This is a genomic window from Variovorax sp. efr-133-TYG-130 (assembly GCF_030208835.1).
Classification (GTDB): Bacteria; Pseudomonadota; Gammaproteobacteria; order Burkholderiales; family Burkholderiaceae_C; genus Variovorax.
Map to the genome: position 1 here is coordinate 171,278 of NZ_JARVTD010000037.1, position 56,018 is coordinate 227,295.

At 68.1% G+C, this 56,018-nt stretch carries 53 protein-coding genes and 1 pseudogene (2 of these 54 running past the window's edge); 26 read left to right on the forward strand and 28 right to left on the reverse strand.

Going from position 1 to position 56,018, the window contains the following annotated elements:
* From QRN67_RS29255 to ntrC, 12 genes and pseudogenes are all read left to right on the forward strand, one after another.
* Positions 1-1,511: the 3' portion of a methyltransferase regulatory domain-containing protein gene (locus QRN67_RS29255; protein WP_503010953.1), read on the forward strand. It extends 91 nt beyond the left edge of the window; the window shows 1,511 of its 1,602 coding nt (coding positions 92-1,602); its start codon lies off the left edge, out of view; it ends in the stop codon at positions 1,509-1,511.
* Between the two features lie 55 nt (positions 1,512-1,566).
* Positions 1,567-3,303 (forward strand): gamma-glutamyltransferase, encoded by a 1,737-nt coding sequence (gene ggt, locus QRN67_RS29260; RefSeq protein WP_285414697.1) that lies wholly within the window; start codon positions 1,567-1,569, stop codon positions 3,301-3,303.
* Positions 3,304-3,364: 61 nt separating this feature from the next.
* Positions 3,365-4,132, forward strand: a complete 768-nt coding sequence (locus QRN67_RS29265) for a pseudouridine synthase (protein WP_285414698.1) — start codon at positions 3,365-3,367, stop codon at positions 4,130-4,132.
* A gap of 93 nt (positions 4,133-4,225) precedes the next feature.
* Positions 4,226-5,233 carry a YncE family protein gene (locus QRN67_RS29270; RefSeq protein WP_081271307.1) on the forward strand — a complete coding sequence of 336 codons (1,008 nt, stop codon included), beginning with the start codon at positions 4,226-4,228 and terminating at the stop codon, positions 5,231-5,233.
* Positions 5,217-6,032: a polysaccharide deacetylase family protein gene (locus QRN67_RS29275; RefSeq protein ID WP_106937244.1), complete on the forward strand. Its 816-nt coding sequence runs from the start codon at positions 5,217-5,219 to the stop codon at positions 6,030-6,032. The genes QRN67_RS29270 and QRN67_RS29275 overlap by 17 nt, the downstream gene beginning before the upstream one ends.
* A 9-nt stretch (positions 6,033-6,041) precedes the next feature.
* On the forward strand, positions 6,042-7,016 hold the full coding sequence (locus tag QRN67_RS29280) for a sterol desaturase family protein (protein ID WP_081271309.1): 975 nt from the start codon (positions 6,042-6,044) through the stop codon (positions 7,014-7,016).
* A gap of 50 nt (positions 7,017-7,066) precedes the next feature.
* Positions 7,067-7,956, forward strand: a pseudogene (locus tag QRN67_RS29285) (EI24 domain-containing protein).
* Positions 7,953-8,753, forward strand: a complete 801-nt coding sequence (locus tag QRN67_RS29290) for a competence/damage-inducible protein A (RefSeq protein ID WP_205367334.1) — start codon at positions 7,953-7,955, stop codon at positions 8,751-8,753. Before QRN67_RS29285 ends, QRN67_RS29290 begins: the two are co-directional and overlap by 4 nt.
* 147 nt (positions 8,754-8,900) lie before the next feature.
* Positions 8,901-10,316, forward strand: coding sequence for a type I glutamate--ammonia ligase (gene glnA / locus QRN67_RS29295; protein ID WP_081271312.1), 1,416 nt, complete (start codon positions 8,901-8,903; stop codon positions 10,314-10,316).
* A 140-nt stretch (positions 10,317-10,456) separates the two neighbouring features.
* Positions 10,457-10,972 (forward strand): hypothetical protein, encoded by a 516-nt coding sequence (locus QRN67_RS29300; RefSeq protein ID WP_081271313.1) that lies wholly within the window; start codon positions 10,457-10,459, stop codon positions 10,970-10,972.
* 29 nt (positions 10,973-11,001) lie between these two features.
* Positions 11,002-12,081 carry a nitrogen regulation protein NR(II) gene (glnL, locus tag QRN67_RS29305; protein WP_081271314.1) on the forward strand — a complete coding sequence of 360 codons (1,080 nt, stop codon included), beginning with the start codon at positions 11,002-11,004 and terminating at the stop codon, positions 12,079-12,081.
* Positions 12,082-12,108: 27 nt separating this feature from the next.
* Positions 12,109-13,644 (forward strand): nitrogen regulation protein NR(I), encoded by a 1,536-nt coding sequence (ntrC, locus tag QRN67_RS29310; protein WP_285414699.1) that lies wholly within the window; start codon positions 12,109-12,111, stop codon positions 13,642-13,644.
* Between the two features lie 46 nt (positions 13,645-13,690).
* Here the strand turns inward: ntrC and QRN67_RS29315 are convergent, their stop codons facing one another.
* From QRN67_RS29315 to QRN67_RS29340, 6 genes are all read right to left on the reverse strand, one after another.
* Positions 13,691-14,245, reverse strand: a complete 555-nt coding sequence (locus tag QRN67_RS29315) for a hypothetical protein (protein WP_285414700.1) — start codon at positions 14,243-14,245, stop codon at positions 13,691-13,693.
* Between the two features lie 4 nt (positions 14,246-14,249).
* Positions 14,250-15,035 carry an exodeoxyribonuclease III gene (gene xth / locus QRN67_RS29320; RefSeq protein WP_106937250.1) on the reverse strand — a complete coding sequence of 262 codons (786 nt, stop codon included), beginning with the start codon at positions 15,033-15,035 and terminating at the stop codon, positions 14,250-14,252.
* A gap of 100 nt (positions 15,036-15,135) precedes the next feature.
* On the reverse strand, positions 15,136-16,302 hold the full coding sequence (locus tag QRN67_RS29325) for a mandelate racemase/muconate lactonizing enzyme family protein (RefSeq protein WP_205367326.1): 1,167 nt from the start codon (positions 16,300-16,302) through the stop codon (positions 15,136-15,138).
* 34 nt (positions 16,303-16,336) lie between these two features.
* On the reverse strand, positions 16,337-17,044 hold the full coding sequence (locus QRN67_RS29330; protein WP_285414701.1) for an SDR family NAD(P)-dependent oxidoreductase: 708 nt from the start codon (positions 17,042-17,044) through the stop codon (positions 16,337-16,339).
* Positions 17,034-18,005 carry a Bug family tripartite tricarboxylate transporter substrate binding protein gene (locus tag QRN67_RS29335; RefSeq protein WP_285414702.1) on the reverse strand — a complete coding sequence of 324 codons (972 nt, stop codon included), beginning with the start codon at positions 18,003-18,005 and terminating at the stop codon, positions 17,034-17,036. The genes QRN67_RS29330 and QRN67_RS29335 overlap by 11 nt, the downstream gene beginning before the upstream one ends.
* Positions 18,006-18,064: 59 nt before the next feature.
* The gene (locus tag QRN67_RS29340) at positions 18,065-19,003 is read right to left on the reverse strand and encodes a dihydrodipicolinate synthase family protein (protein ID WP_285414703.1); all 939 of its coding nucleotides are present in this window, start codon (positions 19,001-19,003) and stop codon (positions 18,065-18,067) included.
* Positions 19,004-19,112: 109 nt separating this feature from the next.
* On the opposite strand from QRN67_RS29340, the gene QRN67_RS29345 reads away from it, so the two are divergent.
* Complete coding sequence (locus QRN67_RS29345; protein ID WP_285414704.1) at positions 19,113-20,048, forward strand: LysR family transcriptional regulator; 936 nt, start codon at positions 19,113-19,115, stop codon at positions 20,046-20,048.
* Between the two features lie 5 nt (positions 20,049-20,053).
* Here QRN67_RS29345 and QRN67_RS29350 read toward each other — a convergent pair whose 3' ends face one another.
* Complete coding sequence (locus tag QRN67_RS29350; RefSeq protein WP_106937314.1) at positions 20,054-20,725, reverse strand: RraA family protein; 672 nt, start codon at positions 20,723-20,725, stop codon at positions 20,054-20,056.
* 30 nt (positions 20,726-20,755) lie between these two features.
* Positions 20,756-21,970, reverse strand: a complete 1,215-nt coding sequence (locus QRN67_RS29355; protein WP_285414705.1) for an aspartate transaminase — start codon at positions 21,968-21,970, stop codon at positions 20,756-20,758.
* 143 nt (positions 21,971-22,113) lie between these two features.
* Between QRN67_RS29355 and nac the strand changes: the two genes are divergently transcribed.
* From nac to QRN67_RS29415, 12 genes are all read left to right on the forward strand, one after another.
* Positions 22,114-23,052 (forward strand): nitrogen assimilation transcriptional regulator NAC, encoded by a 939-nt coding sequence (gene nac / locus QRN67_RS29360; RefSeq protein ID WP_234382427.1) that lies wholly within the window; start codon positions 22,114-22,116, stop codon positions 23,050-23,052.
* 128 nt (positions 23,053-23,180) lie between these two features.
* Positions 23,181-23,624 (forward strand): acetyl-CoA carboxylase biotin carboxyl carrier protein, encoded by a 444-nt coding sequence (locus tag QRN67_RS29365; RefSeq protein WP_285414706.1) that lies wholly within the window; start codon positions 23,181-23,183, stop codon positions 23,622-23,624.
* Between the two features lie 13 nt (positions 23,625-23,637).
* Positions 23,638-24,990 (forward strand): acetyl-CoA carboxylase biotin carboxylase subunit, encoded by a 1,353-nt coding sequence (gene accC, locus QRN67_RS29370; protein ID WP_285414707.1) that lies wholly within the window; start codon positions 23,638-23,640, stop codon positions 24,988-24,990.
* Positions 24,987-25,658: a 5-oxoprolinase subunit PxpB gene (pxpB, locus tag QRN67_RS29375; protein WP_285414708.1), complete on the forward strand. Its 672-nt coding sequence runs from the start codon at positions 24,987-24,989 to the stop codon at positions 25,656-25,658. Before accC ends, pxpB begins: the two co-directional genes overlap by 4 nt.
* Positions 25,655-26,638 carry a 5-oxoprolinase subunit C family protein gene (locus tag QRN67_RS29380; RefSeq protein WP_285414709.1) on the forward strand — a complete coding sequence of 328 codons (984 nt, stop codon included), beginning with the start codon at positions 25,655-25,657 and terminating at the stop codon, positions 26,636-26,638. Before pxpB ends, QRN67_RS29380 begins: the two co-directional genes overlap by 4 nt.
* Before the next feature lie 295 nt (positions 26,639-26,933).
* A complete protein-coding gene (locus QRN67_RS29385; protein ID WP_285414710.1) occupies positions 26,934-27,329 on the forward strand; it encodes an acetyl-CoA carboxylase biotin carboxyl carrier protein in 396 nt (131 codons plus the stop codon).
* Positions 27,330-27,350: 21 nt separating this feature from the next.
* Positions 27,351-28,115 carry a LamB/YcsF family protein gene (locus tag QRN67_RS29390; protein WP_285414711.1) on the forward strand — a complete coding sequence of 255 codons (765 nt, stop codon included), beginning with the start codon at positions 27,351-27,353 and terminating at the stop codon, positions 28,113-28,115.
* 166 nt (positions 28,116-28,281) lie between these two features.
* Positions 28,282-29,034: an SDR family oxidoreductase gene (locus QRN67_RS29395; RefSeq protein ID WP_106937321.1), complete on the forward strand. Its 753-nt coding sequence runs from the start codon at positions 28,282-28,284 to the stop codon at positions 29,032-29,034.
* A 40-nt stretch (positions 29,035-29,074) separates the two neighbouring features.
* On the forward strand, positions 29,075-29,776 hold the full coding sequence (locus tag QRN67_RS29400; RefSeq protein ID WP_285414712.1) for an amino acid ABC transporter permease: 702 nt from the start codon (positions 29,075-29,077) through the stop codon (positions 29,774-29,776).
* A gap of 12 nt (positions 29,777-29,788) precedes the next feature.
* Positions 29,789-30,547, forward strand: coding sequence for an amino acid ABC transporter permease (locus tag QRN67_RS29405; protein WP_081271332.1), 759 nt, complete (start codon positions 29,789-29,791; stop codon positions 30,545-30,547).
* 56 nt (positions 30,548-30,603) lie between these two features.
* Positions 30,604-31,338: an amino acid ABC transporter ATP-binding protein gene (locus QRN67_RS29410; protein WP_081271344.1), complete on the forward strand. Its 735-nt coding sequence runs from the start codon at positions 30,604-30,606 to the stop codon at positions 31,336-31,338.
* Positions 31,339-31,385: 47 nt separating this feature from the next.
* On the forward strand, positions 31,386-32,228 hold the full coding sequence (locus QRN67_RS29415; RefSeq protein ID WP_285414713.1) for an ABC transporter substrate-binding protein: 843 nt from the start codon (positions 31,386-31,388) through the stop codon (positions 32,226-32,228).
* A gap of 873 nt (positions 32,229-33,101) precedes the next feature.
* Here QRN67_RS29415 and QRN67_RS29420 read toward each other — a convergent pair.
* Genes QRN67_RS29420 through QRN67_RS29430 form a run of 3 tightly spaced genes read right to left on the reverse strand, consistent with a single transcriptional unit; the run spans position 33,102 to position 36,993 of the window.
* Positions 33,102-35,495 (reverse strand): LPS-assembly protein LptD, encoded by a 2,394-nt coding sequence (locus QRN67_RS29420; protein ID WP_285414714.1) that lies wholly within the window; start codon positions 35,493-35,495, stop codon positions 33,102-33,104.
* Between the two features lie 33 nt (positions 35,496-35,528).
* A complete protein-coding gene (locus tag QRN67_RS29425) occupies positions 35,529-36,218 on the reverse strand; it encodes a response regulator transcription factor (protein ID WP_081271335.1) in 690 nt (229 codons plus the stop codon).
* Between the two features lie 4 nt (positions 36,219-36,222).
* Positions 36,223-36,993 (reverse strand): nuclease-related domain-containing protein, encoded by a 771-nt coding sequence (locus QRN67_RS29430; protein ID WP_285414715.1) that lies wholly within the window; start codon positions 36,991-36,993, stop codon positions 36,223-36,225.
* A 265-nt stretch (positions 36,994-37,258) separates the two neighbouring features.
* On the opposite strand from QRN67_RS29430, the gene QRN67_RS29435 reads away from it, so the two are divergent.
* The gene (locus tag QRN67_RS29435) at positions 37,259-38,419 is read left to right on the forward strand and encodes a porin (protein ID WP_285414716.1); all 1,161 of its coding nucleotides are present in this window, start codon (positions 37,259-37,261) and stop codon (positions 38,417-38,419) included.
* 131 nt (positions 38,420-38,550) lie between these two features.
* On the opposite strand, the gene QRN67_RS29440 is transcribed toward QRN67_RS29435, so the two are convergent.
* From QRN67_RS29440 to QRN67_RS29520, 17 genes are all read right to left on the reverse strand, one after another.
* Complete coding sequence (locus tag QRN67_RS29440) at positions 38,551-38,853, reverse strand: hypothetical protein (protein WP_285414717.1); 303 nt, start codon at positions 38,851-38,853, stop codon at positions 38,551-38,553.
* 171 nt (positions 38,854-39,024) lie between these two features.
* Complete coding sequence (locus QRN67_RS29445; protein WP_285414718.1) at positions 39,025-39,438, reverse strand: hypothetical protein; 414 nt, start codon at positions 39,436-39,438, stop codon at positions 39,025-39,027.
* Between the two features lie 104 nt (positions 39,439-39,542).
* Positions 39,543-39,815 carry a hypothetical protein gene (locus QRN67_RS29450; protein WP_081271728.1) on the reverse strand — a complete coding sequence of 91 codons (273 nt, stop codon included), beginning with the start codon at positions 39,813-39,815 and terminating at the stop codon, positions 39,543-39,545.
* A 133-nt stretch (positions 39,816-39,948) separates the two neighbouring features.
* Positions 39,949-41,430: a hypothetical protein gene (locus QRN67_RS29455; RefSeq protein WP_285414719.1), complete on the reverse strand. Its 1,482-nt coding sequence runs from the start codon at positions 41,428-41,430 to the stop codon at positions 39,949-39,951.
* 14 nt (positions 41,431-41,444) lie between these two features.
* Entirely contained in the window at positions 41,445-42,662 is a 1,218-nt protein-coding gene (gene tssA / locus QRN67_RS29460; protein ID WP_285414720.1) for a type VI secretion system protein TssA, read from the reverse strand.
* Positions 42,662-46,747, reverse strand: a complete 4,086-nt coding sequence (locus QRN67_RS29465; protein WP_285414721.1) for a type VI secretion system protein — start codon at positions 46,745-46,747, stop codon at positions 42,662-42,664. Before QRN67_RS29465 ends, tssA begins: the two co-directional genes overlap by 1 nt.
* Before the next feature lie 40 nt (positions 46,748-46,787).
* Entirely contained in the window at positions 46,788-47,549 is a 762-nt protein-coding gene (locus QRN67_RS29470; protein WP_081271732.1) for a DotU family type IV/VI secretion system protein, read from the reverse strand.
* A gap of 5 nt (positions 47,550-47,554) precedes the next feature.
* Positions 47,555-48,883: a type VI secretion system baseplate subunit TssK gene (tssK, locus tag QRN67_RS29475; RefSeq protein WP_285414722.1), complete on the reverse strand. Its 1,329-nt coding sequence runs from the start codon at positions 48,881-48,883 to the stop codon at positions 47,555-47,557.
* Positions 48,884-48,903: 20 nt separating this feature from the next.
* The gene (locus QRN67_RS29480; RefSeq protein ID WP_081271733.1) at positions 48,904-49,377 is read right to left on the reverse strand and encodes a hypothetical protein; all 474 of its coding nucleotides are present in this window, start codon (positions 49,375-49,377) and stop codon (positions 48,904-48,906) included.
* The gene (locus QRN67_RS29485) at positions 49,374-50,858 is read right to left on the reverse strand and encodes a dicarboxylate/amino acid:cation symporter (protein WP_285414723.1); all 1,485 of its coding nucleotides are present in this window, start codon (positions 50,856-50,858) and stop codon (positions 49,374-49,376) included. The genes QRN67_RS29480 and QRN67_RS29485 overlap by 4 nt, the downstream gene beginning before the upstream one ends.
* A complete protein-coding gene (gene cuyB, locus QRN67_RS29490) occupies positions 50,831-51,565 on the reverse strand; it encodes a cysteate racemase (RefSeq protein ID WP_285414724.1) in 735 nt (244 codons plus the stop codon). Before cuyB ends, QRN67_RS29485 begins: the two co-directional genes overlap by 28 nt.
* 13 nt (positions 51,566-51,578) lie before the next feature.
* Complete coding sequence (locus QRN67_RS29495) at positions 51,579-52,853, reverse strand: dicarboxylate/amino acid:cation symporter (RefSeq protein ID WP_081271735.1); 1,275 nt, start codon at positions 52,851-52,853, stop codon at positions 51,579-51,581.
* A gap of 26 nt (positions 52,854-52,879) precedes the next feature.
* Entirely contained in the window at positions 52,880-53,878 is a 999-nt protein-coding gene (locus QRN67_RS29500; protein WP_106937734.1) for an ABC transporter substrate-binding protein, read from the reverse strand.
* Between the two features lie 17 nt (positions 53,879-53,895).
* Complete coding sequence (locus tag QRN67_RS29505; protein ID WP_285414725.1) at positions 53,896-54,096, reverse strand: hypothetical protein; 201 nt, start codon at positions 54,094-54,096, stop codon at positions 53,896-53,898.
* A 50-nt stretch (positions 54,097-54,146) separates the two neighbouring features.
* Positions 54,147-54,536: a DUF4280 domain-containing protein gene (locus QRN67_RS29510; protein ID WP_106937336.1), complete on the reverse strand. Its 390-nt coding sequence runs from the start codon at positions 54,534-54,536 to the stop codon at positions 54,147-54,149.
* Positions 54,537-54,539: 3 nt separating this feature from the next.
* On the reverse strand, positions 54,540-55,259 hold the full coding sequence (locus QRN67_RS29515) for a toxin-antitoxin system YwqK family antitoxin (protein WP_285414726.1): 720 nt from the start codon (positions 55,257-55,259) through the stop codon (positions 54,540-54,542).
* Between the two features lie 5 nt (positions 55,260-55,264).
* Positions 55,265-56,018, reverse strand: the 3' portion of a protein-coding gene (locus QRN67_RS29520) for a type VI secretion system Vgr family protein (RefSeq protein ID WP_350226965.1). It continues 1,193 nt past the right edge of the window; 754 of the gene's 1,947 nt are visible here — the last part of the coding sequence; its start codon lies off the right edge, out of view — the gene reads right to left on this strand; its stop codon occupies positions 55,265-55,267.

Sequence of the window (56,018 nt, forward strand, 5' to 3'; positions counted from 1 at the left end):
AGCATCTGGAAGCGCTGGCGTTCCTGTTCGGACTCGACACCCCGCCGCCCGCCGAAGCCCGCGTGCTGGAGCTCGGCTGCGCTGCCGGCGGCAACCTGATTCCCTTCGCTGCGCGCCATCCGGGTGCTCGCGCGGTCGGCGTGGACCTGTCCACCGTGCAGGTGGCGCAGGGCGCGGCGGCCGTCGCCCGGGCGGGACTGTCGAACATCGAACTCAAGGCTTTCGACATCTCGGAGATCGACGCTTCGTTCGGCCAGTTCGACTACATCGTCTGCCACGGCGTGTACAGCTGGGTGCCAGCCCCGGTGCAGGACGCGATCCTGCGCATCTGCGCCGAGAACCTCGCGCCCAAGGGCGTGGCCTACGTCAGCTACAACGTGTACCCCGGCTGGAAGGCCCGCGAGATCGTGCGCGACGCGATGATCCTGCGCGGCGGCCCGCGCGACACGCCGGACGAAAAGCTCGCCTATGCGCGCGGCATGCTCGAGTTCCTCGAAGAGTCGGCCCGTGCCGACAGCGTGCTCAAGAAGACGCTCGAAGAGACGATGCCCATCGTGCGCAGCGCCAACAGCTCTTATCTGCTGCACGAGTTCCTGGAGCCCTGCAACGCGCCGTGCTACTTCAAGGAATTCGTGGCGCGCGCCGAGGCGCGCGGGCTGGCCTACCTGTGCGATGCCGAGCCCTCGACCATGTTCGTGCAGAACTACGGCGACAAGGTGCGCGACCCGTTGCTGCGCGAATGCGGCGGCAGCCAGGTGTTGATGGAGCAGTACCTCGATTTCCTGGTCAACCGCACCTTCAGGCAGACCCTGCTGATGCGGCAGGCGCGCGCCGGAGACATCCGCTACCGGCTGGACCCCGCGCGCATCCGCGCCCTCGAAGTCGCCGGCCTGTTCGCCGCAGAAGGCGGCGCGGAGCTGGCGCTCGATGCCAGCGAACAGCCCTGCGACGCGATCCGTGGGCTGAAGGTCACGCTGCGGCTGCCCATTCACAAGGCCGTCGCGCGCCTGCTCGAGGCGGCGTACCCGGCTTCGATGCCCGTGGAGACGCTGATCGCCGACGCAGCCCGGCTCGTCGGGCAGCCCGCCGCAGCGGTCGACCAGGCGGCCATGTCGATGCTCGAGGAACTGCTGATCCTCGGCGCGCTGCGCTTTCGCCGCACGCCAGTGCCCGCCGCGGCCTCGGTGCCGGGCCTGCCGCGGGCGTTGGCCGCCGTGCGCAGCGCGCCTGGCCTGGCTCCGGCGGCCGGCGCGAACGCCAATGCCTGCAACCAGTGGCATGAGCCCGTGGCACTCACGCTGCTCGAACGCAGCCTGCTGCCGCTGCTCGACGGTACGAACTCGCACGACGCGCTGGCCGAGCATCTCGAAGCCGAAGTGCGCGGCGACCGCCTTCGCTTCGTCAAGGACGACAAGCCGTTGACCGACCCGCAGGCAGTCAAGGCGTTCGCGCGCCAGCAGGTCGAGCTGGCGCTCGATGCCTTGCGGCGCAAGGCTCTGCTTGTGGACTGACCGGAGCGTTACCGTTTTCTTTCTTCAACACAGGACCTACAGAGGAGACTCCTACATGCAAAAAATCCACTGGACCCCGAAGCTGCGCGCCGCCGTCACGGCGGTGCTCGCGCTGGCGGCGGCCGGCGTCTCGAATGCGGCATCGGTGGCGCCCGTCGCGGCCGAGAACGGCATGGTCGTGAGTGCGCAGCACCTGGCGAGCAAGGTCGGCGTCGACGTGCTCAAGCGCGGCGGCAATGCCGTCGACGCGGCGGTGGCCGTGGGCTATGCGCTGGCCGTGGTGTACCCGGCAGCGGGCAACCTCGGCGGCGGCGGCTTCATGACCATTCAGCTGGCCGACGGCCGCAAGACCTTCCTCGACTTCCGCGAGAAAGCGCCGCTGGCCGCCACGGCCAACATGTACCTCGACAAGGACGGCAACGTCATCAAGGGCCTGAGCACCAAGGGCCACCTTGCCGTGGGCGTGCCGGGCAGCGTGTCGGGCATGGAGTACGCGCGCGAGAAGTACGGCACCATGAAGCGCGGCGAGCTGCTCGCCCCGTCGATCCAGCTGGCCGACAAGGGCTTCGCGCTGGAGCAGGGCGACATCGACCTGCTCGGCACCGCCACGGCCGACTTCAAGGAAGACCCGGCCTCGGCCGCCATCTTCTTGAACAAGGGCGAGCCCTACAAGGTGGGCGACAAGCTGGTGCAGAAGGACCTGGCCAAGACGCTGCGCGAAATCAGCGCCAAGGGCACCGACGGCTTCTACAAGGGCTGGGTCGGCAATGCCATCGTGGCGTCCAGCCAGGGCGGCAAGGGCCTGATCACGCAGGCCGACCTCGACCAGTACAAGACGCGCGAACTCGCGCCGGTGGAGTGCGACTACCGCGGCTACCGCGTCGTGTCGGCACCCCCGCCCAGTTCCGGCGGCGTGATCATCTGCGAAATGCTCAACATCCTCGAGGGCTATCCGCTCAAGGACCTGGGCTACCACTCGGCGCAGGCCGTGCACTACCAGATCGAAGCCATGCGCCACGCCTACGTGGACCGCAACAGCTACCTGGGCGACCCCGACTTCGTGAAGAACCCGCTCGACCGCCTGCTCGACAAGGGCTACGCCGAGAAGATCCGCGCCGTCATCGATCCGAAGAAGGCAGGCGTCTCCAAGGACATCAAGCCCGGCGTCGCGCCGCATGAAGGCAGCAATACCACCCATTACTCGATCGCCGACAAATGGGGCAACGCGGTTTCTGTGACCTACACGCTGAACGACTGGTTCGGCGCCAAGATCACCGCCGCCAAGACCGGCGTGCTGCTGAACGACGAGATGGATGACTTCACCTCGAAGGTGGGCGTGCCCAACCTGTACGGGCTGGTGCAGGGCGAGGCCAACAAGATCGAGCCGGGCAAGCGCCCGCTGAGCTCGATGAGCCCGACCATCGTGTCCAAGGACGGCAAGCCCGTCATGGTGGTCGGCACGCCGGGCGGCAGCCGCATCATCACGGCGGTGATGCTGACCATGATCAACGCCATCGACTACGGCATGAACGTGCAGGAAGCAGTGGATGCCCCGCGCTTCCACCAGCAGTGGCTGCCCGACGTCACCAACGTCGAAGCCTATGCGCTGAGCCCCGACACCCGCAAGATCCTGACCGACATGGGCCACAACCTGGGCGTGCCGCAGCCGGCCAACCACCTCGCGGCCATCATCGTCGGCGCGCCGTCGCTGGGCGGCAAGCCGGTCGGCAACAACCGCTTCTACGGCGCCAACGACCCACGCCGCAACACCGGCCTGGCAGCGGGCTACTGAACCTGCGGCACACTCGAAGGCGGTCGTGCCCTTGACGGCGCGGCCGCTTTTTTCATTTTTCATGCACCTGCAAGACATCCTCTACACCCAGGGCTTCGGCACGCGCCGCGTGTGCGCGGGGCTGGTCCAGCAAGGCCACGTGACCATCGGCGGCCAGGCGGTGACCGATCCGTTCGCCGATCTCGATCCCGAGGGGCTTCTCTACACGGTCCAGGGCACGGCCTGGGCCTATCACGAGAAGGCCTACCTGATGCTGCACAAGCCGGCCGGCACCGAGTGCTCGCAGAAGCCCTCGACCTACCCGAGCATCTACACGCTGCTGCCTTCGCCGCTGCGCCTGCGCCCCAACAAGGGAGCGGTACAGGGCGTGCAGGCCATCGGCCGGCTCGACCAGGACACCACCGGCCTGCTGCTTTTGACCGACGACGGCCAGTTCATCCACAAGATGGGATCGCCCAAGCACCACGTGCCCAAGGTCTACGAGGTGACGGCCAAGCATCCGGTGGACGAGGCGCAGATCGCGAAGCTGCTGGCCGGCGTGGTGCTCGACGACGACCCGAAGCCCGTGCGAGCCGCCGCCTGCGAGTCCTACAGCCCGCTGCACCTGCGGCTCACCCTCACCGAGGGCAAGTACCACCAGGTCAAGCGCATGCTGGCCGCGGTCGGCAACCGGGTCGAGGGGCTGCACCGCTCGCGCATCGGCGACCTCGCGCTGCCGGAAGACCTGGCCCCGGGGCAGTGGCGCTGGCTCACCGCCGAGCAGGTCGCCGCGCTGCGCGCACCGGCCAAGTCCGCCAAAGCCGCCAAAGCCGCCAAGCTTTCGGAGTAACAGGCGCTGACAGGGGGAGAAAGACGGGTTTCCAGGTCAGCCAGTCTTAATGCTCGACCGTTAAGATCGCCAGCTCTCTCTCGGAACCTTCCCTTGCGACTTCCAGCCCGCCCGAACGGCCGCATCGCGGCCTTCCTGTTTTCCTGCATGACGGCCCTGGCGGCACACACCGCCGCCGCCGCGCCGGCAGAGCCTCCCCCGATCTTCGTGCTCAACTCGCTGGATGCCAGCGTGAGCGTGATCAACCCGGTCGACTGGAGCGAAAAACAACGCATCACCACCGGCAAGGAGCCGCACCACATCTACATGACGCCCGACGAGAAGTCGGTCATCGTGGCCAATTCGGCGGGCGACTCGCTGACCTTCCTCAACCCCCGCACGGCCGAGGTGCAGCGGGTGGTGTACGGCATCATCGACCCCTACCAGCTGCAGTTCTCGCGCGACATGAAGTGGTTCGTCACGGCGGGCAACCGCCTGAACCACGTCGACGTGTACCGCTGGGACGGCAAAGACCTCAAGCTGGCCAAGCGCATCGCCACCGGCAAGACGCCCAGCCACATCTGGATCGACAACACCAGCACCATCGCGTACGTGACGATGCAGGACAGCGACGAAATGATCGCGGTCGACCTGCCTTCTCAGACCGTCAAGTGGCGCACCGCCACCGGCCCGATGCCGGCGGACATCTTCGGCACCCACAACGACAAGACGCTGCTCGTGGGCCTGACCGGCGGCGACGGCGTGCAGGTGTTCGACGTGGAGGGCGCGCAGCCCAAGCTGGTCGGCAAGATCCCCACCGGCAAGGGCGCCCACGCGTTCCGCTCGGCCGGCGACGGCAAGACCGTGTTCGTGAGCAACCGCGTGGCCAACACCATCAGCCGCATCGACCTGGCGACGCTCAAGGTCGTCGCCACCTATGCGGTGCCGGGCGGTCCCGACTGCATGGACGTGTCGGCCGACGGCAAGACGCTGTACGTGACCTCGCGCTGGGCCAAGAAGCTCACCGTGGTCGATCTCGTCGGCCAGAAGGTGGTGCGGCAGGTCAACGTGGGACGCTCGCCGCACGGCGTCTGGACGCTGGACCATGGCAAGCGCACGTAGGCGCGCCGGCGCGGCCGTGCTGCTGGCGCTGGCCTGCGGCACGGTGGTGCCGGGCGCCTGGGCGCAGCAGCAGGCCGCCACCTGCGAAAAGCCCGTCTACCTGACCTTCGACACCGGCCACATGGGCATCGCCCCGCTGGTGGCCGACGTGCTCAAGCGGCAAAACGTGCGCGTCACCTTCTTCGCCGCCGCCGAGCGCACCCAGACCGACGGCGACAGCCTCGACGACCACTGGGCGCCCTGGTGGAAGGCGAGGGCGGCCGAAGGCAACGAGTTCGGCTCCCACACCTACGACCACGCCTACTGGCGCGCCGACGTCAAGGGCACGCCGCCGAGCTTCCGCATCAAGCCTTCGGCCGGCCCGCAGAACGGCAAGGAATCGACCTGGAGCGCGGCCGAGTACTGCGCCAACATCCGCAAGTCGTCCGACCGGCTGGCCGCCATCACCGGCAAGAAGCCGCTGCCGCTGTACCGCGCGCCGGGCGGCAAGACCTCGCCCGCGCTGCTGGCGGCAGCCGAGGGCTGCGGCTACAAGTACGTCGGCTGGGCGCCCGCCGGCTTCCTCGGCGACGAACTGCCGAGCGAGAAGTTCAGCAACGCGAAGCTGCTCACGCAGGCGCTCGACACCATCCGCCCCGGCGACATCCTGCTCGCGCACCTGGGCATCTGGTCGCGCAAGGATCCGTGGGCGCCGGCCAACCTCGAGCCGCTGATCGTCGGCCTCAAGGCCAAGGGCTTCTGTTTCCAGACGCTGCGCCAGCACCCGGATTACCGCGCCTGGATCGCATCCCACTCCTGAGTTCGCGCCATGATCGATTGGCTGACTGACGCTTTTTCTGCCCTCCAGGGCTGGTTCTTCGAGGCTGTCGTGCAGCCGCTGGTGTTTGCCGTGGGCCTCGGCGGCTGGACCGAAGATGCATTCGACGCCACCGGCTGGCTGCTGGTCGGGGTCATCCAGATCCTGGTGCTGATCGCCATCATCGGGCCGCTGCAGCGCTGGCGCTCGGTGGAGCCCGTGGTCGACCGCCATGCCATCCGCATCGACGTGCTGTACACGCTGATCCACCGGCTCGGGCTGTTCCGGCTGGCCATCTTCTTCACGCTGCAGCCTTTCTTCGACGACGCCATGGGCGCGCTGCGCACGGCGGGGTGGGGCACCTTCCACCTCGACGAGGTCTGGCCCGGCGTGACCGACGTGCCGGTGATCGCCTTCGCGATCTATCTCGTGGTGCTCGACTTCGTGGGCTACTGGATCCACCGCGGCCAGCACCAGTTCAACTGGTGGTGGGGCCTGCACTCGCTGCACCATTCGCAGCGCCAGATGACGATGTGGAGCGACGACCGCAACCACCTGCTCGACGACATCGTCCACGACACGCTCATCGTCATCGTGGCGCAGCTCATCGGCGTGGCGCCGGGGCAGTTCATCGCGTTCGTGGCCTTCACCCAGCTCAGCGAGAGCCTGCAGCATGCCAACCTGCGGCTGAGCTTCGGCGCCATCGGCGAGCGGCTGTGGATCAGCCCGCGCTTTCACCGGTTGCACCACAGCATCGGGCTGGGCCATGAATCGAACGGCAGGAGCACGCTCGGCGGCCACAACTTCGGCGTGCTGCTGCCCTGGTGGGACATGATGTTCGGCACCGCCAACTTCGAGAACCGCTACGACCCCACCGGCATCCGCGACCAGGTGGAGCCCGGCACCGACGGGCGCGTGCGCGAGTACGGCCGGGGGTTCTGGGCCCAGCAGTGGCTCGGCCTGAAGCGAATGGTCGGACGCGCTTGAGGGTCACCGGCCCCTGACGGCGCCGCTCCAGGCGTTATCCTCGCTGCCTCATGCGCCTGCTCCTCGACTCCTTCTGGCGCGCGGTCGCCTATTGCATGCTGCCGCGCGTGATCGTGCTGTCGCTGCTGCCCCTGGGGTTGATGGTGGTGCTCGCCGCGGGCCTCGGCTATTTCTACTGGGAAGCCGCCGTGGCCTGGACGCGCGGCGCGCTCGATGCTTGGCCTTTGCTGGCCAGCTTCTGGGCCTGGATCGGCCGGCTTTTCTCGAGCGACGTGACGGCCATGCTGGCGCCGCTGGTGGTGGTGTTTGCCGCCACGCCGCTGATCGTGGTGGTTTCGCTGCTCGTCGTGGCCGGCTTCATGGCTCCCGCGCTCACCCGGCTGGTGGGCGAACGCCGCTTTCCCTCGCTGGAGCAGAAGAAGGGCGCCTCCTTCTTCGGCAGCGTGGCCCGCTCGTCGCCGTCACCATCCTGGCGCTGGTCGCCCTCGTGGTGTCGATGCCGCTGTGGCTCATTCCGCCGCTCGTGCTCATCCTGCCGCCGCTCATCTGGGGCTGGCTCACCTACCGCGTGATGAGCTTCGACGCACTGGCCGAGCACGCCAGCCCCGAGGAGCGTGCCACCCTGCTGCGCACGCACCGGCTGCCGCTGCTGTGCGTGGGCGTGCTGTGCGGCTACCTGGGCGCGGCGCCGAGCATCGTCTGGGCCTCGGGCCTGCTGTTCGCCGCCGCTTTCTTCGTGCTGGTGCCGATCGCCATCTGGATCTACACACTGGTCTTCGCCTTTTCGGCGCTCTGGTTCGCGCACTACTGCCTCGACGCGCTCGCGCAACTGCGTGCCCAGCGCGCGGTGGCCGCGGCGGCGCCGGGTGCCGAAGGCGCCCCGGCCCTCGCGGCCGCGGAAGCCAACAGGGCCGCTCTTTCTCAATGGGGTTCACCATGACACGCGCATTCGGTCTCATCGTCGTCGGCGACGAGATCCTCTCCGGCAAGCGGGCCGACAAGCACATGGCCAAGGTCATCGAGCTGCTCGCCGCACGCGGCCTGCAGCTCAGCTGGACCGAGTACGTGGGCGACGAGCCCGCGCGCATCACCGCCGCGCTGGAGCGGGCCTTTGCCTCCGGCGACATCGTCTTCTCGACCGGCGGCATCGGCGCCACGCCCGACGACCACACCCGCCAGTGCGCCGCCAAGGCCCTGGGCGTGCCGCTCGCGCTGCACCCCGAGGCCGAACTGCTGATTCGCGAGCGCATGCAGGACACCGCGCGCGAGCAGGGCGTGCCCTACGAGCCCGACCGCGCCGACAACGTGCACCGGCTCAACATGGGCGTGTTCCCGCAGGGCGCCACGCTCATCCTCAATCCGTACAACAAGATCCCCGGCTTCAGCGTCGGCGACGTGCATTTCGTGCCGGGCTTCCCGGTCATGGCCTGGCCGATGATCGAGTCCGTGCTCGACGCCCGCTACGCCGAGCTGTTCACCCGCAACGCGGTCGCCGAGAAGTCGGTGATCGTTTTCGGTGCCATGGAAGCCACCCTGACACCGCTGATGCAGGCCATCGAAGACACGCACGCCGGCGTCAAGGTGTTCAGCCTGCCCAGCGTCGACCACCCCCAGTACGGGCGGCACATCGAGCTGGGCGTCAAGGGCGACCCTGCCCGGCTCGATGCCGCCTATGCCCAGCTGATCGAAGGCCTGCACACCTTTGATGCCAAGCTGGGCCCTGAATTGGTGCGTTAATTCTTATTGCACCAATGTGGTGATATTTCTTGGTCATTTGTGGTTCGCTTTGGTGAACAAGGCCTCATCCAGAGAGGTGACAATGGCACAGAAACTGCATCCCTCGTCCCTGTATTCCTAACCACCATCCAACTCCAGGAGAAACTGATGGCAAAGACCGTCGCCGATGTACTCAAGCTCGTCAAGGAAAACGAGGTCAAGTTCGTCGACTTCCGCTTCACCGACACCCGCGGCAAAGAGCAGCACGTGACCGTGCCGGTCTCGGCTTTCGATGAAGACAAATTCACCTCGGGCCACGCATTCGACGGCTCGTCCATCGCCGGCTGGAAGGGTATCGAAGCCTCGGACATGCAGCTCATGCCCGACCCCAACACCGCCAACATCGACCCCTTCTTCGAAGAAACGACGCTGATCCTGACCTGCGACGTGATCGACCCCGCCGACGGCAAGGCCTACGAGCGCGATCCGCGTTCGCTCGCCAAGCGCGCAGAGGCGTACATGAAGGCCTCGGGCCTGGGCGACACCGCCTTCTTCGGTCCGGAACCCGAATTCTTCGTGTTCGACGGCGTCCGCTGGAAGAACGACATGTCGGGCTGCTTCGTGAAGATCGAATCCGAAGAAGCCTCGTGGAACACCGACAAGGAATACGAGCACGGCAACACCGGCCACCGTCCCGCGGTCAAGGGCGGCTACTTCCCGGTTCCCCCGGTCGACAGCTTCCAGGACATGCGCTCGGAAATGTGCCTGGTACTCGAATCGCTCGGCATCCCGGTCGAAGTGCATCACCATGAAGTGGCCAACGCCGGCCAGATGGAACTCGGCACCAAGTTCAGCACGCTCGTGCAGCGCGCCGACTGGGTCCAGCTGCAGAAGTACGTGATCCACAACGTGGCCCACGCCTACGGCAAGACCGCCACCTTCATGCCCAAGCCCATCGTCGGCGACAACGGCTCCGGCATGCACGTGCACCAGTCGGTCTGGAAGGACGGCAAGAACCTGTTCGCAGGCGACGGCTACGCAGGCCTGTCGGACTTCGCGCTGCACTACATCGGCGGCATCATCAAGCACGCCCGTGCCCTGAACGCCATCACGAACCCCGGCACCAACAGCTACAAGCGCCTGGTGCCCGGCTTCGAAGCCCCGGTGAAGCTGGCCTACTCGGCCAAGAACCGCTCGGCCTCGATCCGCATCCCGTTCGTGGCCAACCCGAAGGGCCGCCGCGTCGAAGCGCGCTTCCCCGATCCGCTGATGAACCCGTACCTGGGCTTCGCCGCGCTGCTGATGGCCGGCCTGGACGGCGTGGAAAACAAGATCCACCCGGGCGAAGCCGCCAGCAAGGACCTGTACCACCTGCCGCCGGAAGAAGACGCGCTGATCCCGACCGTCTGCCACAGCCTCGACCAGGCCCTGGAATACCTGGACAAGGACCGTGCGTTCCTGACCAAGGGCGGCGTGTTCACCGACGCGTACATCGACGCGTACATCGAACTGAAGATGCAGGAAGTCACGCGCTTCCGCATGGCGACGCACCCCGTCGAGTTCGACATGTACTACTCGCTCTGATCGACGAGCAAACAGCCTTCACAGGCATGTAAGTCAAAAGGACGGCCTCGGCCGTCCTTTTTCCTTGGGGCGGAACATCGGGGCTCCGGGTGCGTCGAATTGCATGAAAATGCGCCTTTGTCGCGCCTCCATCGATACACATGAAGACAGCTTCTCTCTTTTTCCTGGCCGGTTCACTCCTGATCGCGTTGCCGGCGGTTGCGCAGGAACGCGTCTGGCGCTGCGGCAACGAATACACGAACAACGCGACCGTGGCCCAGCAAAAGGGCTGCAAGGTCCTCGAAGGCGGCAACGTCACGGTGGTGCAGGGGACCCGGGCTTCGGGTGGCGGATCGGCATCGTCGTCCTCGGGTACTGCTTCCACGGCGGCGCGCGCGCCGGCCGGCAGCCCGCGCGTCGAAGGCGTCGACCAGCGCGCCCGCGATGGCGAGGCCCGCTCCGTGCTCGAGTCCGAGCTCAAGAAGGCCGAGGCCCGCCAGGCCGAGCTGCTGAAGGACTACAACAACGGCGAGCCCGAGAAGCAGGGCAGCGAAGGCCGCAACTACCAGAAGTACCTCGACCGCGTGGCCGAAATGAAGGCCGAGATCGCGCGCAACGAGAGCGACATCGCCGGCATCCGCCGCGAAATCAACCGGCTGCCGCCCCGGCAGCAGTAACCAACAGCAAGCGCAAGCAAGAAACCTCTATGGCATTCGGGAAGAAGGCGACCGGCGCCAATCCGCGCTTCCAGTCCTTCGACCTGCTGTCCACCCTGATCGCGGTGGTCAACAGCAACGGCTCCGTGCTGTTTGCCAACGCAGGCCTCGAAGACGCACTAGGCACCTCGCGCCGCACGCTGGAAGGCTCGCAGTTCGGCGCGTGCTTCCATGAGCCGCAGGTGCTGCGCACCGCCATCGACGGCGCGAGCAGCAACGACTTTGCGACGCTGCGCTACGAGGCCTTCCTGCGCCGCGTCAACCACGAGCTCATGCCCGTGCAGGTCACGCTCGCGCAGGGCGAGAAGAAGGGCGAGCTCATCATCGAGATGTCGCCGCTCGAGCAGCAGGTGCGGCAGGACCGCGAAGAGCGGCTCATCGACCAGGCGCAAGCCAACAAGGAACTCATCCGCAACCTGGCGCACGAGATCAAGAATCCGCTGGGCGGCATCCGCGGCGCGGCGCAGCTGCTGCAGATGGAGGTCGAGTCGCGCGACCTCATCGAATACACGCAGGTCATCATCCACGAGGCCGACCGGCTGCAGACGCTGGTCGACCGCCTGCTGGCGCCGCACCGCCGTCCGCATGTGGTGGGCGACGTCAACATCCATGAAGTGTGCGAGCGCGTGCGCTCCGTGATCCTCGCGGAGTTCCCGCGCGACCTGCACATCGAGCGCGACTTCGACGTCTCCATTCCCGAGTTCCGCGGCGACCGCGAGCAGCTCATCCAGGCCACGCTCAACATCGTCCACAACGCCGCACAGGCGCTGGCCGAGCGCCGCGCGGCGGGCGATGCGCAGATCACTTTCAAGACCCGCGTGGCGCGTCAGGTGATTTTCAACAAGCAGTGGTATCGATTGGCACTGGAATTGCATGTAATCGACAATGGACCGGGTGTGCCGGACACGATCAAGGACCGCATCTTCTATCCGCTCGTATCGGGCAGGGAAGGCGGGACCGGGCTGGGATTGACGCTCGCACAAACTTTTGTGCAACAGCATCACGGCGTGATCGAGTGCGACAGCGTCCCGGGCCGAACCGATTTCAAGATATTGATACCGCTGCCCTAGCGCAGCCACCGGCAACAGAGGAGATGCATGAAGCCGATCTGGATAGTTGATGACGACCAATCGATTCGCTTCGTGCTCGAGAAGGCTCTGCTGCGCGAAGACCTGCCCACGCGCAGTTTCACCAACACGCGCGAGGTGCTCGCCGCACTCGAGCAGGCCGCCGACGACGAACAGCAGGGCCCCCAGGTACTGGTGAGCGACATCCGCATGCCCGGCGGCTCCGGGCTCGACCTGCTCGACAAGATCAAGGCCAAGCACCCGGGCCTGCCCGTCATCATCATGACGGCGTTTTCCGACCTCGACAGCGCCGTCTCGGCGTTCCAGGGCGGCGCATTCGAATACCTGCCCAAGCCCTTCGACCTGCCGCGCGCGGTCGAACTCATCCGCCGTGCCGTCGACGAAAGCCAGCGCGAGGAAGTGGCCGAGGAGCGCATGGTCGCCGCGCCCGAAATGCTCGGCCAGGCCCCTGCGATGCAGGACGTGTTCCGCGCCATCGGACGGCTCTCCCAGAGCAACGTCACGGTGCTCATCACCGGCGAATCGGGCTCGGGCAAGGAACTGGTGGCGCGCGCGCTGCACAAGCACTCGCCGCGCGCCAACGGCCCCTTCGTGGCCATCAACACCGCAGCCATTCCCAAGGACCTGCTCGAGAGCGAACTGTTCGGCCATGAGCGCGGCGCCTTCACCGGCGCGCAGACCATGCGCCGCGGCCGCTTCGAGCAGGCCGAGGGCGGCACGCTCTTCCTCGACGAAATCGGCGACATGCCCTTCGACCTGCAGACGCGCCTGCTGCGCGTGCTGAGCGATGGCCATTTCTACCGCGTGGGCGGCCACAACTCGGTGAAGGCCAACGTGCGCGTCATCGCGGCCACCCACCAGGACCTGGAGCAGCGCGTCAAGCTCGGCGGCTTCCGCGAAGACTTGTTCCACCGCCTCAACGTGATCCGCCTGCGCCTGCCGGCGCTGCGCGAACGCGGCGAAGACGTGCCCGCGCTCACGCGCCACTTCCTGCAGGTGAGCGCGCGCCAGCTCGGCGTGGAGCCCAAGCGCATTTCCGATGCCGCGCTGACCAAGCTCGCGGCGTTCAGCTTCCCGGGCAACGTGCGCCAGCTCGAGAACATCTGCCACTGGCTGACGGTGATGGCGCCGGCCCAGTTGATCGAGGCCAAGGACCTGCCGCCCGAAGTGATGGCGGTGGGCACCGCGGCCAGCGAGGCGCATGCTGCGCCGGAAGCTGCCCCGCAGGCCCCGGCCATCGCGAGCCCGCTGGTTGCGCCCCCGGCGGCCTTCGGCGACGCGCCCGCCGTCGCGCATGTTCACGCCGAGGCCGCCGAAAGCCCCGCGCTGGTGAGCAGCTGGGAGAGCGGCCTCGAGGTCGAGGCCCAGGCCCTGCTGGCCGCCGGCCGTACCGACGTGTGGGACGTGCTCTCGCGCCGCTTCGAGTCCAGGCTCATCCTCACCGCGCTGGCCAACACGCGCGGGCGGCGCATCGAGGCCGCGCAGAAGCTGGGCATCGGGCGCAACACCATCACCCGGAAAATCCAGGAACTCGGCATCGAATGAAAAAGGCCCCTCAGGGCCTTTTTCTTTGCCTCTGCCCGGTTGCCTGTTACCTGCTGCGCTGTCCCAGCGTCAGCGAGTCGATCTGGAACTTGCCGCTCTTGTCCCAGAGCCAGGTGTCGACATAGGTGTGGCCGCCGAGCTTGCCCGGGCTCGGCAGCGGCGACGTCGCCTTGATGAGCTCCGCGATCATCGGCGCCACTTCCGGCGCATGGCTCGGTGTGCGGCTGAAGGTCACGTTGACCACCTTGCCGCTCGCGTCGATGTCGGTCTCGACCACCACCACGGCATACACCAGCGGCGGGATCTTGCCCTTGTAGATGCGGTTGGCGTAGGCCTTGTAGATGTGCTGCGCGCCGATCTTGCGGTAGGCCCGCACGGCGGGCGTCTGCGCGGTGATGAGCCGTACCGTGGGTACGTCGCGCCCGCTGGGCGCGGCCTCGTCGGTGGGCGCCGTCGCGGTGCTGCCCTTGCCGCCTTCGTCGGCCTTGTCGGCCGGCTTGAACAGCGAGCACGACGCCAGCGCGAAGGCTGCCGCGGCGATGACCAGAAAGCGGCAGGACCGGCCCGCCGCGCCTGCTTCGATTCCCGCGCCTGTTTTCATCGGATCAGGCACCCTGGTCGAGGTCCAGCACCACGGGCGCGTGGTCGCTCGGCTTTTCCCATTTGCGCGGCACGCGGTCGACCACGCAGCCCTTCACGCGCGGCACCAGCGGCTCGCTCACCAGGATGTGGTCGATGCGCAGGCCGCGGTTCTTCTGGTAGCCCAGCATGCGGTAGTCCCACCACGAGAAGCTCTTCTCGGGCTGCTCGAACATGCGGAAGCTGTCGGTCAGGCCCAGGTCGAGCAGCGCCTTGAAGTGCTTGCGCTCCTCGGTCGTGTGGTGGATGGTTTCCTTCAGGCCCACCGGGTCGAAGCTGTCGCGGTCTTCCGGCGTGATGTTGAAGTCGCCCAGCAGCACGAGGTTCGGGTTGGCCACCATCTCCTGGCGCAGCCAGTCGCGCAGCGCGTCGAGCCACTTCATCTTGTACTCGAACTTGTCGCTGCCCGGCGCCTGGCCGTTCACGAAGTAGCCGTTGACCACGCGCAGCGGACCCGAGGGCGTTTCAACCGTGGCCGCGATCACGCGCGACTGGTCGTCGGTGAACCCGCCGATGTTCTTCACCACGTCGCGCACTGGCGCGAGGCTCAGGATGGCGACGCCGTTGTAGGTTTTCTGGCCGAACACCGCCGCTTCATAGCCGGCCGACTTGAGCACCTCGAGCGGGAACTTGTCGTCGGTCATCTTCAGTTCCTGCAGGCACAGCACATCGACCGGGTTGGCGATGAGCCAGTCGAGCACGTGCTGCAGGCGCGCGGTGAGGGAGTTGACGTTCCAGGTGGCTATCTTCATGGGGCTTGCAACTTGTTGCTTTCGAAACAAGTCCTTGGGTTTTTGCGGTGCATCCCTCACAGCATATCGCGCAAACCCGGCGCCCTCGCGCCCGCGGGGCCTATGCGGCCAGTGCCCGCATTTCCGCGATCAGGTCGGCCTTGCCCTCGAAGCCGATGCCCGGCAGCGGCGGCAGCGTGACGTAGCCGTTGTCGACCTTCACGCCATCGGGGAAGCCGCCGTAGGGCTGGAACAGGTCGGGGTAGCTCTCGTTGCCGCCCAGGCCCAGGCCCGCCGCGATGGCCAGCGACATCTGGTGGCCGCCGTGCGGAATGCAGCGCGATGCCGACCAGCCGTTCTCCTTCAGCATGTCGAGCGTGCGCAGGTACTCCACCAGGCCGTAGCTGAGCGCGCAGTCGAATTGCAGCCAGTCGCGGTCGGGCCGCATGCCGCCGTGGCGGATCAGGTTGCGCGCGTCCTGCATCGAGAACAGGTTCTCGCCCGTGGCCATCGGGCCGGCATACACCTCGCCGAGCTTGGCCTGCAGTTCGTAGTCGAGCGGGTCGCCGGCTTCCTCGTACCAGAACAGCGGGTACTGCGACAGCGCGCGGCCGTAGTCGATGGCGGTCTGCAGGTCGAAGCGGCCGTTGGCGTCCACCGCGAGTTGCTGGCCGGGGCCGAGGATCTTCAGCACCGACTCGATGCGCTCGCAGTCTTCGGCCAGCGTGGCGCCGCCGATCTTCATCTTCACCACCGAGTAGCCGCGCTCCAGGTAGCTGGTCATCTCGCGCTGCAGGCCTTCCACGCCCTTGCCGGGGTAGTAGTAGCCGCCCGCCGCGTAGACGAACACGCGCGGGTCCGGCTTGCCGGTGCCGTAGCGCTCGGCCAGCAGCTGGTAGAGCGGCTTGCCCGCGATCTTGGCGGTGGCGTCCCACACGGCCATGTCGATGGTGCCCACCGCCACAGAGCGCTCGCCGTGGCCGCCGGGCTTCTCGTTGATCATCATGCGGGCCCAGATCTTGTGCGGATCGAGGTTCTCGCCGGTCTCGTCGAGCAGCGACGCGGGCTCGGCCTCGAGCAGGCGCGGCAGGAAGCGCTCGCGGATCAGCCCGCCCTGGCCGTAGCGTCCGTTCGAATTGAAGCCGTAGCCGATGACCGGCTTGCCGTCGCGGATCACGTCGGTGACCACGGCCACCAGGCTCAGGGTCATCTTCGAGAAGTCGATGTAGGCGTTGCGGATGTCCGACTTGATGGGACGCGTGGACTCGAGGATGTTGACGATTTTCATGATCGGTCTGGGTGGATGGAAAAGGAAAGGAGATTCAGCGGTGCAGAGACGAACCGCCGCAGATGGCGACGTCCTGCCCCGTGATGGCCGCCGCCGGCGGCGAAAGAAGAAAGCCCACCAGGGCCGCGATTTCTTCCGGCTGGATCAGCCGGCCGATGGGCGGCATGCGCGGCGCGCTGCCGGCGCGTGCCGGGTCCTGCAGCATCGAGGTCTGCGTCGCGCCGGGCGACACCACGTTGACGGTCACGCCCTGCGCCGCGACCTCCGCCGCCCAACTGCGCGCCAGCGCGATCAACGCGGCCTTGGTCGCGGCGTACTGGCCGCGGCCGGGCAGGCCCTGCGCGACGCGGCTGCCGACGAACACGACGCGGCCCTTGCCGCGCGCTGCCATCGCGGGCACGAGCGCATCGGCCAGCCGCGTGGCCGCATCCACGTGCAGCCGCCACATCAGCTCGCCGCCCGCGTGGTCGAGCGCGCCCAGCTCTCCGACACGCAGCACGCCGGCCGCATGCACCAGCGCATCGGCGTCCTGGAGCGCAGCTGCCGCGCGCGCGATGGCGTCGGCATCGCACAGGTCGACGGCTACATGCATGAAGCCCGCGTGAGACAGCGTCGGCTCGGCGAGGTCGAGCCCGCTCACGCGCCAGCCCGCCTCCAGCAGATGCGACGCGATGGCCCGGCCGATGCCGCCGCTGCTGCCCGTCACCACCGCATGCGGCGCTGTCGCGGCTTCATTCGACATGGATGTTGCCCTCCACGATGATCTTCTTCGAGCGCGCCATGTCCTCGGCCTGGAACTTCGCGAAGTCCTCGACGCTGCCCGGCGTCAGCAGCAGGCCCTGCGCACCCAGCGTCTCGCGCATGTCGGTGCCCAGTGCCTTGTTGACCTCGGCGTTCAGCCGCTGCGTGATGGCCGCGGGCAGCTTGGCCGGCCCCCACAGGCCGTACCAGCTGTAGAACTCGTAGCCCGGAATGCTCTCGCCCACCGTGGGCACGTTCGGCAGGCTGGAGGCGCGCGTGGCAGAGGTCACGGCAATCACCTTCACCATGCCGCTCTTGTGGTACTGCAGCGAGCCGAGGATGGGGTCGATGAAACCGTCGATCTGCCCGCCGATCAGGTCCTGGAAGGCAGGCGCCGTTCCCTTGTACGGCACGATCAGGTAGTCGAGCCCGCCGCCCGCGCGCTTGAGCAGCTCGGTCGACAGGTGGCCCGCCGATCCGATGGAGCCCACCGCGAAGGTCATCTTGCCGGGGTGCGCCTTGGCGTACGCGATGAGCGACTTCACGTCAGTCACCGGCAGGTTCTTGTTGACCGCCACCGACAGCGGCGCCTTGGCCACCAGCGCCACCGGCGTGAAGTCGCGCGTCACCTCGTAGGGCACGGCCTTCATCGTCATCGGCGCGGTGGTGAAGGTCGATGCGTTGAACAGCAGCGTGTAGCCGTCGGCCGGAGCCTTCGACACCACGTCGGCGCCGATGATGCCGTTGCCGCCGGCGCGGTTCTCCACGATGAAGGTCTGGCCCGTCTGCTCCCCGAGCTTCTGCGCCAGCAGGCGGCCGATGGTGTCCAGCGTGCCGCCCGGCGGAAACGGAATCACCATGCGCACGGGGCGGCTCGGCCAGGTCTGGGCGAGGCCGGCGGTGGACGCCGCGGCCAGCGCGAGGGCGGCCAGCGTGGCCCGCAGGAAATGGTTGCGTTGCATGTCTCTTGTCTCCTTGTGGTTCTTCGTCGGGGCATCGCGGGTGCCGCGGCCCCGTGGGCTCAGCGCTTCGACAGCCCGGCCTGCTCGACGGCCGCGCGCAGCGCGTCCATCTCGCGCGCGTTCGGCGCTTCGGTCGGCGGGCGCACGGTGGCGTTGTCGAGCACGCCCGCCAGGAACATGCCGCCCTTCATGCGCGCATGCGCCTCGCCGGTCGGCTCGCCGCCGCCGTACACCGCGTCTTTCAGCGGCGTGATGAGTGCCTGCACCGCCATCGCCTTCTTCAGGTCGCCGGCCTTCACCGCGTTCCACAGGTCGATGATCAATTGCGGAATGAAGGTCGCGAAGCCGACCAGCGCGCCGTCCACGCCCTGCACCATCGATGCGAGCAGGTATTCGTCGTGGCAGGTCAGGATGGCCTTCGACGCATCGGCTTCGCGGATCGCCTGGATGTCGCGGGCGTACTTGTTCATGTCGCGCTGGCCCACCTTGAAGGCCTGCAGGTAGGGCAGGCGGGCCAGTTCGGCCAGCAGCTGCGACGAGTAAGAGGCGCGCGTCCATGCCGGGTACACGTGGCAGACCAGGTCCAGCTCCGGCGCGGCGCGGTGGATGGCCTCGAAGTACTGCAGCGCATGCCCGGGCGTGAAGCCGAAGCGCAGCCAGTGGTGCGGCGGCATCACGTCCAGCGCCACCGCGCCGGCGGCTTGCGCGGCGCGGGCGTGCTCGGCGGCCTCGGCCAGGCCCTCGCACACGATCGACGAGATCACCGGCATGCGGCCGCGCAGCTCGTCGGCCACGATGCGCGTCACCTCGGCGCGCTCCGAAGGCGTGAGCGAGAACACCTCGCCGGTGTGGCCGTTGGTCATGATCGCCACCGCGCCGTCATGGCCGGTGAGCCACGAGGCCAGCTTGCGCAGCGCCGGTTCGTCGATGCGGTGGTCGGCCGTGAAGGGGCAGGAAATGGCGGGGATGATCCCGCGATAATTCGCGATGGAAGGCATGCTGTGTCTCCGTTGTGGTTCAAGGTGCAGGAATGGGGTGCATCTTTTGCCGGCGGAGGGCGGGCCGTCCAATACTCGAATCGCATACAACTATTCAACCGCGCTGCGCATGGGCCCTGGCAACCGACCGCTCGACCTGGAATGGCTGGAAGATTTCCTGGCCCTGGCCGAGTCCGGCAACTTCTCGCGTGCCGCGCAGGCGCGCTCCATCGCGCAGCCGGCGTTCAGCCGCCACATCCGTTCACTGGAAGAGTGGGTGGGCGTCGACCTGTTCGACCGCAGCGCGCACCCCACGGCGCTCACGGCGGCGGGCAAGCGCTTCCAGCCGCTGCTGCGGGAGGTGCTGGCCGATCTGGAGGCCGCCCGCATCAAGGCCCGCGCCGCGCACGACCTGGACGCGGCCAGCCTGAGCTTTGCCGCCACGCACGTGCTGTCGCTCACCTTCTTTCCGCGCTGGCTCGCCGGCGTGGAGTCGCGCCTGAGCATGGGGCCCATCCAGACCATCTCCGACAGCTCGTACGCCTGCGAAGACCTGATGCTGCAGCGCCGCGTGCAGTTCGTGCTGTGCCATGGGCACGCGGGCGCGCCGGGGCGGCTCGACGACACCGGCTACCCGGTTCAACGACTGAGCGAAGACGTGCTGCTGCCCGTGAGCGCGCCCGGTGCGAACGGCGCGCCGCTGCATGCGCTGGGCGCAGGCCAGTCGCCTTCGGTGCTGGCCTACAGCGATGCTTCGGGGCTGGGCCGGATCATGCGGGCCATGCAGGACAGCGAGTTCGGCAAGGACTTCGCCGCGTCGCTGTCGATCGTCTTCACGGCCCACCATGCCGCGCTGCTGCGCACCATGGCGCTCGAAGGCCGCGGCCTTGCATGGCTGCCGATGAGCCTGGTGGCCGACGACCTGCGCAGCGGCACGCTGGCCGATGCCGGCGCGGGCGGCTGGCGCGTGCCGGTGGACATCCGGCTGTACCGCCAGCAAGCGCACATGGCGCCGGTGGCCGAGGCGCTATGGACGCTGGTCAGCGAAGGCGCATCAGGCGCCTGACCGCTTCAGTTGGCGCAGCGAGCTTCCAGCGCATCGAGGAAGGAGCGGTCCCAGCGGCCTTCCTTCATCGCCTGGATCGTGCGCGCTTCCGTCTCCAGGTGCGCGCGGGCCTTCTCGATCAGCAGTTCGGCCTCGTCGGGCGAGAAGGCCAGCAGGCCGTCCTGGTCGCCTACCACGATGTCGCCCGGGTTCACGACCATGCCGCCGACCGACACCGGCACGTTGATCTCACCTGGGCCGTCTTTGTAAGGGCCACGATGGTTCACGCCGCGCGCGTACACCGGGTAGTCGCGCTCGCGGATCTCGGCCACGTCGCGGATGGCGCCGTCGAGCACCAGGCCCGCGGTGCCGATGGTCGCGGTATAGAACGACAGGATGCCGCCGATGACTGCGTTGGTGATGTCGCCGCCCGCGTCGATCACCAGCACGTCGCCGGGCCGGCAGAACTCGAAGGCGCGCATGGGCGTGAGGTTGTCGCCGCCGCGCGTCTTCACGGTGACGGCCGTGCCCGCCATGGTCTTGTGGCCGGGGCGGTGGTACGGCTGCAGGCCGACGCTGCCGATGTTGCGGTGCAGGTTGTCGCTGAGCGCGGCCACTGGAATCTCTTGCAGCGCGGCCAGGATGGCCGGCGCCACTTGCGGGGCCGACGGGTTCTTGCGGATGGCTTTGTAGGGCATGACTGGTCCTCGTGAGTTCTTCGGCGCGCTTCAGCGCAGCGCGGCCACGGCACGCGCGATGCGCTTGCAGCCTTCTTCCAGCGTCTCTATCGATGTGGCAATGGAAAGACGGAAGTAGGGCGACAGGCCGTACGCGGTGCCCGCGACCACGGCAACGCCTTCGCTTTCGAGCAGGTACATCACCACGTCGCCGTCCTCGTTCAGGCGCCTGCCTTCGGGCGTGGTCTTGCCGATGAGTCCGCCGCAGTTGATGTACAGGTAGAAGGCGCCGGGCGGCGTGGCGCATCCGAGGCCGGGAATGTCGTTGACGAGCGCCAGCGTGCGGTCGCGCCGCTGCCTGTACACGGCCACGCTCTCGGCCACGAAGCCCTGGTCGCCGTTCAGCGCGGCGGCGGCCGCGGCCTGGCTTACCGAGCAGCAGTTGCCGGTGGACTGCGACAGCAGCGTGTCCAGCGCCTTGATCAGGTCCACGGGCCCGGCCGCGTAGCCGATGCGCCAGCCGGTCATCGCATAGGTCTTGGAGACGCCGTTCACGATCAGCGTGCGATCGCGCAGCGCCGGTGCCACCCCGAGGATGTGCGGCAGCGGCTCGCCGCCGAAGCGGATGTGCTCGTAGATCTCGTCGGTCATCACCATCACGTGCGGATGGCGTTCCAGCACTTCGGCCAGTGCGCTGTATTCGGCGGCGGTGTAGCTCGCGCCGGTCGGGTTGCTCGGCGAATTGATCAGCAGCCAGCGCGTGCGCGGCGTGATGGCCGCCTCGAGCTGTGCCGGCGTCAGCTTGAAGCCGTTCGCCTCGGGGCATGCCACGGTGACGGGCGTGCCCTCGCAGGCCAGCACCATGTCGGGGTAGGACACCCAGTAGGGCGCGGGAATGATCACCTCGTCGCCCGGCTCCAGCGTGATCGCGAAGGCGTTGTAGATGGCGCTCTTGGCGCCGTTGGTGGCGATGATCTCGTTCATCGCATAGCGCAGGCCGTTCTCGCGCTCCAGCTTGGAGACGATGGCTTCGCGCAGCTCCACCGTGCCCGCCATCAGCGTGTAGCGCGTGGCGCCGCGCTCGATGGCCGCGGCCGCGGCCTGGCGGATGTGGAGCGGAGTGTCGAAGTCGGGCTCGCCCACCACGAGGTTGACGATCGACTTGCCCTGCCTGCGCAGTTCGTTGGCGCGGTCGGCGGCCGAGGTGCTGGGCGAGGGCTTGATGCGCCGCACGCGGGCGGCAATGCGGGAAGTAGTGGCTTGCATGGACCGAACGGTACGCACATCGCTCCCGCCAGGCCAAGACGAGATTGCACTGGTCGTATAGGCGCAGCTTATGACTCATGGTGAGCCCCGATATCCGCCGCGCGACCGCGATGCTAGGCTTGGCTTTTGCTTGGGGACAAGGCGTGAACCTGCGACGCCTCAAATATTTCGTGAAGATCGTGGACATCGGCAGCCTGACACAGGCGGCCGAAGTCCTTTTCATCGCCCAGCCCGCGCTGAGCCAGCAACTGGCCACGCTCGAAGGCGAGGTGCGCCAGCAGTTGCTCGTGCGCACCAAGCGCGGCGTGACGCCCACCGAAGCCGGCAAGGTGCTGTACCGCCACGCGCAGATCATCCTGCGCCAGTGCGAGCAGGCCCGCGTCGACATGGAGGCCGCGGGCGAAGGGCTCTCTGGCCAGGTTTCCGTGGGGCTCGCGCCCGGCACCGCCGCCTCGGCGCTCTCGCTGCCGCTGCTGCGCACGGTGCGCGCGCGGCACCCGGGCATCCTGCTCTACCTGAACGAGAACTACGGCACCACGCTCAGCGAACTCATCATGAACGGCCGCATGGACCTGGCTGTGCTGTATGGCGACAAGGCCATCCACGGGCTCACCTTCCTGCCGCTGCTCAAGGAGCCGCTGTTCCTGGTCGGCCCGGCATCCATGCCCGCGCCCTCGCAGCCGGTGAAGCTGGCCGACCTGCGCGACATCGAGCTCTTCCTGCCGCGCCCATACAACGTGGTGCGCAAGCTGGTGGATGCGGCCTTCGTGCGCGCGGGCATGGTGCCTCGCGTGGTGGCGGAGATCGAATCCGCCTTCACCCTCACGGCGGCCATTGCCGACGGGCTGGGCGCGACCATCCTGCCGGCGTCGATGGCGCGCGAGGTGGTCGCGAGCTGCGGCGCCTGGCAATTCCCCATCGTCGACCCTGTCATCGAGGCGCCGCTGGCGCTGTGCCAGTCCGACCACCTGCCGCTGTCGGAGCCCGCGCAGGCGGTGAAGGACATCCTGCTCGAACTCGTGGCCGACCTGGCCAACACCGTCGCGTCGACGCCCGAACCCGGGATCGCCGCGCTGTCCTGAGCCGGGCGTCATAAGGCGCCCTTATCCCGGCACAGCCATTCCGTCTTTGGCTTCAGGCGCGCGGACCGTTACCTTTCATGCATGCCGTCACGCGTTCGCGGAACGCGTCGGCCACCACAGCCATCGGCATGAAGCAGGAACAGATCAAGACGCTCATCGACGCTTTGGCCGCATCGGACCTGGCGGAACTGGAGTACAGCGAGAACGGCAGCACGCTGCGGCTGGTGAAGCTGGCCGCGCTGGGGGCTGCATCCGCCGCGCCCGCTGCACGAAGCCCCTCCGGCTTACGAAAGGCACCGCGCCAGGCGCCGGAAGAAACGACGGCACCGGCCGCTGCCAGTGCCGATTGCCTCGCGCCACTGTTCGGCGTGGTGCACCTTCAGCCCGCGCCCGGCGAGCCGCCTTTCGTGCAGCCTTCCCAGGCCGTGGAAGCCGGCCAGCTTCTGTGCGTGATCGAGGCGATGAAGATGTTCAACGAGGTACGCTCCGACCGCACGGGCACCGTGCGGCAGGTGCTCGTGCAATCGGGCCAGGAAGTGGAAGCAGGACAGCCCCTGTTCCGCTTCGACTGAGGAGGCCCGCGCCATGTTCGACACCGTGCTCATTGCCAACCGGGGCGAGATCGCCCTGCGCATCCAGCGTGCCTGCCGCGGCCTGGGCCTGCGTACGGTGGCCGTGCATTCCGAGGCGGACCGCGACGCCATGTACGTCGCGCAGGCCGACCAGGCGCTTTGCATCGGGCCTTCCGCTCCGGGCCTGAGCTACCTGAACCAGTCCGCCATTTTGTTTGCCGCCGAAGTGAGCGGCGCACAGGCGATTCATCCCGGCTACGGCTTTCTCTCGGAGAACGCGGGCTTCGCGGATCGTGTGGCGCAGGCCGGCCTCGTGTTCGTCGGGCCCAGCGCCGCGTGCATTCGCACCATGGGCGACAAGGTCTCGGCCAAGCGCGCGATGCGCAAGGCCGGCGTGCCCTGCGTGCCCGGCCCCGACGAGCCGCTGCCGGACGACCCGGCCGCCGTGCTGGACCTGGCGCGCGACATCGGCTATCCGGTGATCGTGAAGGCGGCAGGCGGTGGCGGCGGGCGCGGCATGCGCGTGGTGCACGAAGAAGCCGCGCTGCTCGACGCCATGGCCCTCACGCGCGAGGAAGCGCGCCAGGCCTTCGGCAACCCCGAGGTCTACATCGAGAAATTCCTGCTGCATCCGCGCCATGTCGAGATCCAGGTGCTGGCCGACAGCCACGGCAACGCGGTGTGGCTGGGCAGCCGCGACTGCTCGCTTCAGCGGCGCCACCAGAAGGTGATCGAAGAGGCGCCGGCGCCCGGCATCGACGACGCACTGATGGCCGAGGTGGGCGAGCGCTGCGCGGCCGCGTGCCGGCAGATCGGCTACTGCGGCGTGGGCACCTTCGAGTTCCTGTACGAAAAGGGCGCTTTCTATTTCATCGAGATGAACACCCGCCTGCAGGTGGAGCACCCGGTGACCGAGATGACCACCGGCATCGACATCGTGCAGCAGCAGTTGCGCATGGCGCTCGGCGAGCGCCTGTCGCTGGCGCAGGCCGACGTGCGCTGCCAGGGCCACGCCATCGAGTGCCGCATCAACGCCGAGAACCCCGACACCTTCGCGCCCGCGCCGGGCCGCATCACCGGCTGGCAGGTGCCCGGCGGCTTCGGCGTGCGCGTCGATTCGCACGCGGGCGCCGGCTACCGCGTGCCGCCGTACTACGACTCTATGATCGCCAAGCTCATCGTGCACGGACATACCCGCGCCGACGCGCTGGAACGCATGCGCCTGGCGCTGGCCGAGACGCGCGTGGAAGGCATCGCCACCAACGTGCCGCTGCACCGCGCGCTCGTGCAGGACGACGGCTTTGCCGCCGGCGGCGTGGACATCCATCACCTCGAACGCTGGCTGCAGCGAAGGAGCGCGGCGTGAGCCCACAGGCATCCCGTACCGAACCGTCCATCAGCCTCCTGGGCACCACGGCGCTGCTGTTCGAAGCGCCCGGCGACATGGACCTGCCTTCGCAGCAGCGCATCTGGGCGCTGGCGCACGAAGCCGAGAGCTGGCCCGAAGTGCGCGAGGCCGTGCCCGGCATGAACAACCTGATGCTCACCTTCACGCGCGCGCCGCGCCATCTCGATGCGCTGTGCGAGCGCCTGTGCGACGCCTGGCGCGCGGCCACCGCCGTGCCGCGCGAAGGCCGCGTGGTGGAGCTCCCCGTGGTCTACGGCGGCGAGGGCGGCCCGCACATGGCCGACGTGGTGGCGCACACCGGCCTGAGCATCGAGGCCATCGTCGAGCTGCACAGCGCGCCGCTCTATCCGGTGTACGCGCTCGGCAGCCATCCCGGCTATTGCTACCTGGGCGGCATGGACCCGCGCATCGCCACGCCGCGGCGCAAGGTGCCGGTGCTGAGCATTCCGGGCGGCGCGGTGTCGATCGGCGGCGCGCAGACGGGCGTGTCGGCATCGGCCGGCCCCAGCGGCTGGAACACCATCGGCAGCACGTCGATGGTGTTCTTCGACCCCGCGCAAGACCCGCCCGCCATGCTGCAGCCGGGCGACATGATCCGCTTCCGCGTGGAGGGCATCGTCCGATGATCGAAATCCTTTCGTCCGCCGCGCTCGCCACCGTGCAGGACCTGGGCCGCACCGGCAGCCTGCGCTGGGGCGTGGGCACTTCCGGCGCCATGGACAACCTGGCGCTGGCCGCCGGCAACCTGCTGCTGGGCAATGCGCTGGGCGCGGCAGCCGTCGAGGTGCCGGTGTTCCCGTTCAAGGTGCGTTTCGGCGAGGACTGCGCCTTCGCGCTCACCGGCGCCGACTGCGCCGCCAGGCTCGACGACCAGCCCCTGTTGCCCTGGTGGGTGCACCAGGCACGCGCCGGCCAGGTACTGACGCTCGGCCTGCCGCAAGGCGGCGCGCAACGCGGCAGCCGCGCCATGCTGTGCGTGGCCGGCGGCATCGACGTGCCGGAGGTGCTGGGCTCGCGCAGCACCCAGTTGCGCGGCGCATTCGGCGGCCATGAAGGGCGCGCATTGCAGCGCGGCGACATGCTCCGCGCCGCCGGCGCCGGTACCGCCAGCCGCACCGGTTTCGGCCTGGTGCCGCCCGCGCTCGCATTGCCATTGGCGCGCGACGGCGTGGCCGCCGTGCGCGTGCTGCCCGCGGCCGAATACATGGCCTTCGAGCCCGCGTCGCGAGACGCCTTCTGGTCCGGCGAATGGAAGATCACGCCGCAGAGCGACCGCTACGGCTACAGGCTCGACGGCGAGCCGCTGCGCCCCATCGCCCCCATGGAGCTGCGCTCCCACGGCATCGTGCCCGGCGTCATCCAGGTACCGCACAGCGGCCAACCCATCATCCAGATGCGCGACGCCCAACCCTCCGGCGGCTACCCCAAGTTAGGCACCGTGATCGAGGCCGACATGTGGCGCCTCGGCCAGGCACCCATCGGCAGCCGCATGCGCTTCATCGAAGCCACCTGGGACGAGGCACTGGCCGCGCTCGACGAAGTGCGTGCGTGGCTCGACAAGGTGGCGCGTGTGGTGGCTCTTCATCGGGGGGCGCCTCGTGTCTGAGTCCTTTTCTTCGGGGCCCGATCACGCCGACGGGGTACCTTGCTCCGCGAATGTCCCCCGCCCTTCGGGCTCCTCCTTTATTTCGCTGCGCAAGGCACCCCATCGTCGTGATCGTTGGACAGAGCGCCGGTTGATCGGCCGAGCACCAGCAGCGTGCCCACTGCACAGGGCGTCGGGTGCTCCCCGCAGCGAAATAAAGGAGGAGGCCGCAGGCCGGGGGACATTCGCGGAGGGGAGTACCCGGCGGCCTGTGCACCACCCCGAACAAGATAACCAAAAAGCGAAAGCCTGAAAAATGCAGGACACAGCACTGCGCTCCCCCCAGCTGGCCGCCTGGTTGGCCAACACTGACATCGGCCTGCTCGAGCTGCGCACGCCAAACGGCACCTTGCGCCTTGGCCGGCAGGGCGACGAAATCATCGAACTGCCCGCTGAAGAAGCCGAGCCCGAACTGCTGCCGATCCGTGCCCCTTCGCTCGGCGTATTCCTGCAAAGCCATCCACTGACTGCCGTACCGCTGGTCCGCATCGGCCAGCGTGTCGAAGCCGGCCAGACCATCGGCCTGCTGAAGATCGGCCCGCTGCTGCTGCCCGTGACCGCACCGCAAGCCGGCATCGTCGACGGCATCCTCGCGGCCGACGGCCTCGCAGTCGGCTACGGCGCCCAACTGTTCGACCTGCACCCCCTCTGACGATCGAGACAAGGATTCACGATGGACATCGACCTGAACGCAGACCTCGGCGAAGGCTTCGGTCCCTGGCGCATGGGCGAGGACGAAGCCCTGCTCGACATCGTCTCCTCCGCCAACGTCGCCTGCGGCTTCCACGCCGGTGACCCCGTCATCATGGACCGCACCGTGCGCATGGCGTTGCAGCGCGGTGTCGACGTCGGCGCGCACGTGGGCTTTCCAGACCTCATGGGCTTCGGCCGCCGGCAGATGCAGATCGAGACCAGGGAACTGGTGGCGTACGTGCTCTACCAGCTCAGCGCGCTCGAAGGCATGGCGCGTACGGCGGGCCACCGCATGACGCACATGAGCTTTCACGGCGCGCTCGGCAACATGGCCGCGGCCGACGCCGCGCTGGCCGAACCGCTGGTGCGCGCCGTGGCCGATTTCGATCCCTCGCTCACCGTCAGCACCTCCGCCAGCCGCGCCATCGAAGACGCGGCCGAACGCTGCGGCCTGCGCGTGCGCACCACCTTCCTGGCCGACCGCGCCTGCGGCGACGACGGCCTGCTGGTGCCGCGCAAGCTGCCCGGCGCGGTCATCCACGAGCGCGACGCGGTGCTGGCGCGCGTGCGGCAGCTTCTGGAAGAAGGCACCGTCACCAGCAGCAGCGGCAAGAAGATTCCCATGCGGGTGCATTCCATCCTGCTGCACGGCGACACGCCCGGTGCCGTCGACCTGGCCCGCGCCGTGCGTGGCGTGGTGGAGCAGGCGGGGCGCGTGGTGCCCATCTCCCGGCAAACCAGCTGATGCACCGGGGCACGAACATGGTGCTAACCCTTAGTCATATGCACGGATCGCGGGCGACATAAGGGGGGCTTATCGCTCCACAGCCAATCCGTCTTGGCGCCGCCCGCGGGCGCTGGCTACAGTGAATTCCAAGGCAGCCATCTGCCACTCAACGAAAGAACCCGACATGCCTTTTTCCGACTACAAGACCGCGCTGGTGACGGGAGCCTCATCTGGCATCGGCGCCGCCGTCGTCGAACGCCTCAGCAAGGAAGGCCTGAAGGTCCATGCGCTGGCGCGCAGCGCCGACAAGCTGGCCGACCTGGCCGCGCGCACCGGCTGCATTCCGCACGCCATCGACGTGAGCGACCTCGCCGGCATCACCCGGCTCGCGAAGGAAGTCGAGTTCGACGTGCTGGTCAACAACGCCGGTGTCGACCGCCCCGGTTCCATCCTCAAGGCCGACGCCGAAGGCATCGACCTGCTGGTGGACGTGAACCTGCGCGCCGTGCTGCACCTGTGCCGGCTCGTGGTGCCGGGCATGGCGGCGCGCGACCGCGGCCATGTGGTCAACATCAGCTCCATTGCGGCGGCCTACAACTTCGGCGGCAACAGCACCTACCACGCGACCAAGGCCGCGGTGAGCATGCTGTCGCGCCAGCTGCGCATCGACTGCTTCGGCAAGCGCGTGCGCGTCACCGAGATCTGCCCCGGGCGCGTGGCCACCGACATCTTCGCGCACGTGCACGGCGACTCCGAAGACACCTACAAGCGCTTCGTCGAGGGCTTCGAACTGCCGCAGGCCGAAGACATCGCCAATGCCATCGCCTTTGCGATTGCCGCGCCCATCGCGGTGAACGTGGGCCACATGGAAATCACGCCCACGCTGCAGGTGCCGGGCGGCCTGTCGACCACGCGGCCGGAAACCCCGCGCGACTGAGCCGCCGGCCGATGCACGCCAAGCAACAAGGGAACAGCGCATGAAGGACTTCGACCTGCTGGCGATCCTGCTGAAGCCGGAGTTCGGCGCCATGCTGCTGCACGGCCTGCTGGAGACGCTGAAGATCGCGGCCGGCTCCTGGCTGCTGGCCATGGGCATGGCCGTGGTGCTGCTGGTGGTGAGGCTCACGCCCAGCCGCATCGCCGAGCGCGTGGTGGCCGGCTACGTCTCCTACCACCGCAACGTGCCCACGCTGGTGCAGCTCATGTTCTGGTACTTCGGCATCTTCAGCCTGCTGCCAGATGCGCTGCAGGGCTGGCTGTCGGTCAACAACGCCGAGAGGTGGCTGTCCATCGTCGCGCTCGGGCTGTGCCAGGCCGCCTACTTCAGCGAGGACATGCGCTCGGGCCTGCGCGCCATTCCGCCCGGACAGGCCGAGGCCGCGCGTGCGCTGGGCCACGGCTACATCGGCTCCATGCGCTTCGTGATGCTGCCGCAGGCCATCCGCAACGCGGTGCCGGCGCTGGTGAACCACAGCGTGTCGCTCTTCAAGAACAGCAGCCTGGCCATGGCCATCGGCGTGGCCGAGCTCACGCACGCGGTGAAGGAAATCGAGAGCCAGAGCTTCCGCACCTTCGAGGCCTACAGCGTGGCCACCGTGCTGTACCTGGTGTGCTCGCTACTCATCATGGCCGTGGGCGGCTGGCTGTCGCGGCGCTACCGCATCGTCGGTGCAAGGTAAGCGAGGCAAGCGATGTACAGCGTCTACGAAATCCTTCGCGACAACTGGCTGCTGCTGCTGGTGGGCCAGTACCCCAGCGGCCCGCTCGGCGGCATCGTCGCCACCCTGATTCTTTCGGTGCTGGGCATCGTGCTGGCCTTTCCGCTGTCGGTGCTGCTGGCGCTGGCGCGGCTGTCGCCCTGGCGGCTGCTGCGCTGGCCCGCCACCGTGCTGGTGTACGTGGTGCGCGGCGTGCCGCTGCTCATGGTGATCCTGTGGGTGTACTTTCTGGTGCCGATCCTCATCGGGCGCGAGGTGTCGGGCTTCACCACCATGCTGTGCACGCTGGTGATCTACGAAGGCGCCTACCTGTCGGAGGTGGTGCGCGCCGGCATCCTCTCGCTGCCCAAGGGGCAGAGCGAGGCGGCGCGCGCGCTCGGCCACAGCCACCTGGGCACCATGTGGTTCGTGATCCTGCCGCAGGCGCTCTACAACATGCTGCCCAGCATGCTGAGCCAGTTCATCTCCACCATCAAGGAGACCACGCTGGGCTACGTGATCAACGTGCAGGAACTCACCTTCGCGGCCAACCAGATCAACAACCAGCTGCTGACCAAGCCGTTCCAGGTGTTCTTCATCCTGGCGCTGACGTATTACGTAGTGTGCTTCAGCCTCACGCAACTGGCGCAATGGCTGGAGCGGCGCATCGCGCACAAGCGGCTCGGCGCGGTGCCGGTGAAGGCCGCCGAAGGCGAGGTGCCCCTTCCGGCCCCCGTGGCGACGCAACCATGACCGCGCCCGTTCCACCACACCCCGCAGGGCGGCCCGCGCCCGCCAAGGACGACACCATGATCCTGTTCTCCGAAATCAACAAGTGGTACGGCGACTACCAGGCGCTGGCCGACATCAATGCCGAGGTGAAGAAGGGCGAGGTCGTGGTGGTCTGCGGGCCATCCGGCTCCGGCAAGTCCACGCTGATCCGCACGGTGAACCGGCTGGAGGAAGTGAAGTCGGGCCAGTTGCTGTTCGACGGTCAGGACATCCATGCGCCCATGCGCAGCGCGGCGCTGAACAGGCTGCGCAGCCGCATCGGCTTCGTGTTCCAGAGCTTCAACCTGTTCCCGCATCTGTCGGTGCTGGAGAACATCATGCTCTCGCCGATGCGGGTGCTCGGCGTGAAGCGCGCCGATGCGAAGACCAAGGCCGGGCAGCTGCTGGAGCGCGTCGGGCTGTCGAGCAAGGCGGGCGCCTACCCGGCGCAGCTGTCTGGCGGCCAGCAGCAGCGCGTGGCCATTGCCCGCGCGCTGGCCATGGAGCCGCCGGCCATGCTGTTCGACGAGCCCACCAGCGCGCTCGACCCCGAGATGGTCGGCGAGGTGCTGTCGGTGATGCGCGGGCTTGCCAATGACGGCATGACCATGATGTGCGTCACCCACGAGATGAATTTCGCCCGCGAGGTGGCCGACCGCATCTGGTTCATGGACGCGGGCCGCATCCTGGAGAAGGCCGACCCCGAGACCTTCTTTCGCAGTCCGCAGCATCCGCGCGCGCAGCGCTTCCTGTCGGATTTGCGCGCGCACTGAGTCCAGTACCCGTCGTTCCCTTTTTCGCAATCTCCCAGGAGCCCACCATGTCGAACAAGACCGTCTTCCGCCTCGCCGTTCTCGGCACCTGTCTCAGCGCGGCCTCGCTGCTCGCGCACGCCGACCAGTGGAGCGACATCAGCCAGCGCAAGGAGCTCAAGTGCGGCACCTTCGCAGACGTGCCCCCGTTCGCGGCACCGGACCCCAAGACGCGCGAGATGGTGGGCCACGACGTCGACCTGTGCAATGCCCTGGCCAAGGAACTGGGCCTCACCGCCAAGGTCACGCCGCTGTCGGTGGAAGCGCGCGTGCCCGAGGTCAAGCTCGGCCGCGTCGACGTGACCATTGCCAACCTGGCCTACACCAAGAGCCGCGGCGAGCAGATCCAGTTCAGCGACCCCTACTACGTGGCCAAGGAAATGCTGGCCGTGAAGGCCATCGACCCCGGCACGACCAAGGCCGACTTCAAGGGCAAGCGCCTGAGCTCGACCAAGGGCTCCACTTCGGAGATGTCGATCAAGATGAACGGCTCCGACCCGGTCACCTTCCAGGACACGGGCTCGGCCTTCATGGCGGTGCAGCAGAACAAGTCGGTCGGCATGGTGGCCAACACCATGACCATCACCAAGCTGGTCAACCAGTCGAAGACCGAGGGCGTGGCGCTGAAGATGATCAAGGACCCGATGGTGTTGCAGCCCATCGGCATCGGCATGAAGAAGGACGAGCCGGTGCTGCTGGCCAAGGTGAATGGCGCGCTCTATGCGCTGGAGAAGTCGGGCGAGCTCGACCGCATCTGGGCCAAGTGGCTCGGGCCGAACACCGAATACAAGATGGTGCGCGAAGAAAAGGTCACGCCGCTGGCTGACCTGAAGTTCGAGCTGCTGCCTTGATCTTTTTAGCGGGTTGTGTTGTTCGGGGCGCGGTCGTTCGGCTCGGCTGTTGATCGGCCGGCGCGAGAGGGGCGTCCGGTGTGCACAGGGCACCGGGTACTCCCCTCCGCGAATGTCCCCCGGCCTGCGGCCTCCTCCTTTATTTCGCTGCGGGGAGCACCCGGCGCCCTGTGCACGGTGAGTTCGGCTGTGGGGTTCGCGAGGCGGTTGGCGCCCCGCGTCGCGTTTTCTCGCTGAGCTGGAACAGCTCTCCAGCCTTGCGGGAAAGGTCAGCCGCAAGCCATAGCAGATTGTCCAACCGCCCAGGCCCATCCCCGCTGCACCAGTCGATGTCTTCACCGTGGCAGACCCACAGTAGAGCTTCGAGCTGCGTGAGGGTGTTTTCAAGAAGATCCGCCGGGTCTTGGGCGTTGTCTTCGGTAGCTACCGGCGTAGTTGGCCGGGCTATAGTGGTGGTAGCCATTTTTGTGCGGTTCCTTGAGAGGTGGTTGCACGAACTTGGTTAGACGGTCGGGGTGCTCGAACACCCCGGCCGTCGCCTTTGATACCTCGCATCTGCATCGCTGCTTTCGCACCGACGACCTGCCGCGAGGCAAGCAGCCTTCAAACATCTGGGTGGTGGGTGTGTTGCTTCCCTTGTGGGGCATGGAGTGACAGGGGCATTCACTCTAGAGAAGAACTCCGCGAATCAGCCGACACGCGCGGCACGAAGTCCCGCAGAGCGCCAACAAATCGACCAAAACAGCGACGGCGCTCGTTGTGCACAGGGCGTCGGGTGCTCCCCGCAGCGAAATAAAGGAGGAGGCCGCAGGCCGGGGGACATTCGCGGAGGGGAGTACCCGGCGCCTTGCGCACGTGCCCTGAACAAGACCCTCAGTCGTAGTTCGTAAACCGGCTAGGCTGCTGCGTAGACTGGTTCAGCGGCTGATACCCCTGGATGTTCTGAAGCAGCGTGCTCGTCGGATTCGAGCCGATGTTGCCGAAGCCATTGAACTGGATCTGGAACATCAGCCGCGTATCAGGCGTCGTGCGCCCCGTCACCAGCCGCTCGAGCACGATGCGCCCCACCCAACAGCAGGCGTTGTACTCCGCGCCCACCAGGCTGTCCGACAGCGCACGGTCGTGCAGGCTGTAGCTCAACCGGCCCACCGCATACCAGCGCCCCGGGTCCGTTGCCGACTTGCCCCCCATCAGCCCGCCCGTCAGGTCGCTCAGCGGCCATTGCCAGTTGAAGTCGACCGTCTTCGTGCCGTCGTTCGCCGTCGCAGTGCTGTCCGCCTGGTAGCGGAAGGCCGCCGTGAGCGTGTGGTACTGCGCCGGCGTGTAGCGCAGCGTGAGCGCGTCGCGCGTCGACTTGCCCGTGTCCATGTTGTATTGCGCCAGGCCGTCGATGCTCCACTTCGGGTTCCAGTGCACCTGCCCGCCGAAGATGAAGTCGCCCGAATGATCGGTCACGGCCGTGCCGCCCGGCAGCGTGACGTTCTGGTCGCTGAAGCGAAAGCGCTGCGCAATGCCGAAGCGTGCCGACTCCGCGCCGGTGACAGGGTCGATCAGCCGCGTGGTCACGCCGGTGGTGAGCGTGTTGGTGTCCGACACGCGGTCGTTGCCCGAGAACGCGTTCTCGGTATAGAGCGTGGCAAAGCTGATGTCATTGGCGGCCGTGTCGTACACCGGCAGCTGGCTCTGGTCTCGGTAGGGCGTGTGCACGTAGAACGCGCGGGGCTCGAGCGTCTGGCGCCAGGCGCTGCCGAAGAGGCTGGCGTCGCGCTCGAACACCAGGCCGCTGTCCAGGCTCACCGTCGGCACCACGCTGGTGATGCTGGTGCGGCCATCGGCCAGGGGCGATGCGAGCTGGTAGGAGGCCGTGTGCAGCAGCAGCTTCGGGATCACGTAGCCGCCCGGCGTGACCCATGGCCGGCTGATCTGCAGGTTGCCCACCACGCGCTCGCCGTCGGGCTGCTTGATGCCGTTGAGCGTGGGCGCATAGGCAGAGTCGACCTGGAAGCGCGTGTAGTCCAGCGTGCCCGACACGTCCAGCCCGTGCCAGTCGTACTTGGTGTAGTTGGCCGTGACCTGCGGCACCCGGTTGTATGAAGGCGTGATCGGCGAGGCCGCGTACTGCAGCGTCTGGTAGGAGAGGGTGCGTGCCTGCCCGCTCCAGTCGCCCTTGGTCCAGTTGAGGTCGGCCTCGTTCGTGAGCTGGCGCGAGGTCAGCGTGGGCGTGTGCGAGAAGTCGCGCCAGTAGTCGTCGTCGCTCACGCGGTTGATGTTGAACGACGTGCTCAGCGAATCGAGTCCGAAGGGCTTGGGGTCCAGCTTCTGGTTGTGGCTTGCCCACAGGCCCCATCGGTTGCGGTCGCGCAGGCTGTCGGAGGGCATCTCGTCGATGCGGATCTGGCCGCTGTAGTTCTTCTCCAGATAGCGGAACTCGGTGCCCAGGTTCACGCCGCGGTTGCTCATGATCTCGGGGTAGAGCGTGAGGTCGCGGTTGGGCGCGATGTTCCAGTAGTACGGCTGCAGGTACTCGAAGCCGTTGGTGGTGTCGAAGCCGATCACCGGCGGCAGCAGGCCGCTCTGGCGTGCGTTGTTCAGCGGAAAGCTCACCGAAGGCAGCGAAGGCGTGGTCACGCCCAGGAAGCTGATCTGCGCGTCGGTGGCGGTGGCCAGGTTGGTCTGGTTGTCGGTGGTCAGCGTCACCGCGCTCAGCATCCACGCGGGCACCCAGCCGGCATAGTTCTCGCGCAGGCAGGTGGTGTAGGTGGCATGCCGCGCCACCGACACGTTCGCATCCACGAAGTCGATGCGCTCGGCGTCGCCGTGCGCGCCGGTTCCCAGCAGCGTGTAGCGCACATGCTCGAAGAAGCCCTCGAAGCTCTCGACCTTCAGCTGCAGCTGCGGGCCTTCGTACACGCTGCCGGCCTGGTTCAGGCGCACATTGCCGGTGGCCGTGGCCAGGTCGCCGGGCGGCTGGTAGGTGAGCCGGTCGGCGGTGATGCGGGTTTCGCCGCGCCGCAGCGATGCGTCGCCTTCCACCACCACCTCGAGATCGGGCCGGCCGTAGAGGCGGTCGCCGTCGACCAGGCTGGGGCGCATGCCGCGCTCGGCCGGGGGGATGGTTTCTGCCAGTTGCGGCGTGCGCCGCAGCGTCATGGGGGCGTCGATCCAGCTTTGCTGCGTTTCCTGCGCGATGGCGCTGCGGGCGTGCAGCAGGAGCATGAGCGAAAGCGCCATCGACGGCAGCGGCCAGCCGCGCCAGCGTGATTTCATGAGCAAAGGAGCGTTCCAGGAGGCCGGTGGGGTTCAGGCGTCCTGCCGGGTGCGGGATTCCCATGCGAAGCCGACGCCGTAGACCGAGCGGATCCAGTCGTGCGCCGCCGAGACGGTGGCGAGCTTCTTGCGCAGGTTCTTGATGTGCGTGTCGACCACGCGCTCGTTCACGTCCAGTGCCTCGGGGAAAGCGGCTTCCAGCAGCTTCGAGCGCGTGAGCACGCGCCCCGGCTCCTGCGACAGCGCACGCAGCAGCAGCGATTCGCGCCGCGTCAGCGGCAGGTAGTGCCCGTCGAGGATCGCGCAGCCGCGCACAGCGCCGAAGGTGATCGGCACCACCGGGCGCGCCACGCGCTGGCGCTGCGCATAGCGGCGCAGCACCACGTGGATGCGCACCGCCACCTCGCGCGGCGAAAAGGGCTTGCACACGTAGTCGTCCGCGCCCAGCTCGAAGCCGCGCAGCCGGTCGGCCTCTTCGCCGCGCGCCGTCAGCATGATGATGGGGTGGTCGCTGCGCGCGCGGACCTTCTCCAGGATCTGCAGCCCGCTCACGTGCGGCAGCGCCACGTCGAGCAGCGTGAGTGCGGGCGGCTCGGTCAGGATGCGATGCAGCGCCACGGCGCCGTCATCGATGTGCTCGATCTCATGGCCGGCATGGTGCAGCTCTTCGTGCAGCACCGACGCGGCGTCGCGCCCTTCCTCCACCAACAGGATCCGGCTCATCGTGTCATTGCAGATTCAGTGCGCCGGGATGCGCGGGGCGCACGTGCACGCGCGCGCTTTTCTCGCGGCCGTTCTCGCGGCTGTTGCGCATGTGGTCGTCGAGCGTCAGGTCGCCCTGCAGGCCGTCCAGCAGCCGCAGCGTGCGGTCGATCGCGGCATCGTCGAGCAGCGGATAGCCGTGGTCGTTGTGCCCGTTGTTGCGCGCCACGCGGGCGATGTACGGCAGGTCCTGCGGCGTGATCACCGCAGTGGGCATCACGCCCTGGAGCTCGACGCCCTCGCACGGCAGCAGCACGAAGTACTGCACCCGCAGGTCGGGCGGCAGCAGGTTGCGCAGGTGCGTGGTCTTGCGGCCGCACTGCCAGGCGGGGTCCTTCACCTCGCGTGCCAGCGAGTGGTCGTGCTGGCGCAGGAACCAGCGCGGCAGCGCACGCGCCGATGTCTTGCGGTAGACCACCGCGTTGCGCCAGCCCTTCACCTCGAACAGGTAAATGCCGGCCTCGCACACCAGGGTCACGTCGAAGCGGGCGGTGGGCACGGCGCTGCCTTCGTACATGGGAATGACCAGGTCCTGCCGCACGTGCAAGCGGTCGAACGCGGGCCCGAATGCACTGGTGAGCTGCTGCACGGCCAGCATGGTCGCCGTGTTGTTCGCCTGCGCGTCGTCGATGGAAAACGAGCGGCGTGCGTGCGCGTCGGATCCCGGCTGGGCATGCCCGTGGCCGGCCAGCGTGAGCAAGGGACGGGAGGGGGCTTTGTGCAAGGCAGTGGTCATGTGAGGCTCCTTCGAACTTCAAGGATTGCGCGACTCGCGCGAGTCGCGGCTTCGGCATGCGCGCATCTTTTCAAACGAATTGGGAGAAATTTGAAGGACCCATGCAAAGACTTCGCTCATTGCGTCGGCGCATGTCTGACGTGCGCGCACAACACTCTGTGCCACGGAAAACGGATCTACCAATTTCCTCCGGATTTGAACGAAACCATGCGTACAGCCGGTCGATACCGAGCGGCCGCATCACACCTGAAACCGGAGAACCTGAATGAAGAAATCCCTCACGGCATTCGCTGCCCTGGCCGTCTGCGGCCTGGCCTCTGCCCAATCGTCCGTCACGCTGTTCGGTGTCGTCGACGCCGGCGTGACCTACCAGTCGAACACCGCGCGCGACACCGTCACGGGCCTGTCGAACAAGCAAAGCAAGTGGAGCCTGGGCAACTCCGGCTACAACTCCAGCCGCATCGGCTTCCGCGGCACCGAAGACCTCGGCGGCGGCCTGGCCGCGAGCTTCTGGCTCGAAGCGCCCATCACCAACGACGACGGCGCCACCGGCGTGTCCACCTTCAACCGCCGCTCCACCGTGAGCCTGTCGGGTGGCTTCGGCGAACTGCGCCTGGGCCGCGACTACACGCCCACCTTCTGGAACGACACCGTCTTCGATCCGTTCGGCACCAACGGCTCGGGCACCAACGTGATCAGCACCGTCAGCGGCAACACCACCATCAACAACGCCAACTACGTGCGTGCCAGCAACTCGGTGGGCTACTTCCTGCCGCCGAACCTGGGCGGCTTCTACGGCCAGGTGCAGTACAGCTTCGCCGAGAACACCAGCACCAGCGCCACCAGCACCACGGCCGCGACCAGCAGCAGCGCCGGCCGCTACGTGGGCGGGCGTTTCGGCTATGCCAACGGTCCGCTGGACATCGCGCTGGGCGTGGGCCGCAGCACCGTCGTGGACACCACCGCGCTGGAGCGCAGCGTGCAGACCATCAACCTGGGCGCTTCGTACGACTTTGGTCCGGTCAAGCTGTTCGGCGAGCTGTCGAACGTGAAGAACAAGTTCGACTACTCGGCCGCGGCCGACACGCACGACAGCTACAACGGCTACCTGATCGGCGCGACCGTTCCGGTGGGCGCCGGCCTGATCCGCGTGGCGTACTCGCAGGTTCGCTACAACGAAGGCGCCGCGGGCGTCACGGGCGAAGACCCGCTGGCCCGCAAGCTCGCGGTCGGCTACGTGCACAACCTCTCGAAGCGCACGGCGCTGTACGCGACGGTGGCACGCGTGAACAACCGCAACGACGTGAACTACACCGGCAGCCTGGTGTCGGCCAGCACCACGGGCTACGGCAGCACCGGCGTGGGCTTCTCGGGCCTGCCGCGTTCGTCGACCGGCTACGACTTCGGCATCCGCCACGCGTTCTGAGGACTGATCCGCACGAAGAAAAAAAGAAGGGAGCGCTGCTCCCTTTTTTTGTGCCGACTCCGGCGTGGACACGTGCGGCGCATGTCGGCCCGGCGCGATCGCGCCGAGGACGCGCAGCATGCGCGGGATGCTCAGGGTGCCGGCTTCGGATGCGCGAGGCGGCCCGCCTTGCGCGCATGCCTGCAGGCGCCGGCATGCCTGCGCGCGGATGCCGTGCTCGTGCCCGGCTCCGTGATGGTCGCGAGGGTCGACCGGGCGTAGCTGCCCGCCTCGTCGTGCTCTTGCGCGGTGCAGGTTTCGCTGCCGGCCACCAGCATGCCCGCGACCAGCGCGCCGAACGCCAGCAGGCCCGCCAGCCGCGGCATCCATGCGCTGCGGTGCCAGCCCTGCCGGGCGGTGCGTGCGGCAGGCGCCCTGTTCCATCGCGCTTGCATCGAGCGCCTCTGTGCCTGGCCGGTCGCGGCTGCGGTGGGCAGCGGGCCGCCGAATCGGAGCGCTTGCGAAGCGCCGTGTGTGTCGCGATGCCAGGGGCTGTTCATGGCTGCCATGTTGGGCTTCAAAACGGGAGAAAAATTGGACGGCCGGCGCATCGGTTGTTCGCTGCTTCAGCGGCTGAAGCGGCGCGGCCCGTGCGGCCAGTCGCCGTTCAGCAGCAGCCCCAGGCCGGTGGCGCGCAGCGCCGCGGCCAGGGGGTCGATGAAGAAGCCGCCGACATAGCTTGCCGACTCGGGAAAGGCCTCGGCGCGAGCGACTGTCGGCGCCGGTGTCTGCGCGACAGGTTCCGGATCGCGCTTCGGATCGCGCTCCGGCTGAGCCACGCTGATCCACGCGCCGGGCGGGTCCGCCGTGACCGTCATGTACTCGGCTCCCTCGAACTCGTAGACCAGTGCGTACTTGCCGCCGGGCAGCCAGGTGCTGGACACCACGCGTGCCTGCGATGCCGCGTGCGCCGCGCCGCAGGCCATGCCGATGCAAAGCGCGCCGGCTGCCAGAGCCATTCGTTGGAAGAGGAGGTTCATGCGAAGTGCCTAGGAATCGAGCTTCGCGCTCAGGCTGAAGGTGCGACGATCTCGGAGGAATTTGGGATGCCGGCCCAAGGCCCGCCGCAGCGCTCTTTGTCGCGTCAATGCCCGTTGCCAGGCGCCGGAACGAGCTCGCGCTGCTTCAGGAAGTCGTAGAGGCTGACGGCCAGCACCTGCGCGATGGGGATCGGCAGCGTGAGCCGCAGCACCGCGGCGCGGTTGACGGAGCAACGGTCGGAACTGTGGTCGACGCGGCTGGCATCCAGAGTGATGTGGACGCAGCCCGCATTGACCCAGTAGCCCGAGACTTCGTCCGCGAACACCTGCGGTGCATGCAGGTCGTCGAAGTAAGTGGCTTTGGGAGGCTGGGACATGTTGGGGCCGGAAATTGGAAGCCCCGATGATCGATAGCGATCTGGTAGAAAAATGGGCTGTTGCGCTGCTGCTGGTGGGCGCAGGCCGTCGCGCAGCGGCTTGAGCACCGGACAGGTACTGCCGCGCCGCCGACTAGGGCTGCATGTAGTCGAGGGTGCCGATCCGGGTCTGCAAGCGTGCCGCGATGTTGATCAAGCCGGTGGTGGTTGCGGGATCACCTGCAATCTGGCGCCGCAGCACGTCCGCAGGCTGAACGAATGTAGCGTCCGGTGCCGTCGGGTCATGAATGCTCCAATGGGTCGCGATTTCGGGAAATCTCAGCAGCCATGGCAACAACACATCGATTTCCTTCTGATGGATGAAGTCGAAAGGCTGGGTCGCGGCAAACTTGTTCTGCGACCATAGCGGTCGTCCGCCTATTCGGCCACCGTCGGTTGGGCTCGCCGGGATCAATCCGCCAACGAGATGCAGCTTGAGCGTGTTGGTAATAGGCACGATGGCGCGCTCGGCGAGTGCATGTTCTATCTTCTCTTGTGCCGTTGGCTGACGCCCCACGATTGGCACTGCGCGAGCGTGCTGGCCCCGCGGACCGTTCATAGGCGTGGTCAGAACACGGCCCGCGCCCGTCGTGGCCGCTTGCGGAATCGCCAACGGATGCCACAGGATCGCGTCCCACGTGAAACGCGCCGTGCTGGCCTCCGCAAGGTCAAGAATCATCAGGTTGATCGGCCATGCCCGCGGATTTCTTGCCGGCTCCGCGTGGAAGATGGCCATGGTCATCACCGGCAGCAGCAATTGCTTGCGTGCGTAGTCCTTGTCGTATCCGCCCGTGCCGGTTGTCAGCGACGGAGACTCCCCCTTCATGAGCGAGCGAACCGCCTTGGCGAGCAAAGGGGAGTGGCGTATTTCATTCCAGGGGGCCGGCCGAGTGCCTCCATAGACGCTTTCGGCACTCTTGGCGTAGATGAGGCCGGGGTCCACCACCCGTTGCGCCAGCAACTGGTATTGAGGATCGTGGATCGCGTTCTTGGCGGCCCATTCCTGGAGCAGCAACCTGTCCTTCTCGTCTATGTAGTCGTTGGGATCGTTTGACGCGGCACCCGAGACTTTTGCCATGTCTACCAGGTGTGCGCTCAGGACGGACGCGGTCCAGTTCGCTGGAGGCGTGCCTGTCTTTTCGATCCGCAAGTTCTGCCACGCCACATGGTTGAGCCCGAGCGAAGCCTTGATCACCGAGATTGCAGTGATTGCATAACGGTAGTTCAGATTGAGCTTGGGCAATCTGCCATATCTGGATCGAAACGCCTTGAGCGAGCTCTCGAGAATGCTTGTGGATTGCAGGTAAGCAGGCCCTACATCCCCCATGTACACCTTGTGGTTCTTGCTGACGAGCCGGCCTGCCATCTTGTAATAGACCATGCCCTCTCGCGTCGACTGGCGCCAGCGTGCGACCCAGGCACCGGCAGTGTCCATGGTGTATGGGGCCGCTGGCGTCCCACCGCCCGCGGGGGCGCCGGGCAGCACGGCATCCTTCGTCAGTCTTTCGCAGAGAGAGAGCAGGTGCAATCCGTCGACATACAGGTTTTTGCCCGTGCGTTTGAGATAGCGAGGCATGGTCAAAGCTCCGTTCAGGCGTCCGGCCGCACGCCAATGATCGAAAAGAACCGGTTCAGATCCCCGTCCTCGCGCAGCACTTCCTGCATCAACTGCGGCAGCGGCATGCGCCCCCAGGCCACCGCGCGGTTCACGAGGTAGGGCGTGGGGCTGTGCGGCTCTTCGCACAGCAGGTATTCGGCTGCGAGCTCCAGCAACTGGTAGGCCTCCGCGCGGCTGCCGATGCGGCCGTTGGCGGCGGGTTGCTGCAGCGGCGTGGAGACAACGGCGATGAGAGGGGGCGAGATGGTGTGCAGTGTTTCGCTCATTTCGTCTTCCAGTACGTAGGCGGGCGTTGGCGGCAGGGCGGCGGGCTTCGGCTGGTCGCGCGGATCGCGCTCCTGCAGCAGGCTGCGCAGCGCCTGCCGCATGCGTGCCAACATCTCCGCCACCTTCGACAGGCTGGGTGCATCGATGCCCATTCGTTCGTCGAGCAGCGCGGTGAGGTCTCGCCAGGCCTCGGCCGCCAGTGCCACCCGGTCGTCGAGCGCGGCCAGCGCATGCAGTTCGCGCAGGGCGCGATCGAGGATGTCCTGGCGTGACACCGTCTGCGCGCTCGGCTCCTCAATCACTTCCTTGGCGTTCCCTTTGGACTTGGCGCTGCTTGCGGAAGCGCCCGCCCCGGAACCGAACTCGGTGGTCAGCGCTCGCTGCCAGTCGCCGAGGTTGATGAAGGGTGGAGAGAAGTCGGGCCACGCGAGCAGCGGCACGCGCATCAACAGCACCTGCGCCAACGTATCGTTCGCCCACACGAACGCCGCCGCCCGCATGTCCGCATCGCCGTCGTCCCCGATGCGCGGATGCACGCCTTCCCAGAATTCCCGCACCAGCCCTTCGAGCAGCCGCGCGCCGGCGATCAGCCCGTCGATTCCGTGCCGATGCAGCCAGGCCTCGGTGAGCCATGCGGCCACCTGCAGGTCCTTGCTGCGGCGTTGCAGCAGCTCGGTGCACAGCATCTCGGCCGCGCGCCAGTCGGCCTTCTTGAGCGGGCGGGTCCATTCGCCCATCGGCAGGCTGGCGTCTTCTTCTGTGCGTGCCTCGCGGATGCGGGCGTACACGGGGTCGTAGCGCAGCGACGGACCGGCGGGGCCTTCGGCGGTGTCGATGGCCAGCGGCGCAAGAAATGCCGCGATGTCCGGCGCGAAGCCGTCGGCGGCGGCTTCGGTGTTTAGGGGGGAGAGCAGGGCGGCCATCAGGGTGTGTTCCATTCGGGCGCGCGCGCCGGGAAGGCGGCGGGCCATATCAGGGCGTTCTTCTTGCCGGCGGGGCTGGCCGCGACGCGCAGGAACACGCGCGCGCGTCCGCCGGCCGGCGTCTGGGCGGCGTCGCCGGCCGACTGGGCCACCAGCGGGAACTCGAACTTCAGCAGTTGCGAGCGGCCGTCGGGGCGCTGCAGCGAATCGCCTTCGCGCTGGCGCTGCGCCAGCGTGAGCAGCGCCCACGGGTCGGCAAAGCGGAAGCTCACGCTCTGGCCGTCGGTCAGCAGCGCGGGCTGCTGCGGATCGGCGCGCGCGACCACGGGCGAGTCCTTCGCGATGCGCAGCACCAGCGCCACCGGCATGCCGTATTCCCAGCGCAGCGTGCGCGGCGGGTCGCGCTGCCTGAGCACCTGGTCGCCGACCTCGAAGGACCAGTCGATGATCTTGTTGCCCTCGATCTCGGCCATGGTGTTGACCCGGAAGTCCACGCTCACGTCGTAGCCCGGCGCGCCGCCTTCGTCGGTCGGGAACAGCGGCAGCAGGAAGTCGCGCGCACGGCTGAACTGGTCGGCGAAGCGGCGCGCCGCCGCGCCCGGCATGGCGGCGGTGCGCACGGCGCCGTCCACGCGGCTTTCCTTCAGCGCGCGCGCCAGCGGATCGAAGGCGCGCGACAGGTCGTTCACGTCCGCCGGGTCGGCCAGGTCGAAAGCGCGCGCGGTGGTGGACGCGCCGAACGGATGCCGCCCCGCCAGCGAGCGGTTGAAGCGCGTGGAGAACTGCGTCCACAGTTCCTGCTGATCGCCGTACTGCAGCTCGTAGCAGCGCGCGAGCAGGGCGCTGTAGATCTGCTGGTGGCGGTCGGCAAAGTAGTCGCCGATGCGCGCCGCCGGCGCCTTGCCGGCCAGCTTGGCGGCGCAGGTCTCGCGGTCGATCTCGGCGCCGGTGGTGCCCAGGAACTGCTCGAGCAGCAGCAGGCTGCTGTTCGGGTTCTTCAGCCGGTAGCGCTCCAGGTCGCGGTTGATGGCCTGCCAGCGCTGCGCCAGCACCGAGCCCGCGCCCGCACCGTCGAGCGCCGCGATGTAGCCGTCGGCCAGCTTGCCCAGCGTTTCGGTGCGGTTGAACTGCTGGCCCAGGTAGGCCGCGAGCGAGCCGGTGTCCGATACGCCGAAGGCCACCAGCATCGGCCCGCGCTCTCCGCGCCAGCCCTGGAAGTCGCGCCCGCGCATGGCGTACAGCTCCGACTGGTTGAAGGCCTCGTCCACGGCTTCGAGGCGCTGCAGCGCGTCGCGCGACACCAGCGCGCGCAGGTCTTCGGCGCGCGGGCCGGCGCCCAGTTCGTACAGCAGCGCCTGGATCTTGGCGAGCCGCTGGCGCGAGGCTTCGTAAGCGAGTGCCTGCGTGTCGGTGGCCATCAGCGTGGACGAAACCGGGCGCATGCCGTCGTTCGCGCCGGTCGCGGCCTCTGCCACCTGGTCGACCACCAGTTGCGCGAAGTGCGCGTTCAGCGCGCTCTCCACGGCCGGGCGCACCGTCGGCGGGAAGGCCGTCATGCCCTCGGCCATGTAGCGCTTGCGGATGTCGCCGATCGCCAGGGCCTGGTCGAGCCGCGGCAGGTCCCATGCGGCCGTTGCGCGCAGGCCCGCGCCCGGCAGCTCGCGGTCGCGCGCGGCGGCCATGAAGGGCTGCGCCAGCAGTGCGGTGAGCGCGTCGCGCAGCGCGATGCGTTCGGGCGCCAGCACGAAGCGGCCGTCCTTGTCCTGCCACAGCAGGCCGGGCTGCGCGCCGCCGAAGCGCAGGTTGAACTCGGCGCGGAATTTCTGGAAGGCGTCTTGCGCGTGGCCGCGCACGGCGTCGGCCGACTCCTGCCCCAGCAGCCGGTTCTGCTCGATGCGCGCGATGGTGCGGTCGTAGGAGGCACCCAGCACCAGCACCGGCTGGCGCATCCAGCCGCCCTTGCCCGAGGCCACCAGGTCTTCCTGGTCCTTGATGGCGCCGATCACTTCGCGGTAGCTGGCCGTGGTGCGCGCGAAGGTGCCGTTGCCGGCCAGCGAGGGCATCAGCCGCGCCAGTGTTTGCTCCGACACCAGCAGTTCGTTGTTCGCGAACAGCCGTGCATCGAGCTGCGCCGTGCCCTTGTCGAGCGCGCAGCGCAGCGCCGATTGCACCGGCACCAGCGGAATCGACAGCGCATTGCCCTCGGCCGCCTGGCGGAAGTAGCGCAGGTTGCGGCTCAGGTCGGCGGGCAGTTCGGCGCCCAGCGCGTAGCGCACGGCCACGCGCAGGTCTTCGGCGTTGCCGGTCGAAGGCTGGCGCAGGCGCTCCACCGCCTGCAGCGCGGCGTCGAGCTGTTCGGCCGAACCCAGGTAGCGCTGCAGCGCGCCGAACTCCGGCTGGTCTTCCACCAGCAGGCCGTTCTTGCGCGGCGCGTCGCCGATGGTCCTGAAGCTCGGCGGCAGTCCGCAGCTGGCGCCGACGATGAATTCGCCGGTCGCCTCGTCCTGCTCCACGCCGCTCAACTGGCTCACACGTGCCATCAGCTCGCGCCGAAGCGTGCTCACCGCGATGTCACCGAACTCGCGCTCGATGCGCTCGATCACCCGCTCGTTCAGGTCGTCGAAGGGCCGCCACGAGCCCGGCATGAAGAACGAATAGGTGCCGTCGGTGCGCAGCCGCTCGTTCATGGCCAGCAGCGACAGCGCCTTGTTGCGGTACCACGCGGTGGGTATGGCCTCGCCGCGCTGCTGTGCGCGCATGCGGTATTGCGCGTCGTGCTGCAGCTGCGAGAGCGCCGACACCAGCGTGCCGTTGTGCCGGTGCAGCTGCCAGGTGGCCACCACCAGGCCGATGCCCCAGCCGCCGAGGAAGATCACCGCCGTCCAGCGCAGCGCGCGGTGCAGCACCGGGCGCGCCAGCGTCTGCGTGCGCGACGGCCGGGTGAGGCCGTATTCAAGAAAGATCTTCTTCTCGAACAGGTCGCGCAGGAACGCCGGCTGGCGCATCAACTGCGCGATCAGGTCGCCGCCGATGGGCTCCAGGTCCTTGCGGCCGTAGGCGTCGTGTTCGGCGTCGATGGCGGCCACGGCCTGCGCCGATTCGCCGGCGTCGCCGGTCAGGTAGATGCCGCGGAAGAAGAAGGGCTCGTGGTAGGCGCTCGGGCGCATCAGCTCGTCGACGTACAGCTGCAGCTGGCCGCGCAGCGCCTCGATGCGCGAGGGCAGCAGCAGCTGCGGGCCGGCGCCCTGCGGCGCGGTGTCGGTGGCGAACAGTTCGGCCGACACGTCGGACACCGAACGCACCACCGTGCCCACGGCCTCGTCGACCCAGCCCGGCTGGTAGGTGGTCGACAGGTCGTAGGGCGAAGACCAGCCCAGCATGCTCGCGCGCAGCGGCTCGGGCAGCGCGCGCGCGAAGGCGCTGAAGCCTTCGAGCTGTTCGGCGCCGGTGATGAGCACATAGACCGCGAAGCGCATCGCGAAGCGGTTCTGCGCGAGCCACAGGCGGCGGTGCGCGAGCTTGGCGCGCTTGGAGAGTTCGAGCCGCCCGTCGGTGCTGTCGTCCATCAGCAGCGCGGCGGGAATGGTGATGACCACCGAGTCGAACGGCCGCTGCGGCCGGTAGGCGCGGCACATGCCGAGGAACTCGTCCCACGGCTTCTCGGAGGCATCGTCGTCGTCGGGCGAGCCGAGGTAGGCGCCCTGGATGTCGATGACCACGCCGCGGTCGAAGAAGTGCCACGAGATGCCCTGCGTGGCCGCGGCCGAGGCCGACTCGGTGCTCAGCGCGCTGGCCACGCCCGACTGCTCGATGGGCAGCTGGCGGTGGTCGTCGCCCTCGTTGAGCAGCATGATCCATGGAATGCCGTAGCGGTCGGCGCGCGAGGCGATGTTGCCTTCGATCAGCTCCACCGCCTGGCGGAACGAGCTGCGCAGCGAGTCGAAGCGGATGCGCGCGACCTTCGGGTCGCTCGAAGGCTTGGCGTGCGAACGCCGCGCGGCAAAGTACAGCACCATGCCGAGCACGAGCAGCACCACCAGCGTCAGCACCGCGATGGAAATGAGAAAGAGCTGGTCCGTCAGCATGGCGACGACCTCCTGGGGCTCGTTGAATGGCGCATGTCGTTCATCGCTGGTACGCCCCCGATGCATCGACCGCGCCCGGCTGCAGCACCTGCCGCACCGGCCACGACTGCCACAGCCACAGCAGCTCCGACACCGCCAGCAGCGTGGCGGCGCTCAGCAGGAACAGCACCGTCCAGCGGCTGAGCGTGGGCAGCTTGCGCGGCGCGATGTGCGAGAGCGTGCTGGCATAGGCCCGCTCCGACACCACGCGGTCGCGGCCCGAGAAATCGGCCGGTCGCTGGTAGACGAACTGGAACAACTCCTCGCGGTAGCCGAGCAGCCGCGCTTCCTCGCCGCCGCCGCGGTATTTGCCCTGAAAGCCCAGCGCCAGCGCAAACAGGTACAGCCGCGCGATGTCCCGCTTGGAGGGCTCGCGGCCCGACAGCAGTTCTTCGATGCGGCTGAACACCAGGTCGCCCGCGATGTTGGTGCGGAACAGCGAAGACTCCAGCAGGTGCGCGGTCCAGCGTTCGCGGCCGATCCACGGCGTGTGCAGCAGGATCTCGTCGGCCAGCGCAGCCTTCAGGTAGCGCGCGTCGGCCACGTTCTCCAGCTCGAAGCGGGTGCTGTCGCGGCGCGATTCGAGCGACTGCAGCTCCAGCAGGTTTTCCAGGTGGCGGGCCAGCGACTGCGCCACCAGGTCGGGGTCGGTCTCGCGCGAATCGGCGGTGCGGTCGCGGGCCTTCACGATCTCGTCGTAGAAGGCGCGGAACTGCTTGGTGATGTGGTCGTCGACCGCGAGGTCGGGAAGGGTGCGTGCCATGGGGGTCAGTCCTTGATGAACAGCACGATTTCCTGCGGAGGCTGCGCGGTGGCGCCTTCGTTGGCGTTGGCGATCACCAGCAGCTCGCCGGGCACGGTAAGCGCGGCGCTGGTCTGGATGGCGTAGAGCAGGTAGCCCGAGCCGGGGCGCAGGCCCAGTTCGTCGGCCGACTCGATGGGGCGGCGCACCGCGCCCAGCACGCGGCGTTCGCGCAGCGACGGGTAGGCCGACTGCGAGCCGACGATGGCGCTGTCCATCCAGGCCAGCAGGTCCTTGTCGGACTGGCCGCGCAGGCCGATCACGATGCGCGCGCCCGACAACCACTGCGTCTGCAGCGTGGTCTCGAAGGCGCCGTGGCGGAACTCGAACTTGTGCTCGCGGTACTCCTGGCTCACTTCGGACACCGCGTCGCGCAGCGCCAGCAGCAGCGGCTGGAACACGAGCGAAGGGTTCGCATGGTCGTAGTCCATCGGCACCGGCGGCAGGCCGCCGGGCCGCAGCAGGCTCAGCGAGGCCAGCAGCGCGCACAGCGACCAGTACATCGGCAGCGGATGCAGGTGCGGCGTGCGCAACACGGCCTCGGCATGCGGCAGGCCCGACAGCAGGCTGCGCAGCCGGTCTTTCAGCTCCAGGTGCGCGAGCCGGTCGTCCACGCGCGAAGACGGCACCGCCGTCTGCTTGGCGACGAAGGCGGCCTTGCCGCGCAACTGGCCCAGCAGGCCGGCGGCGGCCGTCCACAGCGGGTTGTCTCGCGCCACTTCCAGCAGCGGCGGCTGCGCGTCGCCGAGCTTCACCACTTCGTTGTCCTTGAAGACCTGGCCCAGCCGCAGGTGAACATGCGTGCCGGGCGGCACCGCGCCCGCGCTCAGCGCCAGGCGCGGCAGCATGCGCGGAATGTTCGCGGGCTCGGCATCGGACACCGCGTCTTCCACCGGCGCGCCGGCCACCGAGCGAAAGCGCACGGTCGCGGAGCGGTGCCGCGCGGGCGCGTTCACGGGCAGCGTGAGGTAGATGTCGAGCGGCTCGTTGGCCAGCTGTTCCTGGTGCGGCGCTAGCGACAGCTCCAGCGCGCCGTGGGCCGCCTCGGCGGCCGAGTACTGCACGGCGGTGCCGTCCGGCAGGATGGCTTCGAGCGCCAGCACGCGCAGCATGCCGGCCGGCAGCAGGCCCTGGTCGAAGACCAGGCGGCGCACGCCCCAGCTGAAGGGAGCGGCGGCCAGCGTCTGCCAGGCCACGAGGGAGTCCATGCGCGCCGAGAACTGCTGGAAGTGCTGCGGCGACAGCAGCATGCCTTCATGCCACTCGACGCGGTCGGTGATGGGAGCGGTGTTCACTGTTGAAAGGTCCGGGTTGCTCAACGCGTGGTCGACACGTCGAAGCTTTGGATGTCGAAGCGGGCGATGACGGCGCCCTTGAGGTCTTCCACCCGCACGCGATTGGCGCCGGGCGTGGTGTAGTTCGCGAAGACGAGCACGGCCGCCACGCGCGGCGAGCCGATGGCGCTGGCGGGCACGCGGATCGTCTGGCCCGGCACCAGCTCCCAGGAGAGGTACGACAGGCTTTGCGGGAAGGTCTTCTGCAGGTCGGCGCGCGCGCCGAACCACTTGGCGGCGGTGAGTTCGGTGACGCGGGCGAGCATGGCCTCGTCGAGCACCATCACCACGTCGACCGCCACCGGGCTGTTCTGGTTGGCGTTGGACGCGGCCGACAGCGTGAGCTCGCTCCAGTCTACGCGCGTGCCCTTGGGAAAGAGGCTGCCGCATGCGGCCAGTTGCGCGAGCAGCAGCGCGGCGGCGATCCATCTGAAGAAAGTCGAAGTCCGGTTCATCGCGATATTCCAGGGTTCGCCGCGGCGGAAGTCGCGTAGGCGGCGGGGGGCTGCACGGCCTGCCGCGCACCCACGGCAATGCCCATCAGCAGGATCAGCAGGGAAGCCAGCACGCTGCAGCCCGCCAGCAGATAGACGTTGCCGCGCGTGAGCACGAAGCGCAGCGGCTGCACGGGCGCCGCATGGGCGGCGGGCGCGGCCACGCGCTCCGACGGCAGGCCGGCCGACACGATGGCGATCAGCGCGCAGCTGGCCAGCAGCGTGAGCAGGTTGCGCGGGCCTTCGCAGATCAGGTCGATGGCCAGGAACAGCGCCAGTGCCGCTTCTATGGGCAACTGCAGCAGCGACAGCACGATGCCCGCGTAGCCCACGTTGGTCAGGCTGTTGTTGCCGGCCGAGGCGAAGGCCGCCACCATGGCGCCGGTGCCGATCATTCCGATGTCGGCCGCGCTGAGCGTGCGGTCGTACAGGTTGGCCACGAACAGCGCGAGCAGCACGTAGTAGAGCGCCGAGCCCGCGCGCAGGAACACCGAGGCCGTGGGCACCACCAGCTCCACGATGCCGCGGCTGAAGCCCAGGCGCGCGCTCATCGCCTCGATGGTGTGCGGAATGCTGGCGGTGGTGCTCGACGACACCAGGCTCACCAGCATCGGCGTCTTCAGGTGCTGCAGCACCTCGACCAGCGGCTGGTTGCCGCGCCGGTGGATCACCCAGATGGCCGCCATGCCCAGCAGCGCCACCAGCACCACGAAGTGCAGCAAAAAGCCGCTCATGGCGCGGATGGTCACCGCGTCGGTCTGCGAGAACACATGCGCCGACATGCCGAAGGCCACCACCGGCAGCAGGATGTTGGCGCGCGCGATGATGAGTTCGAGCGTGCGGTAGATGCCCTCGAACATGTGGTTGAGCGCGTTGTGCTGCGTGCGCGCCAGCGCCGCGAAGGCCAGCCCGAACAGCAGCGCGCAAGAAAGTATGCCCAGCGAGCGACCTTCCACCAACACGCGGAAGAAGTTGTCGGGCAGCAGCGTGGCGCGCGGGCGCTCCACCGGCGTGGCCTGCACGCCGCCGTCGTACAGCCGCATTTCCATGTCGCCGCCGTCGCCGGCCTTCTGCACCAGCTCGCCGAGGTGCTCGCGCAGGTCGGCGTCGAGGTGCGCGCCGGGCGAGTTCACCCAGCCCAGCGCCAGGCCCGTGCCGGCGCAGCTCGCCACCAGCAGCAGCGCCAGGCCCGCGATCATCGCGATGCGCCGCGCGGGAAAGGGCAGCCCCATGGTCTGGCGCAGGCCGAAGAAGGTGGCCACCACCAGCAGCGGAATGGCCGCCATGCTCACGATCGACAGGTACACCTGCGCCGCCGTGTAGGCCACGTCGCCCAGCGCGGGCGCGAAGATGCCCGCGACGCCGCCTGCCGCCATGCACATCAGCAGGGCGAGCAGGCTGTGGGACATGCGCGTCAGGAAACCCATGTCGGCTTGTTCCATCCCTTGTCGAGCGCGAAGGCCACGGTGGCGCGGGCCAGCTCCAGCGAGCTGTCGATCAGCGTGAGGGCGCTGTGCTCGGCGGCATGCGCGGCGTGGGCTGCGATGGGAAGTTCGGTGCAGCCCATGATCACGGCGGTGGCGCCGGTGGCGGCCAGTGCTTGCAGCGCAAGCTCGAAGGCGGCCGCGCCGGCCCGCACGTCGCCAGCCTTCACGGCGCGGATGCAGGCGTCCACATGGTCCTGGCCGGTGGCGGCATCGGGCACGAGGAAGTCGATGCCGCGATCGCGCAGCGCCTCCTGGTAGAAGCCCGAGGCCAGCGCGCCGCGCGTGGCGAGCACCGCCACCCGCGCCGCCCGGCCCGCCGGCGCGGTGGCGATGGCGGACACGCACGACTGCGCGATGTGGATCACCGGCGCGCGGCTGTGCGCGACCATCTGCGCGTACCAGTGGTGCGACGAGTTGCAGGGAATCGCCACCACGCCCACGCCGATGCTGTTGAGCACGTCGATGCCGGCCAGCAGCGCGGCCAGCGGATCGGGCCCATTGCCCAGGATGGCGCTGGAGCGGTCGGGCACGTGCGGCAGGTTGGCCACGATCACCGGCAGGTGCTCCTGGTCGCGCGTGGCGGGCGTGAGCTGGATGATCTTCTCCATGAAGTCCACCGTGGCCGATGGACCCATGCCGCCGAGAACGCCGATGCGTGACATGAGCGCGTGTTCCCTAGATCTTCAACGGCCGCGGGCACACGACGGCCACGGCCGCGGTGTTGCCGATGACCAGCACCAGCGTGCGCAGCATGTCGCACACCGGGTCCACCGCCAGGAACAGGATGAACGCCGCCTCGAAGGGCAGGCCCAGGTAGGTGCAGGTCATGCCGATCAGCGACACGGTCACCAGCCCGGTCATGCCCGCCGATGCGAAGCCCGCGAGCACCGACGACGTGAGCACGATGCCGATTTCCACCGGCGACAGCGAGCGCCCGTAGATCTGCGCGATGAAGAGCGTGGCGCACACGTAGTACACGACCGGCCCGATGCGCAGCAGCGACACCGTGAGCGGCACCAGCAGCTCGACCCGCGAGCGCGCGAAGCCCAGCCGCGTGACCAGGCTCTCGATCATGATCGGCATGCAGGTGGCGCTGCTGCGCGTGGCCAGCGCCAGCGCGAAGGGGCCGCGCAGCGCATTGAGCGTCTGCCCCAGCGTGCCGTTGGAGCGCTTCCAGATGATCACCGCGGCCACCACCAGCAGCAGCACCGACACCACCAGGAAGGCCACCACGAAGGCGCCCATCGCCCGCAGCGGCTCTATGCCCGTCTTGCCCAGTTGCGCCGCGCTCATGCAGAACAGCACCACCGGCAGCGGAAAGCTCAGCCAGCGCATCAGCGTCTGGCAGGCGTGGTAGACCGTCTCCAGCGCCTGCGTCAGGCCGTCGGAGATGCGCGTGGGCACATGCCCCACCGCCAGGCCGAACAGCAGCGCGAACACCAGCGTCTTCAGCGTGTCGCCGTTGGCCAGCGCCGAGAAGATGTTGGCCGGCACCAGGCTCACCAGCAGGTCGGCGAAGCTGGCGGTCTTCTTCACTTCGTCCACGCCGCGCAGGTTCATGGCCGTGTCGCTGGCGCTCAGGTCGCCGCCGACGATCTGGCCGAAGGTCTGCATGGTGGTGCTGGGCAGGTTCTCGCCCGGGCGAAGAATCAGCAGCGTGGCCGCGCCGGCAATGGCCACGAAGGCCGAGAACGCCAGGAACACCAGCGCCACGCGGCCCAGCAGGCTGGCGGTGCCGCCGTCGCGGAACAGCCGCTGCAGGCTGAAGATCACGGCCGAGACCATGAATGGCAGGGTGATCATCTTCAGCAGGTCGACGTAGATGTCGCCCACGAAGCCCAGCGTGGTTGCCAGCGCGGGCGCGAGCATGCCGAAGGCGACGCCGGCGCCCAGGCTGATGATCACGACCCAGGGGTTGAGGACGAAGGCGTAGAACTTGGAGGAATTCATGATGGGTGCGAGTGCGTTGCGGCGGCTCAGCGGTCGAGCGCCTGCAGCACTTTCTGGATGTCCAGCTTTTCGGTGCGCTGGGCGAGGAACTGGTTGACGTAGGCCAGCAGCGTGGTGTCGGTCACGGCCACGCCGATGCCCAGCGTGTCCTCCAGGTCTTTCAGCGTCACGGTGCGCAGCACCAGCGACACGGTGGGGTCGGCCTTGAGCACGCGCTTGACCTCGAACTCGTCGCGGTAGGCGCTCACGATCTCGCCCTTGTAAAGGGCCGCGAGCACCTCGTTCCAGGTCGCGAATTCCTGCACCTTGGCGTGCGGGAAGTTGGTGCGCGCGTAGTCCGCGAACGACGACTTCGCGATCACGCCGATGCTGCCGTCGAAGTTGCGGATGACCTCCGGAAGCGGCCGCCCGCGCGAGAGCTGCGCGAACTTCACGCGGTTCAGGATCAGCGAGTGGTTCAGCGTGAGGTAAGCGTCGCTGAAGGCGATGGTCTGCGTGCGCGCCAGCGTGCGCGACAGCTTGCTGATGGCCAGGTCGGCCTGGCCGTTGGCCAGCAGGTCGACCACGGCGTTGAAGGTGCCGGCGTCGCGGTTGATGCGCAGCTTGACGCCGAGCTCCTTGGCCAGCGACTGCGCCAGGCCCACTTCGAGACCGGTCCACTGGCCGCTGTCGTCGAAGAAGAAGAACGGCGGCGTGTCGACCTTGAGCATGGCGACCACCAGCTCGCCGCGCATCACGATGCGCGCGATGTCGGGCGCCAGCAGCCGCCCGTCGGGCACGCGCACGAGGCCGTTGGTGAGCACCGGCGCGGGGGGCGCGGCCGGTGCGTCGGCCGCGGGCGCCGCAGGCGCCGCCACCGGCGCTGCAACTGCCGGAGTGGTGAGAACACCCTGCGCCACGGGGCGTTCGCCCGCGGCGCCGGCGGCGCTGCTGGCGCACAGCCCGGCGAACGCCAGCAAGGCGGGAAGGGCAAGGCGCCGCAGCGCGACGTGCATGCCCGTGAGTTGTCGTGCGTTGTTCGACATGCTTGGAATCACTTTTGTCATTGGGTGGGGGCGGCGGGAGCCGGCGCGGGCGAAGGCAACGGCGAAGAAGAAGGCATCGGCGAGGGCGCCGCGACGGCGGCGGCGGCAGGGGCGGGCGTGGGCGCCAGCAGCTTGCCGATCTCGATGCCCATCAGGAACAGGAGAACGCACAGCAGCACCAGGCAGACCGCCGTGATGGCGACCATGCGGGAGCTCATCGTGAAAACGTATTGCGACATGGGGTGGGCGGAGATAAGCGGTGACCGGCTCAGGGAACCATGGAAGTGAATTGGCCCGGCACCACGACCTGGATCACGCCGCCCCAGTTGCAGGCGAGCTTGGAGCTGTCCTGCAGGGCGGGCATGTTGCCGAGCAGCACGGTGGGCGAGCCCGGCGCCCACGGCGCGGCGGTCACCGGAATGCAGGGCATGGGCGTGAAGGCGCCGAGCGCGGCGGCGGTGGCGGCCGCCACCATCGGGTTCGCCATGCTGTTGCAGGTGCCGAAGGGCAGGATGTTGACGAAGGGCTTGTTGTCCATGATGGTGGCCGCCGGCACGCTGCTGGTGACCACGCCGGCCACGGGCAGCACGCCGAGGGTGGAAGGCGCGGCGCCGAAGCTGCACTGCAGCGTGGCGCCCATGCACACATGCATTCCCATGGCTCAGCTCCCCCTCACGAGTTTTTCCAGGCTCTTCATGAAGCCCGGTGGCGCGGTGGCGGCCGCGATCTCGCGGCCGGCGTCGTCGAAGCGGCGCGGGCTGCCCCAGGGCTTGCCCTGGCGGTAGGCGATTTCTTCCATCAGCTGGCCGTTGGGCCAGAAGCGCCGCAGCGGCCCGTGCAGCACGTTGGCCACGTAGGTGGACGACTGCGCCACGCCGCCGCCCGGCAGGTAGTCGAGCACTTCGCCGTCGAGCAGGCCGGCGCGGTAGTTTTCGCGCCGCACCATGCGGCCTTCGTGGAAGTAGGCGGCCTCGCCGTCGAGCCGGCCGGCCACGTAGCGCAGCCGCGCGCTGACGTCGCCCGACTCGGCATAGGAAACGGCCTCGCCGTGCAGGGCGCCGCGCACTTGCGTCTGCGTCTGCATCAGCTTGCCGCTGGGGTAGTAGCTGCGCGTGACGCCTTCGGCCAAGCCGCCCACGCGCTGGGTTTCCTGCAGCAGCTGGCCGCGCTCGTCGAACAGGCGCATGGCGCCGTGCGGCAGGCCGGCCTGGTAGGCCGCGTCCATCGCCGGCTTGCCCGGGGCCGAAAACACCTGCATCGGACCGTGCGGCACGTCGCCCAGGAAAGATGCGCGCACCACCGTGCGGCCCGCATCGTCCACGGCCTCGCGCACCTCCGCACCGGGTGCGGATGGAAGAGACGAGGAAGAAGGAAGAGCCATGGCGTTCAATTGATCTTCACCAGCCCGCCCTTGAGCGTGACCATGCCACCGCCTTCGACGGCGTTCATACCCGACGCCTTGCTGCTGATCGACGGCGCCTCGTTCGACAGCGAGGCACCGCCCTTGGCCGACAGCGCCACCCCGGCCTCGGCCTTGAAGTTGACGCCGGCATTGGCGCCCAGGTCGGTGCCGGCCTTCAGGTCCAGCGTCTGGGCCGATTTGATGACCAGCGTGCCCGTCACGTCGATCACCAGGTTGCCGGTGACCTTGAGCTCGTAGTTGCCGGTGACGGTCTGCGTGAAGTCGGCCTTGTTGTCGTGCGTCTCGTTGCCGGTGACTTCCAGCGCGCGCGTGCCCTTGACCGAGTGGGTCTCGTTGCCCGTGTCGACCTTGACGGTGCGATTGCCCTTGGTGACGGTGTGGAGCTCGTTGCCGGCCATCACCGTGGTGGTCAGGTCGTTCTCGATTTCCGCCAGCATGTCTTTCTGCGCGTGCAGGTAGAACTGCTCGGCGTCCTTCTTGTCCTCGAAGCGCATCTCGTTGCCGGCTTCGCCGTTCTTGGTCGAGCGCGAGCGGAGGGTGCTTTGCGTCGACATGCCCGGCAGACTCACCGGCGTGGGGTTGGTGCCGTTGTAGACGCTGCCCGAGACCAGCGGCCGGTCGGGGTCGCCGTCGACATAGCTCACCACCACCTCCTGCCCGATGCGCGGCAGGAAAAGGGCGCCCCAGCCCTTGCCGGCCCACATCTGCGAGACGCGG

Excerpts from the sequence above, each read along its gene's own strand:
- QRN67_RS29485 (WP_285414723.1), bottom strand. The coding sequence starts at position 50,858 with ATGGAACAAGCCGACATGGGTTTCCTGACGCGCATGTCCCACAGCCTG.
- ggt (WP_285414697.1), top strand. The coding sequence starts at position 1,567 with ATGCAAAAAATCCACTGGACCCCGAAGCTGCGCGCCGCCGTCACGGCG.
- QRN67_RS29325 (WP_205367326.1), bottom strand. The coding sequence starts at position 16,302 with ATGAAAATCGTCAACATCCTCGAGTCCACGCGTCCCATCAAGTCGGAC.
- cuyB (WP_285414724.1), bottom strand. The coding sequence starts at position 51,565 with ATGTCACGCATCGGCGTTCTCGGCGGCATGGGTCCATCGGCCACGGTG.
- tssA (WP_285414720.1), bottom strand. The coding sequence starts at position 42,662 with ATGGCCGCCCTGCTCTCCCCCCTAAACACCGAAGCCGCCGCCGACGGC.
- QRN67_RS29445 (WP_285414718.1), bottom strand. The coding sequence starts at position 39,438 with ATGAACCTCCTCTTCCAACGAATGGCTCTGGCAGCCGGCGCGCTTTGC.
- QRN67_RS29390 (WP_285414711.1), top strand. The coding sequence starts at position 27,351 with ATGGACATCGACCTGAACGCAGACCTCGGCGAAGGCTTCGGTCCCTGG.
- QRN67_RS29315 (WP_285414700.1), bottom strand. The coding sequence starts at position 14,245 with ATGAAAACAGGCGCGGGAATCGAAGCAGGCGCGGCGGGCCGGTCCTGC.
- QRN67_RS29510 (WP_106937336.1), bottom strand. The coding sequence starts at position 54,536 with ATGGGAATGCATGTGTGCATGGGCGCCACGCTGCAGTGCAGCTTCGGC.
- QRN67_RS29395 (WP_106937321.1), top strand. The coding sequence starts at position 28,282 with ATGCCTTTTTCCGACTACAAGACCGCGCTGGTGACGGGAGCCTCATCT.
- QRN67_RS29300 (WP_081271313.1), top strand. The coding sequence starts at position 10,457 with ATGAAGACAGCTTCTCTCTTTTTCCTGGCCGGTTCACTCCTGATCGCG.
- QRN67_RS29405 (WP_081271332.1), top strand. The coding sequence starts at position 29,789 with ATGTACAGCGTCTACGAAATCCTTCGCGACAACTGGCTGCTGCTGCTG.
- QRN67_RS29470 (WP_081271732.1), bottom strand. The coding sequence starts at position 47,549 with ATGGCACGCACCCTTCCCGACCTCGCGGTCGACGACCACATCACCAAG.
- QRN67_RS29380 (WP_285414709.1), top strand. The coding sequence starts at position 25,655 with ATGATCGAAATCCTTTCGTCCGCCGCGCTCGCCACCGTGCAGGACCTG.
- QRN67_RS29385 (WP_285414710.1), top strand. The coding sequence starts at position 26,934 with ATGCAGGACACAGCACTGCGCTCCCCCCAGCTGGCCGCCTGGTTGGCC.
- QRN67_RS29290 (WP_205367334.1), top strand. The coding sequence starts at position 7,953 with ATGACACGCGCATTCGGTCTCATCGTCGTCGGCGACGAGATCCTCTCC.
- QRN67_RS29450 (WP_081271728.1), bottom strand. The coding sequence starts at position 39,815 with ATGTCCCAGCCTCCCAAAGCCACTTACTTCGACGACCTGCATGCACCG.
- QRN67_RS29430 (WP_285414715.1), bottom strand. The coding sequence starts at position 36,993 with ATGACCACTGCCTTGCACAAAGCCCCCTCCCGTCCCTTGCTCACGCTG.
- QRN67_RS29365 (WP_285414706.1), top strand. The coding sequence starts at position 23,181 with ATGAAGCAGGAACAGATCAAGACGCTCATCGACGCTTTGGCCGCATCG.
- QRN67_RS29280 (WP_081271309.1), top strand. The coding sequence starts at position 6,042 with ATGATCGATTGGCTGACTGACGCTTTTTCTGCCCTCCAGGGCTGGTTC.
- QRN67_RS29465 (WP_285414721.1), bottom strand. The coding sequence starts at position 46,747 with ATGCTGACGGACCAGCTCTTTCTCATTTCCATCGCGGTGCTGACGCTG.
- QRN67_RS29515 (WP_285414726.1), bottom strand. The coding sequence starts at position 55,259 with ATGGCTCTTCCTTCTTCCTCGTCTCTTCCATCCGCACCCGGTGCGGAG.
- QRN67_RS29440 (WP_285414717.1), bottom strand. The coding sequence starts at position 38,853 with ATGCAAGCGCGATGGAACAGGGCGCCTGCCGCACGCACCGCCCGGCAG.
- QRN67_RS29415 (WP_285414713.1), top strand. The coding sequence starts at position 31,386 with ATGTCGAACAAGACCGTCTTCCGCCTCGCCGTTCTCGGCACCTGTCTC.
- QRN67_RS29275 (WP_106937244.1), top strand. The coding sequence starts at position 5,217 with ATGGCAAGCGCACGTAGGCGCGCCGGCGCGGCCGTGCTGCTGGCGCTG.
- QRN67_RS29435 (WP_285414716.1), top strand. The coding sequence starts at position 37,259 with ATGAAGAAATCCCTCACGGCATTCGCTGCCCTGGCCGTCTGCGGCCTG.
- glnL (WP_081271314.1), top strand. The coding sequence starts at position 11,002 with ATGGCATTCGGGAAGAAGGCGACCGGCGCCAATCCGCGCTTCCAGTCC.
- xth (WP_106937250.1), bottom strand. The coding sequence starts at position 15,035 with ATGAAGATAGCCACCTGGAACGTCAACTCCCTCACCGCGCGCCTGCAG.
- QRN67_RS29410 (WP_081271344.1), top strand. The coding sequence starts at position 30,604 with ATGATCCTGTTCTCCGAAATCAACAAGTGGTACGGCGACTACCAGGCG.
- QRN67_RS29505 (WP_285414725.1), bottom strand. The coding sequence starts at position 54,096 with ATGAGCTCCCGCATGGTCGCCATCACGGCGGTCTGCCTGGTGCTGCTG.
- QRN67_RS29350 (WP_106937314.1), bottom strand. The coding sequence starts at position 20,725 with ATGCCCTACAAAGCCATCCGCAAGAACCCGTCGGCCCCGCAAGTGGCG.
- QRN67_RS29495 (WP_081271735.1), bottom strand. The coding sequence starts at position 52,853 with ATGAATTCCTCCAAGTTCTACGCCTTCGTCCTCAACCCCTGGGTCGTG.
- QRN67_RS29500 (WP_106937734.1), bottom strand. The coding sequence starts at position 53,878 with ATGTCGAACAACGCACGACAACTCACGGGCATGCACGTCGCGCTGCGG.
- QRN67_RS29330 (WP_285414701.1), bottom strand. The coding sequence starts at position 17,044 with ATGTCGAATGAAGCCGCGACAGCGCCGCATGCGGTGGTGACGGGCAGC.
- glnA (WP_081271312.1), top strand. The coding sequence starts at position 8,901 with ATGGCAAAGACCGTCGCCGATGTACTCAAGCTCGTCAAGGAAAACGAG.
- accC (WP_285414707.1), top strand. The coding sequence starts at position 23,638 with ATGTTCGACACCGTGCTCATTGCCAACCGGGGCGAGATCGCCCTGCGC.
- QRN67_RS29400 (WP_285414712.1), top strand. The coding sequence starts at position 29,075 with ATGAAGGACTTCGACCTGCTGGCGATCCTGCTGAAGCCGGAGTTCGGC.
- QRN67_RS29480 (WP_081271733.1), bottom strand. The coding sequence starts at position 49,377 with ATGAACCGGACTTCGACTTTCTTCAGATGGATCGCCGCCGCGCTGCTG.
- QRN67_RS29455 (WP_285414719.1), bottom strand. The coding sequence starts at position 41,430 with ATGCCTCGCTATCTCAAACGCACGGGCAAAAACCTGTATGTCGACGGA.
- QRN67_RS29340 (WP_285414703.1), bottom strand. The coding sequence starts at position 19,003 with ATGCCTTCCATCGCGAATTATCGCGGGATCATCCCCGCCATTTCCTGC.
- QRN67_RS29345 (WP_285414704.1), top strand. The coding sequence starts at position 19,113 with ATGGGCCCTGGCAACCGACCGCTCGACCTGGAATGGCTGGAAGATTTC.
- QRN67_RS29420 (WP_285414714.1), bottom strand. The coding sequence starts at position 35,495 with ATGAAATCACGCTGGCGCGGCTGGCCGCTGCCGTCGATGGCGCTTTCG.
- ntrC (WP_285414699.1), top strand. The coding sequence starts at position 12,109 with ATGAAGCCGATCTGGATAGTTGATGACGACCAATCGATTCGCTTCGTG.
- QRN67_RS29355 (WP_285414705.1), bottom strand. The coding sequence starts at position 21,970 with ATGCAAGCCACTACTTCCCGCATTGCCGCCCGCGTGCGGCGCATCAAG.
- QRN67_RS29335 (WP_285414702.1), bottom strand. The coding sequence starts at position 18,005 with ATGCAACGCAACCATTTCCTGCGGGCCACGCTGGCCGCCCTCGCGCTG.
- QRN67_RS29265 (WP_285414698.1), top strand. The coding sequence starts at position 3,365 with ATGCACCTGCAAGACATCCTCTACACCCAGGGCTTCGGCACGCGCCGC.
- QRN67_RS29425 (WP_081271335.1), bottom strand. The coding sequence starts at position 36,218 with ATGAGCCGGATCCTGTTGGTGGAGGAAGGGCGCGACGCCGCGTCGGTG.